At 55.0% G+C, this 49,752-nt stretch carries 40 protein-coding genes and 5 pseudogenes; 23 read left to right on the top strand and 22 right to left on the bottom strand.

The window, feature by feature from the left end; genetic code table 11:
• Positions 1-161 precede the first annotated feature (161 nt).
• Positions 162-842 (top strand): IS6 family transposase, encoded by a 681-nt coding sequence (locus AC2FIB_RS21150; RefSeq protein ID WP_496783419.1) that lies wholly within the window; start codon positions 162-164, stop codon positions 840-842.
• A gap of 58 nt (positions 843-900) precedes the next feature.
• On the opposite strand, the pseudogene AC2FIB_RS21145 reads toward AC2FIB_RS21150, so the two are convergent.
• From AC2FIB_RS21145 to AC2FIB_RS21090, 12 genes and pseudogenes are all read right to left on the bottom strand, one after another.
• Positions 901-1,619, bottom strand: a pseudogene (locus AC2FIB_RS21145) (IS6 family transposase).
• 159 nt (positions 1,620-1,778) lie between these two features.
• Positions 1,779-4,313 carry a cation:proton antiporter gene (locus AC2FIB_RS21140; RefSeq protein ID WP_496737638.1) on the bottom strand — a complete coding sequence of 845 codons (2,535 nt, stop codon included), beginning with the start codon at positions 4,311-4,313 and terminating at the stop codon, positions 1,779-1,781.
• 130 nt (positions 4,314-4,443) lie between these two features.
• Positions 4,444-4,965, bottom strand: a pseudogene (locus tag AC2FIB_RS21135) (IS6 family transposase); the annotation flags it as partial.
• 312 nt (positions 4,966-5,277) lie between these two features.
• Positions 5,278-6,393 (bottom strand): Gfo/Idh/MocA family protein, encoded by a 1,116-nt coding sequence (locus AC2FIB_RS21130; RefSeq protein ID WP_496737639.1) that lies wholly within the window; start codon positions 6,391-6,393, stop codon positions 5,278-5,280.
• Positions 6,390-7,466: a Gfo/Idh/MocA family protein gene (locus AC2FIB_RS21125; protein ID WP_496737641.1), complete on the bottom strand. Its 1,077-nt coding sequence runs from the start codon at positions 7,464-7,466 to the stop codon at positions 6,390-6,392. Before AC2FIB_RS21125 ends, AC2FIB_RS21130 begins: the two co-directional genes overlap by 4 nt.
• 12 nt (positions 7,467-7,478) lie before the next feature.
• Entirely contained in the window at positions 7,479-8,486 is a 1,008-nt protein-coding gene (locus AC2FIB_RS21120) for an ABC transporter permease (protein ID WP_496737643.1), read from the bottom strand.
• Positions 8,483-9,424 (bottom strand): ABC transporter permease, encoded by a 942-nt coding sequence (locus AC2FIB_RS21115; protein WP_496737645.1) that lies wholly within the window; start codon positions 9,422-9,424, stop codon positions 8,483-8,485. Before AC2FIB_RS21115 ends, AC2FIB_RS21120 begins: the two co-directional genes overlap by 4 nt.
• On the bottom strand, positions 9,421-10,905 hold the full coding sequence (locus AC2FIB_RS21110; RefSeq protein ID WP_496737647.1) for a sugar ABC transporter ATP-binding protein: 1,485 nt from the start codon (positions 10,903-10,905) through the stop codon (positions 9,421-9,423). The genes AC2FIB_RS21115 and AC2FIB_RS21110 overlap by 4 nt, the downstream gene beginning before the upstream one ends.
• Positions 10,906-10,978: 73 nt before the next feature.
• Positions 10,979-12,016 (bottom strand): ABC transporter substrate-binding protein, encoded by a 1,038-nt coding sequence (locus AC2FIB_RS21105; protein ID WP_496737649.1) that lies wholly within the window; start codon positions 12,014-12,016, stop codon positions 10,979-10,981.
• Between the two features lie 45 nt (positions 12,017-12,061).
• A complete protein-coding gene (locus AC2FIB_RS21100; protein WP_496737651.1) occupies positions 12,062-12,976 on the bottom strand; it encodes a sugar phosphate isomerase/epimerase family protein in 915 nt (304 codons plus the stop codon).
• Positions 12,977-12,986: 10 nt separating this feature from the next.
• The gene (locus AC2FIB_RS21095) at positions 12,987-14,141 is read right to left on the bottom strand and encodes a Gfo/Idh/MocA family protein (protein ID WP_496737653.1); all 1,155 of its coding nucleotides are present in this window, start codon (positions 14,139-14,141) and stop codon (positions 12,987-12,989) included.
• Between the two features lie 12 nt (positions 14,142-14,153).
• Positions 14,154-14,882, bottom strand: coding sequence for an SDR family NAD(P)-dependent oxidoreductase (locus tag AC2FIB_RS21090; RefSeq protein ID WP_496737655.1), 729 nt, complete (start codon positions 14,880-14,882; stop codon positions 14,154-14,156).
• Positions 14,883-15,059: 177 nt separating this feature from the next.
• On the opposite strand from AC2FIB_RS21090, the gene AC2FIB_RS21085 reads away from it, so the two are divergent.
• The 4 genes from AC2FIB_RS21085 to AC2FIB_RS21070 all read left to right on the top strand — a co-directional run bounded on the left by AC2FIB_RS21085 (position 15,060) and on the right by AC2FIB_RS21070 (position 18,735).
• Positions 15,060-16,088, top strand: coding sequence for a LacI family DNA-binding transcriptional regulator (locus AC2FIB_RS21085; RefSeq protein ID WP_496737656.1), 1,029 nt, complete (start codon positions 15,060-15,062; stop codon positions 16,086-16,088).
• A 78-nt stretch (positions 16,089-16,166) separates the two neighbouring features.
• Positions 16,167-17,327: a fatty acid desaturase family protein gene (locus tag AC2FIB_RS21080; RefSeq protein WP_496737657.1), complete on the top strand. Its 1,161-nt coding sequence runs from the start codon at positions 16,167-16,169 to the stop codon at positions 17,325-17,327.
• On the top strand, positions 17,327-17,638 hold the full coding sequence (locus AC2FIB_RS21075; RefSeq protein WP_496737658.1) for a MocE family 2Fe-2S type ferredoxin: 312 nt from the start codon (positions 17,327-17,329) through the stop codon (positions 17,636-17,638). The genes AC2FIB_RS21080 and AC2FIB_RS21075 overlap by 1 nt, the downstream gene beginning before the upstream one ends.
• Positions 17,639-17,661: 23 nt before the next feature.
• Positions 17,662-18,735, top strand: a complete 1,074-nt coding sequence (locus AC2FIB_RS21070; RefSeq protein WP_496842686.1) for a hypothetical protein — start codon at positions 17,662-17,664, stop codon at positions 18,733-18,735.
• 1,035 nt (positions 18,736-19,770) lie between these two features.
• On the opposite strand, the gene AC2FIB_RS21065 is transcribed toward AC2FIB_RS21070, so the two are convergent.
• Positions 19,771-20,655 carry an amidohydrolase family protein gene (locus AC2FIB_RS21065; protein ID WP_496737661.1) on the bottom strand — a complete coding sequence of 295 codons (885 nt, stop codon included), beginning with the start codon at positions 20,653-20,655 and terminating at the stop codon, positions 19,771-19,773.
• A complete protein-coding gene (locus AC2FIB_RS21060; RefSeq protein ID WP_496737663.1) occupies positions 20,652-21,665 on the bottom strand; it encodes an ester cyclase in 1,014 nt (337 codons plus the stop codon). The genes AC2FIB_RS21065 and AC2FIB_RS21060 overlap by 4 nt, the downstream gene beginning before the upstream one ends.
• A 152-nt stretch (positions 21,666-21,817) precedes the next feature.
• Here AC2FIB_RS21060 and AC2FIB_RS21055 point away from each other — a divergent pair, with 152 nt between their 5' ends.
• The 15 genes from AC2FIB_RS21055 to AC2FIB_RS20985 all read left to right on the top strand — a co-directional run bounded on the left by AC2FIB_RS21055 (position 21,818) and on the right by AC2FIB_RS20985 (position 36,512).
• A complete protein-coding gene (locus AC2FIB_RS21055) occupies positions 21,818-22,891 on the top strand; it encodes an ABC transporter ATP-binding protein (RefSeq protein WP_496737664.1) in 1,074 nt (357 codons plus the stop codon).
• A 48-nt stretch (positions 22,892-22,939) separates the two neighbouring features.
• Positions 22,940-24,151: an ABC transporter substrate-binding protein gene (locus AC2FIB_RS21050; RefSeq protein WP_108859138.1), complete on the top strand. Its 1,212-nt coding sequence runs from the start codon at positions 22,940-22,942 to the stop codon at positions 24,149-24,151.
• 66 nt (positions 24,152-24,217) lie between these two features.
• Positions 24,218-25,240 carry a carbohydrate ABC transporter permease gene (locus AC2FIB_RS21045; protein WP_058273413.1) on the top strand — a complete coding sequence of 341 codons (1,023 nt, stop codon included), beginning with the start codon at positions 24,218-24,220 and terminating at the stop codon, positions 25,238-25,240.
• 1 nt (position 25,241) lies between these two features.
• A complete protein-coding gene (locus AC2FIB_RS21040; protein WP_496737665.1) occupies positions 25,242-26,396 on the top strand; it encodes a carbohydrate ABC transporter permease in 1,155 nt (384 codons plus the stop codon).
• Positions 26,397-26,523: 127 nt separating this feature from the next.
• Positions 26,524-27,054: an ester cyclase gene (locus AC2FIB_RS21035; RefSeq protein WP_282153304.1), complete on the top strand. Its 531-nt coding sequence runs from the start codon at positions 26,524-26,526 to the stop codon at positions 27,052-27,054.
• Positions 27,055-27,065: 11 nt separating this feature from the next.
• Positions 27,066-28,397: a histidinol dehydrogenase gene (gene hisD, locus AC2FIB_RS21030; protein ID WP_496737666.1), complete on the top strand. Its 1,332-nt coding sequence runs from the start codon at positions 27,066-27,068 to the stop codon at positions 28,395-28,397.
• Entirely contained in the window at positions 28,394-29,446 is a 1,053-nt protein-coding gene (locus tag AC2FIB_RS21025) for an ester cyclase (RefSeq protein WP_496737667.1), read from the top strand. The genes hisD and AC2FIB_RS21025 overlap by 4 nt, the downstream gene beginning before the upstream one ends.
• Positions 29,446-30,210, top strand: coding sequence for an SDR family NAD(P)-dependent oxidoreductase (locus AC2FIB_RS21020; protein WP_496737668.1), 765 nt, complete (start codon positions 29,446-29,448; stop codon positions 30,208-30,210). The genes AC2FIB_RS21025 and AC2FIB_RS21020 overlap by 1 nt, the downstream gene beginning before the upstream one ends.
• Positions 30,210-31,253 (top strand): LacI family DNA-binding transcriptional regulator, encoded by a 1,044-nt coding sequence (locus AC2FIB_RS21015; RefSeq protein WP_496737669.1) that lies wholly within the window; start codon positions 30,210-30,212, stop codon positions 31,251-31,253. Before AC2FIB_RS21020 ends, AC2FIB_RS21015 begins: the two co-directional genes overlap by 1 nt.
• Positions 31,250-32,239 carry a nuclear transport factor 2 family protein gene (locus AC2FIB_RS21010; protein ID WP_496737670.1) on the top strand — a complete coding sequence of 330 codons (990 nt, stop codon included), beginning with the start codon at positions 31,250-31,252 and terminating at the stop codon, positions 32,237-32,239. Before AC2FIB_RS21015 ends, AC2FIB_RS21010 begins: the two co-directional genes overlap by 4 nt.
• Positions 32,240-32,431: 192 nt before the next feature.
• Positions 32,432-33,397 carry a cupin domain-containing protein gene (locus AC2FIB_RS21005; RefSeq protein WP_496737671.1) on the top strand — a complete coding sequence of 322 codons (966 nt, stop codon included), beginning with the start codon at positions 32,432-32,434 and terminating at the stop codon, positions 33,395-33,397.
• A complete protein-coding gene (locus AC2FIB_RS21000) occupies positions 33,394-33,996 on the top strand; it encodes a class I SAM-dependent DNA methyltransferase (protein ID WP_058273406.1) in 603 nt (200 codons plus the stop codon). The genes AC2FIB_RS21005 and AC2FIB_RS21000 overlap by 4 nt, the downstream gene beginning before the upstream one ends.
• Positions 33,997-34,006: 10 nt before the next feature.
• Positions 34,007-35,128, top strand: coding sequence for a cobalamin-independent methionine synthase II family protein (locus tag AC2FIB_RS20995; RefSeq protein ID WP_496737672.1), 1,122 nt, complete (start codon positions 34,007-34,009; stop codon positions 35,126-35,128).
• Entirely contained in the window at positions 35,125-35,820 is a 696-nt protein-coding gene (locus AC2FIB_RS20990; protein ID WP_496737673.1) for an alpha/beta fold hydrolase, read from the top strand. Before AC2FIB_RS20995 ends, AC2FIB_RS20990 begins: the two co-directional genes overlap by 4 nt.
• Entirely contained in the window at positions 35,817-36,512 is a 696-nt protein-coding gene (locus AC2FIB_RS20985; protein ID WP_496737674.1) for an RraA family protein, read from the top strand. Before AC2FIB_RS20990 ends, AC2FIB_RS20985 begins: the two co-directional genes overlap by 4 nt.
• 692 nt (positions 36,513-37,204) lie before the next feature.
• Here AC2FIB_RS20985 and AC2FIB_RS20980 read toward each other — a convergent pair.
• Together AC2FIB_RS20980 and AC2FIB_RS20975 are read right to left on the bottom strand one after the other, a co-directional pair.
• Positions 37,205-37,673: pseudogene (locus AC2FIB_RS20980) on the bottom strand (class I SAM-dependent methyltransferase).
• Between the two features lie 753 nt (positions 37,674-38,426).
• Positions 38,427-38,762, bottom strand: coding sequence for a winged helix-turn-helix transcriptional regulator (locus AC2FIB_RS20975; protein ID WP_496737675.1), 336 nt, complete (start codon positions 38,760-38,762; stop codon positions 38,427-38,429).
• Positions 38,763-38,848: 86 nt separating this feature from the next.
• Here AC2FIB_RS20975 and AC2FIB_RS20970 point away from each other — a divergent pair, with 86 nt between their 5' ends.
• Together AC2FIB_RS20970 and AC2FIB_RS20965 are read left to right on the top strand one after the other, a co-directional pair.
• Positions 38,849-39,931, top strand: a complete 1,083-nt coding sequence (locus AC2FIB_RS20970) for an NAD(P)/FAD-dependent oxidoreductase (protein WP_496737676.1) — start codon at positions 38,849-38,851, stop codon at positions 39,929-39,931.
• A gap of 102 nt (positions 39,932-40,033) precedes the next feature.
• A complete protein-coding gene (locus AC2FIB_RS20965; protein ID WP_496737677.1) occupies positions 40,034-40,699 on the top strand; it encodes a globin domain-containing protein in 666 nt (221 codons plus the stop codon).
• Positions 40,700-41,076: 377 nt separating this feature from the next.
• Here the strand turns inward: AC2FIB_RS20965 and AC2FIB_RS20960 are convergent.
• The 6 genes and pseudogenes from AC2FIB_RS20960 to AC2FIB_RS20935 form a co-directional block, all read right to left on the bottom strand.
• Positions 41,077-41,319 (bottom strand): annotated as a pseudogene (locus AC2FIB_RS20960) (AMP-binding enzyme); the annotation flags it as partial.
• 399 nt (positions 41,320-41,718) lie between these two features.
• Positions 41,719-43,506, bottom strand: coding sequence for a DUF3604 domain-containing protein (locus AC2FIB_RS20955; RefSeq protein WP_496842685.1), 1,788 nt, complete (start codon positions 43,504-43,506; stop codon positions 41,719-41,721).
• Between the two features lie 5 nt (positions 43,507-43,511).
• A complete protein-coding gene (locus tag AC2FIB_RS20950) occupies positions 43,512-45,428 on the bottom strand; it encodes a DUF3604 domain-containing protein (RefSeq protein WP_496842684.1) in 1,917 nt (638 codons plus the stop codon).
• Positions 45,429-45,461: 33 nt separating this feature from the next.
• On the bottom strand, positions 45,462-46,226 hold the full coding sequence (locus AC2FIB_RS20945; protein ID WP_496737680.1) for a hypothetical protein: 765 nt from the start codon (positions 46,224-46,226) through the stop codon (positions 45,462-45,464).
• Positions 46,226-47,203 (bottom strand): SphA family protein, encoded by a 978-nt coding sequence (locus AC2FIB_RS20940; RefSeq protein ID WP_496842683.1) that lies wholly within the window; start codon positions 47,201-47,203, stop codon positions 46,226-46,228. Before AC2FIB_RS20940 ends, AC2FIB_RS20945 begins: the two co-directional genes overlap by 1 nt.
• A 374-nt stretch (positions 47,204-47,577) precedes the next feature.
• Positions 47,578-48,068 (bottom strand): annotated as a pseudogene (locus AC2FIB_RS20935) (transposase); the annotation flags it as partial.
• 563 nt (positions 48,069-48,631) lie between these two features.
• On the opposite strand from AC2FIB_RS20935, the gene curA reads away from it, so the two are divergent.
• Positions 48,632-49,663 carry an NADPH-dependent curcumin/dihydrocurcumin reductase gene (gene curA / locus AC2FIB_RS20930; RefSeq protein WP_496737682.1) on the top strand — a complete coding sequence of 344 codons (1,032 nt, stop codon included), beginning with the start codon at positions 48,632-48,634 and terminating at the stop codon, positions 49,661-49,663.
• Positions 49,664-49,752 lie beyond the last annotated feature (89 nt).

Genomic DNA, 49,752 nt, shown 5'->3' with positions numbered 1-49,752 from the left:
CGCTTGAATGCAGACGGTGAATGATAGCCGGTGTATTCAGTCGAGAACCTGTTCATGATTTCATTCAAAGGTGCGCAGGTTCTGTTGCAATCTTTTGACTATTGACGCGCTTGAATGCAGACGGTGAATGATAGCCGGTGTATTCAGTCGAGAACCTGTTCATGATTTCATTCAAAGGTGCGCAATATCCGAAGGACGTGATCCTGTTCGCCGTGTTCTTTTATGTTCGATACGGCGTGTCCTACCGTGATCTGGAGGAGATCATGCGAGAGCGAGGCGTTTCGGTGGATCACACCACACTGAACCGCTGGGTAACAAGATATTCCGGCGCGATAGCTGAGGCTGCGCGGCGACGAAAAAGATCCTGCGACCGTTCTTGGAGAATGGACGAGACTTACATCAAGGTGAAAGGTGCGTGGGTTTACCTCTATCGAGCTGTCGACAAGCACGGCAAGACGCTTGACTTCATGCTTTCGCAGCGTCGAAACAAACCCGCCGCCACCAAATTCTTCGCCCGGATGCTGGAGGTCAACGGCCTTCCGAGAAAGATTGTCATCGACAAAAGCGGAGCTAACACGGCTGGCATCAAGGCCATAAACAAGATGCTGAAAGGCTTTGGTTGCCCGATTCCCATTGAAATGGTCAGGCGGAAATACTTGAATAATATTGTGGAACAAGATCACCGTTTCATCAAAAGGCGAACCCGCCCGATGCTGGGATTCAAAGCCTTCGCATCAGCGGCGGCAACGTTGGCCGGAATTGAAGTGGCGCACATGATCCGCAAAGGTCAAATCACGCCCGGACTCTGTCCCTTTCGCCAGTTCGCTGAGCTCGCCTCTTAAACCCACTGCCGCAGCGCGATATTGTAATCCAACCAAAACTTCGCAACACAACCCAGCATCAGTGGAATTGGCGACCAGTATGTACTGCCAGTTGGGCGATTTTCTGAAACGGTCGGAGTACGGGCGTGAATTGACCTTTGCGGATCATGTTGACCATTTCCACGCGTGCCAGGACAGATGCGGCTGAAGCGAAAGATTTGAATCCCAGCATGGGCCTGATCCTTCGTTTGATGAAATGGTGATCCTGTTCAATGATGTTATTGAGGTAATTCCGCCTGACCACGTCGACCGGGATCGGGCAACTAAAGCTCTTGAACATTTTGTTGATCGCCGTGATGCCAGCTGTTTTGGCACCACATTTGTCGATGACGATCTTGCGCGGTAGACCGTTCACCTCAAGCGGGCGGGCGAAAAACTTCGTCGCCGCGGCTTTGTTCCGGCGCTCGGACAACATGATATCCAGGGTCATGCCGTTTTTGTCGATCGCTCGGTAAAGATAAACCCATTCGCCCTTCATTTTCACATATGTTTCATCCATGCGCCACGAACGGTCTGCGGGACGCTTTCTATACTGCGCTGCTTCAGCAATGAGGCCTGCATATCGACTCACCCAGCGGTTTAGCGTTGCATGATCCAGATCAACGCCACGTTTCGCCATGATTTCTTCCAGATCCCGGTATGAAGTACTGTAGCGCAGTAGAAATAAACCGCGTGAACGATCACGTCTTTCGGAAAATGCGTGCCCCTAATGAGATCGTCACGGCTTGCTCTTGTCATGTTCTAGTGCGGGCTACCAGAAATGCGCTCGACCTGACAGATAGGGGCGATGTATGCGACAGACCCCTGATAGGAGTAGAAACTCAACAAAACAGAACCCGATTGGTGTCCGTGAACCAGCACTTTTGATTTCGCGGCTCCCTTCCAATTGAGAGCCTCTCAAGATTTGGTCCCTTTTTCAGGGGATACCTCGGCCTCATCCAGATCCAACACCGCGGGGTCGATCATGCGCTTGTCAGCGCTCATCTTGACAGAGTTTCGCATGGCCTTACTTCGCCGCAGCAAGCGCCGGAAACTTGCCTCGTCGAGCATAAGCAGCGTCGACGGTGCCAATGCCCGCACGTTTACGCGACGGGGCCGTTTCAATAACATGGCCAATTGCCCGAACATTTCACCACGACCGAGCCGCGAGGTGTGCCGGCCGAGTTCCACTTCAACCGCTCCGGAAGCAATGAAGAATACACTCTGGGCGAATTCGTCTTTGGAAATGATGGTATCACCCGCGTTGGCATATCGAGTACGCAGCGCCCGGCTGAGTTTCCTAAGCGAAGACTTGTCGAGATCGGAAAATAGCGGGAACTGCCTGACCAGATCCCGTCCTTTAAGAGTGATGTCCAACTTCGGACGTCCTTCAGATAACGTACGTCGCGTCGCCACTTCCTGCATCAACACAGAATAGAGTTCTTCGCCCACAAGGCCGTCTTCGCGCATGACTGCATATTCACGTTCTTCAAGGCGCAGCGCGGTTCGCTGGATGAAGCGTCGCTCTAACTTTTCGGCGTAACCAGGAAATTGCAGTCTCAGACCATCAAGCGCCGTCTCAACCGCCTCGGATCGACGCGCCAACACTTCATCCAGCAATTCCGCAACCCGGCGGCCATGGATCCGGCGGATGCGGCCGCGGACGAACCCATCGAGGTCCTGCAGGATCAGACGTTGCATGAGCAATCTTTCGAACCTATCCGTTGTGATACGCGTGAGTGGGAACGAAATTCGAAGCCGGTTGTGCAGAAACACGGCGATCCGAAAAGATCTGCCGTAAACGACCGACCGATTTGATGCGCGCTGATAGCCGATCCGTCCGCCAGTCCGTGCGCCTTCAATGAGCCGATCCGCATCGGACAAAATCTTCTCACTCAGAACCGATGACATGGTGCGTTCCCGCATCCTGGCCAATACAGAGTCCCGCTCTGCACCGGCCAGCGCAATAAGACCAAGCGTGACCCGGTCACGATCCAGGATTTGCGCACTGTCTTCGGCGGCCTTTACGGCCTCGTCCAGGCGTTCACTAAACTGTTTGGCTTCGTTCCTGACGATATCGTGCGTCAGGTTATAGTTTTCTGCTGTGCGGGACACGTCCTCGCGAACCGATTGCAAGGCGACGGCGACCACCTGGCGCGACAGGGCGGTATCAAGCGGAGAAAGCCTGTCGAGCCCCAGTTTTGTGATCACCATGCGCAAGGTTGTACCCTGAACAATCAGTGTAAACAGCGTAAAGCCAGTGGCCAGAATGCCGACCAGGCGCTTCGTCTCAAGCGGGATGTGCGTGCTTTCGGTGACTGCCAGAGCCAGAGCCAGCGTCACGGCACCACGCAGCCCACCCCACAGTATTGCGGTGCGATAGGGGCGTTCGACAGCAGGTGACAAACCGATTGCCGTAAGCAATGGCAGCAACCCGAACAGAATTGCCGCCCGTGCGAACATGGCGGCCAGAACTACCACGACCAGCAGGCCAAAGTCGGACGGCCGCACCTCTTCCAGCAATCGAGGTATCAGCAAGGCTGCAAGAATAAAGATCAGCGCGCCTGCCCAATGTGCCAGTAGGTCCCAAACTTCTTGCAGATTTGTCCAGGTGGCCGGTGACAAACGGCCGGGGCCTGTGAGGTTGAGCGTAAGACCTGCAGCCACCACCGCGATGACACCCGAAGCTCCGACGCTTTGTTCTGCAACGATATAGGCGAGATACGGCAGAGACACGGATATTGAAATCTGCGCCATTTCCCAGCGGCCTACGAAAGCCATCAGCCAAACCGCCATGCGCGCCATGAGCCAACCGGTGAGAACTCCACCTGCGATCAAAAGCGGAAATTGCCCCACGGCTTCACTTAGCAGTGGATTGGGTCTCCCGAGCATAACAAAGCTCATGAATAGCCCGAAAAGAGCAATCGCAGCAGCATCGTTAAGCAGGCTTTCGCCCTCGATTATTCGCGACAGCCTGCGCGGTGCCGAAATCGACCGGAAAATGCTGACAACCGCTGAGGGATCAGTTGTCGATACAATAGCACCGATCAACAGACAGGCGGCCAGCGGCAGCGTACTTGCCCAACTGAGCGCATAACCAATGGAAAGTGTCGCAACAATTACTGCCACAACGGCCATCATCAGGATGGGCATCCAGTCATCCAGCATCCTGCGCAGGTTCATGCCGAGTGTCGCCTGAAAGAGCAGCGTGGGCAGGAAAACATAGAGGAAGACGTCTGACCGGATCGGCAGATCTATGATCGCCTGCGCCCCCGGGTTCAATGCATCCGTCAGGTCTGTGTCGAGAAAGAACGTCGCGCCAAGCCCGATCACTATCCCCAGAACGGCGAGGATAACGCTGTAAGGCAGGCGCATTCGCGCGGCCAGCGGTTCCGCCACGCCGATGACAACAAAAAGAGAAGTGATGATGGTCGTAATGACGACGATATCCATAGTTACGTATTACCTGAGAACTCGAGTAAGTGGAATCCACCTTCAAGTAGGATCGATCACGTGGAAACAATCCGGGAACGGCATTGCCAACTTATTTGCACGCGCTTGGATGTGGTCTGAACTGTGTCCGTCAGGCGGTTATTTCGAGAGCGTCGTTGTCCCAAAGGTTGAAAGCATCGGTCCTGGTGTGACGGAATGAGACGGCGGAGAGATGATGGCCGCGGGGGCGAAAGACTATGGTGATCTGATCGTGGGCGGCAAGATATCTTTGCGCCTACTTTGGGGACTTGAAACGCACCGTCAGCTTCTCTAGTTTTCGCGTGGCTCTGTGTGATCCTCTGATCCGATCGTTTAACCCTTTATTTGCTCGGTGACCCGCATCGGGCGCAAAATCTCGGATCGACTTGAAATAGGGTCGCAACTTATCCGTGGTCACGACACGGGGTTCGCGACATTGTAAATCAACCGCTTCAAAAAAACGCCGGACCGCCTTGGCATTCCGCTGTGGTTGGACGAGAATATCAAGGGCTTCCCCGTTCGCATCCACTATCCGCCAGAGCCAGCATATTCGGCCGTTGATCGGGACTACCAGTTCGTCCGAATAACATTTTTCGGCCGCCTTTGGCCGGTCTCGCCTGATACAATTGGCGAAGTGAACTAAATCGTTCATTAAAAGTCGAGGCACATTGCTCAGGGTTCTTAAATCCGAGCTTAGCGAGTTTAGGGGGTTCGTCGTCTTCCCCGAACCATCTAAGAGCGATCCTCTCCTCCATTGGGAGATGGCGCTGCAAAGGTGTTAAGACACCGCCTGAACACTTTGACCGGCTTTCCCGTGCCTTTTTTCGGGTTAGACCGGTGAAATCTCAGAAGCTAACCTTTGGATGTCTTGAACAAATCGGGCGGTACCAGTCCGAGCTTGAAAGCAAAGAGCCAAATTGTATCGACTTTGTTTGAGAGTACTCATTCAGGCGTCGAGTGTTCTAATACTTCCTATTCTGATTTCTTTGCTACTTTCAGACGATGCAATTGCAGCGAAAACGATGGTTAGGGACTTTAGGTTGTTTCTTGCAGAAACCGTGGGCTCTCGATTGTCTTCAATTGAACAAAGAAGCTCTCCCATGGTTCCGCGAAACCCGTCGTTGAACCAATTTCCTTCGAGTGCAGGACGCGCAATGCGATGCGCTGTCTCAAGTGTCACAGATTGCGTCGACAGATCCGGCCCAACTGATGTCAGGCTACCGGTGGTACCTGCTACGTATGTTGTATCGCGAGGCCCATAGGGAACGCCCCCGTCAAAAACCAGGCTTGCTTGGCCTTGGTCCAAACGAACCAGCGCCTGCGACATCAGAGGCACTTTGTTGGCCTGGCCGCGTACAGATGTAGCGGTTGCAAAAACGCTTTCCGCCCTATCTCCGACAAGAGATGCAAGAAAGTCGAACCAATGCACGCCGAAATCGTAAAGTATCAGCTGGTCGATTTCGTCAAACGGGGTACCTGCAGTCCAGCTGTGATCCCAGTGAATTGAGATATGGGCCGACAGAACTTCACCGATTAATCCGGCTGAAACCGCCTCACGCATCCAGGACAGGTGCGGGGCCCAACGACCGTTCTGGTTTACCGCTAGTTTAACGCCTTGATCATCTGCCAGCTTCACAAGGTCATTACCCAGATCGAGGTCGGTAACAAAAGGCTTCTGGCTGAGCACGTGTTTGCCCGATTGCAAGGCAGCTTTGATGATTGGCACGCGATGTTCGGGGTGCAGCGTGACATCGACAACGTCGATCTCGCTATCAGCAAGAAGCGCCTCCCAGTCATCTTCGATGCGGGCAGACGGGCAGTATACAGCAGCTTTCTCCTCAGCCTTCGCGCGCGTACGGTTCCAGATTGCGGCGACGTCCCAGCCTGCCGTTCGGTAGGCATCAAGATGGCTTGCAGAAATCCCGCCCGTACCAATAACCCCGATCCGGGGCTTGTAGTGTCGAGGCATCGGCGGCGTATACGGTAAGTTCGGGGCAGGGACGTCCCGCTGCTCGACCGATTTTAAAGCATACTGGTCCGTGTCAGCACTGTCGCCACTCATGGCAGCAACCGGAGTGTTTGTTTTTCGCGTGCCGAACGACGCGCAGTATCGACGATGCGTTGTGCGGTCAGACAAAGGGCGGGATCCAACGGCCCTACGACCGGGGCTCCTTTGGAAATGCAGCCAAGCACGTATTCGATCGCATTTCGTTCGCCAACTGGTAGCGGGGTCACTGGAAACTCGTGCCTTTCAGGTCGGGCGCGGGTCTGAACTGTTAGGTGGCTGGCATAATCGGGCGATGAAACGGTTCCATCTGTGCCCACAAAGACAAATCCGCATGTTGGTTGAGGTTGCGTTGTCCATGGGTCGGTGAAGGTGCCCCAGCGCGTTTCCATTTTTGAAAGCCCGGTTTCATAGCGGCAAATGGCAATGGCATGTTGGTCGACTTCGATCCCCGGTGTCTCATCGACTGTGCATGTCACCTCGATCGGCTCCTGGCCCCCCATATACCAGGTTCCAAGCGTCGCGCCGTAGCCTAGGTAATCCAACAGTGACCCACCACCCGATGCCCGCTTATACCACCATGAGTTCGGTTTCTGACGCTCAACCTCGTCCGGGGTGACTTCTACCTTGTCGGCCAGATGGTACAGGGGGCCGCGATTTCCGTCGTAGAAATGCACTTCGCGCAGGTCGCCGATCATCCCGTCATCAATCAACCGTTTGGCCGTCACATGGCTTTCGACCCATCGCAAAGGCCAGTTGATGATCAACTGCTTGTCGGTCCTATCCATTGCAGCCACCATGCGGCGCGCATCGTCTGAAGATGCGGCAAAGGGCTTTTCGACAAAAACATGCAGGTCGTAATAGGCTAGACGTTCGGTATATTCCGCATGCTGAGCCGTTGCCACGCAAAGAAGTGCTATGTCGTAGGGGCCCGCAGCCATGCACGCGTCGAAATCGGTAAAGATCCGATCTTCGGGAATGCCGAATGCCGTTGCCGCTGCCTTCATCTTGTCCCGATCCGGATCGAATATCCCAGCGATTTCGGCGTCGGGATAATCGTGAACCATCCTAAGCAAATCACCCATATGCATGTGATCGAAACTGATGCCGACGATCCGGAATTTTGCCATTGGAAACTCCCTTTAGCGCGTGCCGGTAATCCTGACGTAGAGCGCGGTAACTGCGAGGATGATCAGCCCAAACAGGGCCGTACGTGCACCTTCCGGCATCTGCATCAATGTTAGCATAGTATCCAGCACACGCAGAATAAGCGCGCCCACAATCGCACCTGCGAAACTGCCACGACCTCCGAAGATTGATGTGCCGCCAATCACCGCTGCGGCCACTGAGGGTAACAATAATGGGTTTGCAAGGCTCAGCGAGGTTTGGCGGATCATGCCGAGATAGAGCAAGCCGGCTAGCGCGGCGACCAAACTGGAAAGCACGTAGAGCCCCAGATAGACCTCCCATGCTCGGACCCCGGACAGCTTAGCGGCTTGCTCATTGGAGCCCAGAGCGAACAGAAGCCGACCAAATCCTGTATAGCGCATGAGCCACAGGATAAAGAGCGCAAACGGGATGAATACAAAAAGGCCGTTCGGCATTCCAGCCGTGCGGCCGGTTCCGAGCCAGGCAAGGAAGGCGGGAATTTCGGTGCCAGCATTGATGACGAAGCGTTGATAGACCTGCAGGCATCCGGTGGCGATTAACCCTGTTCCTAGGGTCATGATCAATGGATGGACCCGGACCAATCCCACGCCGATGCCATTTACAACGCCCACAACTAGGCCAGCTGACAGCGCGATCAATACTGCAGGTGTCACGCCCCAAATCGCACTAAGTGTTGCGCAGACGAAGGCTGAAACAGTGGCAACCACCCCGACCGAGAGATCTATTCCTGCGGTTAGCATTGTTAGCACCTGACAAGCCGCAAGCATCGCCAACGGAATTGCAAACTTGATCAGGTTGCCAACCCAAAAAGTAGAGATCAGCCCATCCCGACCCGCTCGGACCGGAGTAACGATTCCTGGCCGCAATACTTCGAGCATAGCGATCATCAGGATAAGGAAAACCAATAGCGGGATGATCGGGTTGTCTCGCAGATAGCGGCCAAAGCGGACCATCGGCAGATCTGTGGTGTCCATGTTCATCGGCGAGCTCCCTTTAATGAAGCCGCCGTGCCCAGCATAACGACGAGAACCATAATTGTGCCTTCGATAATCGTGGTCACGTTTGGATCGACGGCAAGCAATGTCAGGATCGTTCGAATGATCCGCAAAATGAACACCGCGATGATCGGCCCAAGCAGACCGCCTTTACCACCGCCCAGCACGACACCGCCCAGAACTACGGCCGCGACCGAGGCCATAAGATATGGCCCCGGAACCGGCTCTCCAATCCCAGTCAGCGCAGCGAGGCTTAGACCGCCCATGGCGCAAAACAGCCCGCATAACGCATAGGCCGTTATCTTTGTTTTTCCCACTGAAACGCCAGAGCGGAAGGCGGCAAGCTCGTCTGATCCGGTGGCGTAGATCGATAGTCCGAGTTTGGAGCGCCGGATTGGCATCCAGACAACAGCGATGCCCAAGGCAATGACAAGCAGTGCCTTGGGCAGCCCGGCGAATAGAAAGTGACCGCGTATTGCCTGTTCCAGCCAATCTGCAGCCGCGCCGCCCGGAGTCTCAAGGATCAACAGCGCGACGCCTTCCCAGACAAACAACATGGCGAGTGTTACAACGATATCGGGCACGCGCGTTACAACGATCAAAAGACCATTGATCAACCCCATCAAAAACCCGGCCCCCAACACGACAAACAAGGCCGGTACACCGGCCATGCGCTCCATCAGAACGGCTGCAGTCACAGCACAGACCGCCATCATAGACGCAACAGACAGGTCGATACCGCCGACGATTACGACGATAGCCATACCGGCGGTTGCGAAAGCAAAGGGCAGGGCGGCGCGGGCAATACTCTCCAGACCTGACGCACCGAAAGTTGGCTGTATCAATTTTGTGATAGTCAAAAGGACCATGAGAAGAACCGCTAACCCCATGACCCATGCGTGTTTTCGGATGGCCACGCTCACGCCGCGCCCTCCGTCTCGGTCAGGCCATAGGCCGCACGCATCAGTGTTTGTTCATCCGCGTCAGCGGCATCAATCACATCAACCACGCGACCGTTGAAGATTACGACCGCGCGGTCGCAAGCAAGTGGGATTTCTTCCAACTCGGACGTGTAGAATAGAACCGCCGCTCCTTGATCTGCCAACTCACGGACAAGCGGGTAAATCTGGCGTTTTGTGCGCACATCGATGCCACGGGTCGGATCGAATAGAAGCAGGGTTTCGACACCTGTCGCCAGCCAGCGACCAATGGTGACTTTCTGTTGGTTGCCACCTGAAAGCCTTTGCACCTCGCCCTGCGCGCGTGTGTCGATCTGCAGCTTCTCGACCGCATAAGCGACCCGATCGCGTTCATGCCGCAATTTTATTGGCCCCCAGTTCTTGAGCCGGGCTGAAAATGGCAGAGCGATGTTTTCTTTAACTGACCTTTGCGCCAGCAGAGCGTCTGAACGATCGCCCGGAACGAAGGTTATCCCGACTGCAATGGCGTAGGCGGGGTGGGCGAAGTTTACGGGCTTTCCATCAACTTCCATCGATCCTGAAGATGGGCGATCAAAGCCCGCCAAAACCTCAAACAGTTCATCTTGCCCCTGACCCTCAAGCGCGACCACGCCTAGGACCTCGCCGGGGAATAAGTCGAACGAAACATCCGAAAAACTGGGCTCAAAAGCCAGTGACTTAATGCTCAGGCGCGGTGTCTTAGCCCGTGGTTCATTTGCTTGAAGGATCTGTCGTGTTCCAATGTCAATCTTCTGACCTAGCATTAATTCGACCACGCGTTCTTCTACGCCGGGTTCAATGTCGAGATCTCCGACAGACATGCCATCCCGCAACACAGTGGCCCGATCGCACAGTTCCGAAATCTCGGTGAAACGGTGAGAAACATAGATCACACCCATCCCGTCATTTGCTTTGCGCCTTACGGTCTTCAATACGCGTTCAACCAGATCCGTCGGCAGCGCCGCGGTCATTTCGTCCAGCAAGAGGACATCAGGTTCAACGGCCAAAGCGCGTGCCAGATCGAGGATGCGCAGCGTAGCAAGTGGCAGGTCGCCAATCATTGCCGATAGTTTCAGACCTTCGATGCCAAGTTCTGTAACCCAGTTTTGAAACTGATAGACAGGTGTGTCTGTCAGCCGAAGATTGTCGGATACGTCGAGATCAGGAATGAGTGAGGGTTCTTGATAAACCGGCACCAAACCGGAACGGCGGGCCTCGGCGGGGCTTCCGACAAACGCTTGTTTGCCTCTGATCAATACCTGTCCAGCGTCGGGTTTAAGGGCACCGGTAATGATCTTGACGAAAGTGGACTTGCCAGCACCATTTGCGCCCATCAAGGCGACGATCTCGCCTTCGGCAACCGTGAGGTGCGCATTGGTCAACGCCCGTACGGCGCCAAAACTTTTGGCCACGTCAGACGCGTCGAGAAGTGGTGTGCTGCTCATGGAAGTCCTTGAATGCCGAGTGGGTTGGATTTGCCTTCCGCCCAGCTAAAGGCGGAAGGCCAGTCAATTCGGATCAGCCCTCGCCGGGTCCTTTACAGTCGATGATTTGTTCCATCGTGTAGTCGGTCCAGCCGGGAACGGTCACTGAGACGGGCCACTCTGGGTCAAGGTTAGGATTCTGAGCCGCTGTGATTGTTTCACGGCCTGCGTCCGTCGCATTCTCCCAAAGCACAGGATCTACAAGAACGGTTTTGTTCTCAGGTGCCTTGCCGTTCAGAATGTCGACAGCCAAAGCAATGCCTGCGCCGCCGACTGAGCCAGGATTTGTTACCGCTGCGCCATTCAATCCCTCAACCTCGGTCAAATATTGAACAAATCCTGCGTTGTCTGCGCCGACGATCGGAACCAGGGGAGCGCCGGATTCAGTGAACGCGTCGACGATTACATTGTCGATGCCGCTGGTCCAGACCCCGTCAAACGGGATTCCGGTGGCCAGGTAATCGAAGATCTGTTGCTTACCCTGATCCTGCTGCCAGCCGGTGAACACCTCGTGCACCACATTGATATCGGGGTGTTCAGCTAATGCTCGTTTGAAGCCGTTGTCTCGATCTGTATCGGCTGAGACGCCAGCAATGCCACGCATGTAGACAACGTCACCTTTGCCTCCGAGTTGTTCAAACAACCATTTGGCACCGAGGTAGGCGTATTCTTCCTGATTATTCGAAAGAATGTAGGCACCTTCAGCCGAAACACCCGCATCCACGGCAACAACGACGATGTCCTGAGACATCGCCTTTTCCAGTGCCGAGTTCAAAGCATCCGGGTTGGAGGGGTTCAGGACAATTGCGTCAACGCCTGCTTCGATGAGGTTGTTGATGTCTTCCAGTTGCCCGGCTGAATCGGTGTTGCGATGCGCGACGATCAGGTTTGTCACATCGGCTTCGACCAGAGCTTGGGCACGCATGGCGCATATCATCTGTTCGCGCCAACCATTGCCTTGAACGGTATTGGACACTCCGATTGTGTATTGCTTGTGCCCGTCAGCCACCGCCACAGTTGAAAGAGACGCTGAAACTGCAAGAGCAGCAACGCCGTAAAGTAGGTTTTTCATTTCAGTTTCCTCCCAGTTTTAGTCATTACAAACTTGATAAACTCTTCACTTGATGAATGGCGACAGGACGTCCCGGGCCAGCAAGAAGCCCCGCTTGACCTTCTCGTCTGTTCCTTCGAACAACCTGTCTTCATGCTCGATGATGATCGAACCGTTGTATCCGACGCGGTACAGGCCGGAAAAGAAATCGGACCAATCCACATCACCCAGCCCGCAGAGCCGCGGGATCTGCCACCCCATTCCAGTCGACATCACCCCGTTTTCATAGAGTGCGTCCTGATCGACCATCACGTCCTTGGCATGGACATGAGCCATGTGAGGGCCAAATTCCTTGATGAAACGTGTTTGATCGATGAATTGCCAAATCAAATGCGAGGGGTCGAAATTCATGCCGACCGCGTCACCCCATTCCTCGAAAATCCGTCGCCAGATTCTTGGTGAGTAAGCGATGTTGTGACCCCCGGGCCATTCGTCATAGCTGAAGATCATCGGGCAGTTTTCAAAGCACAGGCGTACTCCTGCGTCTTGTGCGTGCTTGACGATTGGATCGAAAATCTCGGTGGCCCGCTCCCAGTTCGCGTCGAGATGCAAAGTGCGGTCTCCGCCAACGAATGTGTTGACTACCTTGATGCCCATCACGCCCGCAGCGGTAATTACCTTTTTCAGATGCCCAATAACTTCAGACCGATGCTCTGCATCAGCGTGGAGCGGGTTGGGGTAGTATCCGAGACCCGAAATCTCGGTCCCCTGATCGGCGAGTTGCCCCACAATTTCATTGCCCTGATCCTTGGAAAGACCATCCACGTTGATGTGGCTGGTCCCAGCGTAACGCCTTTTTTCACCACCCGACGCTGGCCAGCAGGCAACCTCCATGGCCGTGAAACCATTTGCACCGGCCCAGGCCGCCACCTCTGTCAAATGAGAGTTTTCGAATGGTGCAGTCAGCAAGCCCAGTTTCATATCATCACCCTCAAATCTCGCTCAAATCTACCCAGCGGCTTTCATGTGCCGATTTCACGACGGCATCGCAAAATCGCATCTCGTAGTGGCCATCTTCAAACGTTGCCCATGTACTGCTTTGTTGACGCCCGCCCGCCAAGACATCGGCATAGACCGCCCGGAAGAAGTTTACGAAGGAATCGACAAAGCCTTCGACATGGCCGGGTGGCAATGTAGCGGCAGCAACGCCGGTGTCGTTCATCAAGGTAAAGTCACGCATCAGGGTCTGGTTCGGCGCGTCTCGATGCCCAATGAACAGGTGGTCGGGGGTTTCGCTGTCCCATGCCGCACTGGCCTGTGCCCCCGCGATATCCCATTGCAACGAGTTCTTGCGGCCCATGTTCACCTGAGATGTGCTCATCACGCCGCGTGCACCGTTTTCGTACCGGATGAGGATCATGGCAGCATCGTCGGTATCGATGGGCACACTCTCGGTTTCGCCGGTTCCGCTGGAAAACGTTTCAACCGGGCCGAGGGGTTTCTGGCGCTCCGGGATGAATGTTGCCAGCTCTGCAAAGACGGAGGTTGCTTTCAACCCGGTGACGAAGCTGGTCAGGTCAACCCAGTGGGTTCCAATGTCACCGACCGATCGCAGCGCACCCCCCATTTCGCTTTCCAGTCGCCAGTTCCAGTCGCTGGGTTTGGCAAGCCAGTCCTGATGGTAATGCCCTGTGACGAAACGGATATCACCTAAATCCCCGGCCTGAACCATTCCGTGAGCCTGCTGGTTCAGTGGATAGAACCGAATGTTGTAGCAAACAGCCGCAACCTTTCCCGACGCCTTGGCAAGGTCGACCATTTCGGCGCTTTCAGAGGATGTCATGGCAAGGGGTTTCTCGCAGATGACGTGTTTGCCCGCAGCCAGGATCGATTTCACCTGCGGGTAGTGCGCGTGATTAGGGGTAGTCACATGTACGACTTCGACACTTTCATCCGCCAACAGGTCGTCCAGCGTGTCAAAGGCGCGTGGAACGCCCATTTCGCGCGCCCGTTCCCGGCCGCGCTCTGGCGATGATCCAAGAACACCTCTTACATCTACACCCAGACGCCGAAGGGCCTGAACATGCACCGTTCCTATGAAACCGGTCCCGATCACCGCAGCACGGGTTTTTGCGAAGTCACTCATCGTGCGCTCCTGTCAAACAACCGAATACCCTCCGTCCACGATCACGCAGGCACCCGTTACAAAGGCCGCCGCATCGGATGCGAGAAACAAGGCTGTTCCAGCGATGTCTTCGGGATGACCCCAACGCGCCAATGGAGTGCGGTCTTCGATAGCGGTTGTGAAACTAGAATCTTCTCGGGCGCGGGCAGATTGCTCTGTCACGACAAACCCTGGCGCGATTGCATTTACCCGAATACCGTCCTTGGCCCACGCAATCGCCAGTGATTTCGTTAGCTGTTCTACACCAGCTTTTGACGCGCCGTAGGCTGGGTTCCGTGGCGATCCAAAGCGCGCATACATTGAGGCCACATTTATGATGCGTCCTTTTGCGTCCGATAGGGCAGGGTGCAACGCTTCGGCGCAGCGAAAAGACCCGGTTAGATTTACGTCCAACACGTGGGAGAAGTATTCGGGCGCCATTTCCTTGCCACGCTGTGTGACCGCAGCGCAGTTGACTAAGACGTCAATATGGTTGCGCGTGCTTGCGAAATTGTAGACTTCGTTGGTGTCGGTTACATCCAGTTGAATGTAGTCAAACCGGGCGGCGTCCTCTCCAACGCATTGCGGTTCCACACCGGTAATCTCTACTGTGGCACCCGAGTCCTGGAATTCTCTTGCAATAGCGGCACCAATGCCGGCTCGGCTGGCACCGATCACCAGAACCTTTGCCCCGGCAAAGTCGAATGTGACCTTCGAAACCATCAAAGAAACCGGCTTTTGTCGCGTTTGAATTCGGATGCCATCAGTTTCCCTCGTTTGGCGAAATCGCTACTGCAATCGATTACATTTTAGGAAAAACCCACTTTCCAAATGGTGTAATCGATTACATAATCGGCATCACATGAGATTCGAGTCAAGCCAGAAATCGACTGCCAAGCAATGAGCAAGATACCCAAACCCGCCACAATACAGGACGTCGCACGTGTTTCGCAGGTGTCGACAGCCACTGTAAGTCGTGTTCTGTCCAATCCCGATCTGGTGTCAAAATCAACACGTGGTGCTGTTTTGGATGCTATTCGCGAGACGGGATATCGTGTTAATCAAGCTGCCCGAAACCTGCGGATGAAAAGGGCGGGGGCGGTACTGATCCTGGTTCCCAACCTCGGCAAACCTTTCTATTCGGGCATACTTGCCGGTATCAGCGAAGGGTTTGCGGGCTCGGATTATGCAGTTCTGATCGCTGATACCGAAAGTAATCCGCTGCAGGAAGAAACTCTTGCTGGGTACTTTCGAGACGGCCGGATAGATGGCGCAATCTCTTTGGATGGAGGCATTCCTTCAACTGCGCTTCAGCAATGCGTCACATACGGCGCGGGCGACCGCATAGTATTTTTATGTGAGTGGGTGGAAGGCGAGGCCTTTCCGGTGATTTCCAGCGACAACGCAGAAGGTGCGCGATTGGCGATCAGGCACTTACATGATTTGGGCCACAAGAAAATCGCGCATGTTACCGGACCTGACGGGAATGTTCTGACGGCCGCCCGGCGTGAGGGTGTGGTCGAAGAACGGACACGCTTGGGGCTTCCAGCGCGGTCCGAGTGGATCATCAGGGGCGACTTCTCGCTGGAATCCGGACATGAGGCCGCCAGACGAATACTCGAGATGGATGAGCGCCCAACGGCGGTGTTCTGCGCCGCGGATATGGTTGCTTTTGGATTGATTTCCGGGCTGGTCGCGGGTGGGTTGAGGGTTCCCGGTGATATTTCGGTTGTTGGTTTCGACGACATCGAAATGTCTGGGTCTTACGTTCCCGCGCTGACAACAATCCGACAGGACCGGCACCAACTGGGGCGCCGTGCGGCTGAGGTTTTGCTGGGCCAATTGGCGAACACTGGCAAATCGCTCCCAATGAAATCAGCGCTTCCCGTAGAGCTGGTAACGCGGGCTAGCTCTGCGCCGCCCAATTAGCGAAGTCAAAATCCAGGCGCCTTTGCTATAGTCAACGAAGACGCGCGTGACGCGCTGTGAGCGATGGAGAAAGGGGAAATGAGTAAGTCAACCAAACCCATTGGCTCTGAACTCACTGTTCGAGACTATTGTCTGACTGGTGTGAATACGCGTCAAGCGATAGAAAACGGCCTGTCTGCCGCAGAGTGGTACCACAGCGATGTTCCTCGTAAGAAGCTGAAATCGCTTATGAAGCGCAGGGATGCGCCGGCCATTCGTGACACAGTAATTTGGATCGCTCTGCACTTTGTTTTTGCGGCTGGTGGCCTGTACTTCTGGGGCAGCTGGCTTTGCGTGCCTTTCTGGTTTGCATACGGTGTCGTGTATGGTTCTGCCTGCGACAGCCGTTGGCACGAATGCGGACACGGAACAGCCTTTCGAACCCGCTGGATGAACGACGTCGTGTACCACATCGCGTCCTTCCAGATCATGCGAAACCCGGTCAACTGGCGCTGGAGCCACGCGCGGCATCACACCGATACACTCATTGTTGGCCGCGATCCGGAAATAGCGTGGATGCACCCGATCAGCCTCGTCCTGAAAGCGCTTGCGTTTGTGGGGATTGTCGAGACCTGGACTTCGCTCAAAGTTCTGATGCGAAATGCCATGGGGAACTTGTCGCAAGAAGAGCGGGATTACATTCCGGAAAGCCAGTGGCCCAAAGCGGTCTTTTGGGGGCGGGTTCACATTGCAATCTACGCCGCTGTTTTGGTGGTTTCACTTGTTTTGTTTGTCTCTGGGGCCGGATGGAAATCACTGATCCCAATTCTCTTGATTGGGGGTCCTCGGGTCTATGGGTGCTGGCATTTTGTAATGACGGGGCTGCTTCAGCATGGAGGATTGGCAGAGAACGTTCTTGATCACCGGTTGAATTCCCGATCGCTGTATATGAACCCGATCAGCCGTTGGGTTTACTGGAATATGAACTACCACATTGAGCATCATATGTTCCCGATGGTTCCATATTACTCTCTTCCAGCGCTTCATGAACTGATCAAGGATGATTTGCCACCGCCGAATACTTCGGTCTGGGATGGCTACAGGGAAATGATGAGCTCCGTCATGAAGCAACGAGTAGATCCAAATTACGCATTTCGAAAAACGCTTCCGCCAACGGCACGCCCATATCGAGATCATTTGCACATGGCAGTGCCCGAGCGAAACACAGGGGCTGTGAGTAGTGAGCAGGGAGGAACGTAATGCCTTGGATTGACGTATGCGCCATAAACGATGTCGAGGAAGAAGACGTTATCCGTTGGGACCACGAGGATCGAACATACGCAATTTTCCGTAGTGTGGATGATGAGTTCTATTGCACCGATGGTCTCTGTACGCACGAACAAGTGCACTTATCGGACGGTCTGGTGATGGACTATGAGATAGAGTGCCCCAAACATAATGGACTATTCGACTATCGCTCGGGAAAAGCTCTGAGGGCGCCTGTATGTGATGATCTCCAAACCTACCAAACTAAGGTGGGAAATGGGCGCGTTCTGGTGTTCGTAGAGTAATTTTATATGATTAGGAGAAGTTCTTGATCGAATTGACTGCGACGGGTATCCGCCTTTCATTCGATTTGCAGCTGGGGTTGATCGAAAGCTTTACTGTAAACGATGGCGGTGTTGAGATTTCGCCACTGCATCGCGCTCCGTGGGTCGGAACAGACGAAATCATGCCCGAGGGGATGCCGCCTCATCTGAAGAAGCTGGGCGGTGATTTTTTCTGCGCTCCATTCGGGTCAACTGAGGGGGCATCGCCACTTCACGGGTGGCCGCCCAACTCACGTTGGATACTAAAGGAAAAGACCAATAATTACTTACGTGCTGAGCTCGAAAAAACCGTCTTTGGCGCAAAGCTACTAAAAGAGATTACATTGCGCCCGGGGCATCCATTTGTCTACCAGCGCCACACTTTCATTGGTGGTGACGGGGCGATACCGATTGCAAATCATGCAAACGTATCTTTGCCCAATGGAGGGATCATCCAAACCTCTCGAAAACAGTGCTGGAGGACGCCTGAGGTTCCGCAGGAAGTTGATCCGGCGTTGGGCTATTCAGCACTTCGATATCCGGCTGAAAGCAGAACTTTGACGTCTTTTCCCGGAGTAGATGGCGAGGTGAATCTGTCCAAATACCCATGGTCTCCGCAGAGTGATGACTTTGTTGTTGGATCGGATTCGCCTGAAGTGCGATTGGGATGGACCGCGGTCATTCGTCCAGTGGAAGGTGATGTATTCCTATCACTTAAATCAGCCCAAAAACTGCCGATGACAATGTTGTGGCATTCGAACGGTGGACGTTACTATGCGCCGTGGTCAAGTCGGCACTTCGCCTGTCTAGGTGTGGAGGAGGGTGCCGCTTCGCCCATCTTGGGAGCTGGCGAAGGCAGCTCTCCAAATGGGCATGATGTCATTCATCTGGCCCCCCATCACCAGGTTGAAATTACCCATGTCATCGGTGCGCTTCGTTGGCCCGGTGCAGCTGAGGTTAGTACCGTTGAAGCCTTGGAAAACCAACTTCTGATCCGAAGTACAACGAACGAAGAGTTACTTGCGCCGTTTGATTTAGAAGCTCTGGAAATTTGTTTGGTTGCAAAAAGCTGTCGTTAGCCCCTCGCGAGGCTTCGGGATTTGCAACCAACATCTCGAGCGCAAGTAAAAATGACAACTCAAAGCTGTACACTCTGTTTTAGAGTTACATGGGTGAACGGGAAGGGGCTGCTGCCTGACCAGAAAGTCTCGCGAGTTTTAGGGCGATCAGGTGCTTTCTTCACAAGTGCAGCGAGTGTCCGAAGATCGGGCCGCGACCGCAGCATCTCTAGGTGACTTTAGATGCCTCCTTAGGGCCGTTGAGACACAGGAGGCGGCTGTTTTGATCGTGAAGTTTGTCGTCCAAGTTATCAGGCGTTGGACGAATTCCCTACTCAGGCACGGCTATTGCCTCAATTTCGATGACCACTCTTTCGTAGATCAGGACTGGCACAAGGATACCGGTTGTTGCCGGCCCAAGAGCGCTGTACGAATTTGACCGTATCAACAAGTTCTCGTGCAGTGCCTTTGCAGGGGCGTTTCCCTGATAAAAAAAGTGGTGACGTTCACCACGTCATCCAGAGTTGCAACAAACTCCGCCAGAACCCGCTCCAGATTTTCCATCGCAACGCGGCTTCGTTCGATCATATCGCCGTTGTGTATTACGTTTGCTCAAGGATCAAGTGCAACATGCCCACCGACATGAATTACAATGTCAGAGATAATGCCATGCTTTTAGGGCAGCGGGGTGGACCAATTCCAATGACCGTCGGGCCACGCGAACTGTTTTCTTGTACGCTTGCCGTCTGCTCTGTTGGTGCAAATAGCGGTAACTGCCATTGTTCGTAACAAGCCCCTGATGTGGAAATGAAGAGAGAGGTATGCCGGTCGCGGCGGGCCAGGGAAGTACCCGGCGCGTATCACGGCCGATCGCTCCCAACTTTGGGTAGTGCCGTCACTGCAATAGAATGTACTTACATTTATAACTTCCGAAATACCAGATACTGCATCGCATCGACAGCGTAGTTTATCCCAGCCCGCAATAGGTGGCTTGCATGTGGCCGTTGTAGTCGATCCATTCAGGTTTCACTGTGGTTTCAAAAGTGAATATCAATCTTAGGGCGCCTCAAGATCATAGAAACGTGCAGCGGTCTCACGGAACACCGCCGAATGCGCCTCAGCGGGCACCAGATCGCGGTAAACCTGTACCAGAGAGGCGAAATCACTATTGAGCTTGTCGACCGGGAAATTTGAGCCAAACATGACCCTCTCAGGTCCGAATTGTTCAAGACAGACCTCCACGATCGGGCGAATACTGTTACGCGTCCAGTTTTGATCGAACATGCCCAGACCAGAGAGTTTGCATAAGACATGCGGCAGATCTGATAGCGTGCGCAGTCTTTGAGCCCAGTTTTTCAGGCCTGCCAGGCTGCGATCATGCGGTGATCCTGCATGGCACAAGGCGACCCGTGTGCCAGGGGCCTGCGCGAGAATTCTGGCCGTTTTTTCGATCAGTTCGGGAACGAGCTGCAGATCAAAGCTGAGACCGCGCCGTCCGGCCTCCTGCAGTCCGTCTAGAAATTGCGGATTGTCCAGCAGAGAATTGGTGCCTGTCTGCGCGTCCTCTCCGGGTGCGCGGCCAACGATCTGACGCACGCCACGCACAGTCGGGAGAGCCTGAAAAGCGTCAAGCTGAGCGGATAGGTCGGCGGAGGTCAGGTCACAGAACACTACCTGCGCCATCGACCAGTCTGGATTGGCATCGGCGGTGGATTGAACCCATCTGGCTTCATCTAGACCGTTTTCGGCCCCAACCTGAATATGGATCGAGGCGTGGATACCGCAAGGCGCGGCTTCGGACCGGAACTCGCGCAGAAGGTAATTCTGTTGAATCGGTGTCGGGTCACCAAAGAACCTTTCTACCCCGCGCGCCATCAGCCAAGGGTAGTGCACTGCCTCAAGGTCCCAAAGGTGGTGGTGCGCGTCGATCCAGCCGGTCATGTACACGGTACCTTCGCCATACGCTCCAGAATATCGACACCTTGCGCTTTCCAGAAATGCAACAGGTCGATGAAGACCCAGTTTTCGGCCAATTTGCCACCAGCGCGGCGATAAATATCGATCACCCGGAATTCACCGGCTTTGTCGGTGGAGGGCATGCCCATGAACCCGCCGGTGGGCCGCGCCGTGAAATTCGGCCAGCCGAAAAAGCCTCCATAATGTCCTTCTGCCATGCGGCAGACATGTTTGGTTTTTGATCGGCCCGAGAAGGCGGCCCGGAACGGTCCAGAGTGTTGTTTGGCATAGCGTTCAATCGTGTAGGTCGCGCCGATCCCTTCGGGTCCCCACCAGATCATGTCTTGGTGCCAGGTTTGGGCCAATTCATCCTCAAGCGACAACCCACAGTCCCATTGGCCGAGATCCGAGATCATCGCATTGATGATCGCCAGCGTCCTTTCGCCTTCTTCAATGGGCTGCTCGTTCAGTAGCAGGCCGTCATGGGGCCTTGGTCCGGGCTGCACCAAATGCGCCGCTGTTTGCGGGGGAAATGGATTCTGTCCGGCTTGCACCATCAGGTGCGGTATGTCGAAATACATCGCTGTTTCGACAATCCTGTCACCGGCGACCTTGTAGAACGCGCAATAGCGCAGGAATGCCAGCTTGCCAGTTGGGCGAATGCCCAGCCACGGACGGTCGAACAGCCCCATCAAATGCCCCATAGATACGACCCAGACGTCGGGCTCGTCCCGCAGCGAGTTTTGCCCCGCAAACAGGATGTCTACTCGGTTCTGCTGGCGGGTCAGGCTGCTCTTTAGTGGTTGCCAGAACTGCCGGGCAACCTGTTCGGCGCCAATGATTTCGTTGAATGGGTGAAAGCCGCGCCACTTCAGATCCGGGGCGCAGTATTGGCTCATTACCTTCGGGATTACTTGTTCTGTCGCGGAATCCAACGCGGTGTGAAACGCAGAGACGAGTTTTTTTTCTGTCTGAAAGGTCACGGTATTTGCCATTGTGATCAAAGTTTTACGAGAGGCACGAAGCCGGGTTGAGTCGGGTATTTGCGTCAGTTTTGCATACGTATGCAAAAAAGTCTTGCCTGAATTGACGTATGCGAATTACAGTTTTGCAAACGTATGCAAAATGATTCCTTGCAGGGGGCACCATGGCGGAAATTCAATTGCGGAACGTCGGCAAGCGATGGGGCTCATTCGTTGGGGTTCACAATTTCGACCTGACCATTGCTGATCGCGAGTTTCTGGTCCTGCTCGGCCCCTCGGGTTGCGGCAAGACAACGACGATGCGGATGATCGCAGGGCTTGAGGACGTGACCGAGGGCGAAATCCTGGTCGATGGCAATGTGATCAACGATCTGGAGCCGAAGGACCGCGACGTTGCGATGGTGTTCCAGAGCTACGCGCTTTATCCCAACATGAACGTCTATGAGAACATCCGCTTTCCGCTGAAGGTGCGCGGCATCGACCCGTCGACCCACGACGAGAAGGTACGCCGCGCCAGCGCGATGGTAGAGTTGGACGATTTTCTGCATCGCAAACCCGCCGAGCTCTCAGGTGGTCAGCGACAGCGTGTGGCACTCGCCCGTGCCATTGTGCGCGAACCAAACGTGTTCCTGATGGACGAGCCGCTGTCGAATCTTGACGCCAAACTGCGGGTCTCCACCCGGGCGCAGATCAAGAACCTCAGTCACGAGCTGGCGGTGACGACGATCTATGTGACCCATGACCAGATCGAAGCGATGACACTGGCCGACCGCGTTGTGGTGATGAAACAGGGCGTGGTGCAGCAGGTTGGCAGCCCCACGGAAATCTATGACATGCCGGCAAACACGTTTGTGGCCAGCTTCATTGGTTCACCCGCGATGAACTTGATGGATGGCGACGTTTCAAGCGGAATGTTCCGTGCCGAACACGTCGAAATCCCAGTGGATGCCCCAGACGGTCCTATGACGCTGGGCTTCCGCGCCGAGGATGCCAGCCTTGCCGAAGGGCAGGGCCAGATCACAGCGCCGATCTACACGCTGGAATTGCTGGGCGACGCGACCATGATCTCGGTCCGGGTCGGCGGTGCACTGGTTTCGGTCAAAGCCGATAAAGCCTACCGCGCCGAGATTGGCGAGACGGTCTCGTTCTCGGTGCCAAAAGAAATCTGTCACCTCTTTGAAGCTGAAAGCGGTGCGCGGATTGGGGAACGCCCCCGCAAACAGCCCAAACGGGCTTAACACCGGTCCGGACGTCGACGACGGACCGATCCTGACAGGGAGAAACGCATGAAACTCAAGACGATCCTAATGGCAGGTGCCATGTCCATCGCCGCCACCGGCGCATGGGCGGAATGCGCCTTTGAAAATGATGTGCCACTGAAATCGCTGTCCGCCGGGTTTGAAGCCTGGAAAGCGGTCACCGATGCAATGGCGGAATGCGGCAACTTCAGTGCTTCACTGGACCAGGAATTCCGTGAAAAGCAACCCGAAGCCTTTGCGGCTGATCCCGCACTTTATCAGATCGGCGGTGTATCGAACGCAACACTGGTCCCCTTGCTGAACGCGGGCACGATCCGCCCTCTGGACGATCTGGTTGAAAAATATGGCCAGGATTTGCTGCCCAACCAGTTGATCAAAGTGGACGGACAAACCATGGCCATCGCGATGATGGTGAATGCGCAGCACCTGATGTATCGCGACGATGTTCTGGCTGAACTGGGCATCGAAGAGCCGAAGACTTATGGCGATGTTCTTTCCGCAGCTGCCAAGATCAAGGAAGCCGGCGTCATGGACTATCCCATTGGTGGGACGTTCAAGACCGGTTGGAACCTTGGTCAGGAGTTCGTCAACATGTATTTGGGCGAGGGCGGTTCGTTCTTTGGTGACGGCAACATGCCTGCCATCAATAACGAACAAGGCGTAGCAGCGCTTGAGACATTGAAGGCCATGACCGAGTATATGGACCCGGAATATCTGGTCTCTGACTCGACCTATGTGCAACAGCAGTTCCAGCAGGGCAAGATTGCAATGGCGAACCTGTGGGCCAGCCGTGCCGCTGCGATGAACGATGAGGCCGAAAGCCAGGTCGTTGGCAAGGTGACCATGGCCGCGGCTCCAATGGGATCGGCGGTTCCGGCGACCACAATCTGGTGGGACGGTATTGTTCTGGCTTCGAACATGAGCGACGAAGAAGCGGATGCTGCCTTCCGCGTCGCACTTGAGGGCATGGACACCGATACGGTCAGTGCGAACAACGATGTCGCAGTATGGCTGAGCACGGCCTATTCGGCAGGTCCTTTGGCTGCAGGTGCTGCAGCGTCCGCTGAGGGCGGTGCCAAGGCTTACCCGGCTTCCGGTCCTATGGGCATCATGCACACCTCGTTGGGTAACGGGCTGGCCGACTACCTGACCGGTGCCAAAGACGCGCAGACGACTCTGGCCGATATCGAGGCAGACTACGTCACTGCCGCGAAAGAAGCGGGTCTGATCAGCAACTGATCCTCCCTTGGGAGGGCTATGGCCCTCCCATCCCTTTCCCCCGAGAACCATTAGAAAGGCAGAGCCATGAACTTCCGGACATTTGCTGCTTTTGTCGGTCCCTCTGTCTTTATGATGCTTCTCTTCATCGCGTTCCCGCTGGTCAGCGTGTTCAAGCAGAGTTTCTATATCACCCAGCCGATCTATGAGACGGTTGAAAAAGAAACTTGTACCCCCGGTTTCCTGACCCAGACCTGTGTGACCGAAAAGGTGTCGCAGCCAAAGCTGGATGAGCATGGTGAGATCATCACGCAAACCCAGTATGTGGGGTTGCAAAGCTATCGCAATGTTCTGGAACCTGACCGCGCATGGCGCGCCATAAGTGACGGCAGCTGGCATGTGCTGTCGACGATCAATTTCTGGAAGGCCCTGCGGTTCACGCTGACGTTTACTTTGATCACCCTGCCGCTGGTGGTCGGTTGCGGGTTAGGGATCGCGATCCTGATAAACAATGCCGCGCGTTCTATCCGCGGTCCGGTGATATTCGTCTCTCTGCTGCCTTTTATCATCACTCCGGTGATCGGAGTGCTGTCAATCAATTGGCTGTTCCGCGGCGACGGTATCCTGACTGCGATGATGGAATGGTGGCTAAACCGCGATATCGCTCTGTTTGCCCAGGCTTGGACTATCGAAGTTCTGATGATGATCTACCGTGTCTGGCACGTGGCGCCCTTTGCGGCCATCATCTTCTATGCCGGTCTGCAAACGGTCAATCAGGACAGTCTGGAAAGCGCGGTTATTGACGGGGCAACCCGCTGGCAGCGGCTGAAATACATCGTCATTCCGCATCTAATGCCGCTTATCATCTTCGTCTCGATGATTCACCTAATGGACAGCTACCGCGTGTTCGAAGAGATCGTTGGCTTCTCAAGCCAGGGCTATGTGATCTCGCTACAGTGGTTGACGTTTGACTACCTGACGCCGGATCAGGCGGGCAACCGGTCGATCAGCCGGGCCTCAGCCAACTCAATGCTGACCATGATTGGCGTTGTTATCCTGCTTATCCTGCCGCTGCGCCGCACATGGCGCGATCATAAAGGAGGCCACTGACATGTCCTCGCGCGCGCTTCGCCAACCGCTCAGCCTGCGGCTGACCTCGAACATCTTTCTGGCGCTTTGGTGCCTGATCGCGGCCTTCCCGATCTTCTGGATCGTGGTGATGAGCTTCAAATCGCCAGTCGATGCATTCGACAGTAACGCGCTGAACGTGATTTTTGGCCCGGCCACGCTGGGCGTCGGTAAGGGGCTGTCGCTGCTGGATATCATTCTGGGCGTCGCGGTGATCTGGGCAACGATAATCATCGCCACCAAAACACTGCCGTCGATGGTAAAATCTTACTCGAAACCCGGACAGGAATGGTTCGGCTGGGTCATTGGCGTACTGGTCGTTTTGGTGGGCTTTCTCGTGGTGTTCTTTGTCGTCCTGCCGGCCGTTCAAAACGTGCTCAACCCGTGGGTCGGGCCCTTGGGCCGGGACGTGCTTGGCCTGACCACCGAACACTACAAGACCGTCTGGATTGACCGGGGCTTTTCAAACAACTTCAAGAACTCCCTGATCGTGACAACAGGTGTGGTGACCGTGTCGCTGACCGTTGGGACGTTGGCGGGATATGGTCTGGCACGGTCTGGATCGACTTTGGCTTTCTGGATCCTAATTGTCGCCTTGGTGTTCCGGGCCCTGCCGCATTCGGTGCTGGTGGCTGGTTATCTGCCGGTTTTCATCAACTCGGCTGAATGGCTGGCCCCGATCCTGGGTGAAAATGCACCAACACTTTACGGCAAGCCATTTGCGGTGATTGCTGTTCTGGTTGCGATCAATCAGCCATTCACGATCTGGATGCTGCGTTCGTTCTTTCAGAATATCCCGGCAGAACTGGATGAGGCCGCCCGCGTTGATGGTTGCAGCCATTTTCAGGCCTTCCGCCGTGTGATCATGCCGGTAATGTGGCCGGGGGTGATCACCACAGGCCTGTTCAGTTTCCTGCTGGCGTATAACGACTTTCTTGTCACCGCGTTGCTGCTGGATGCGCAGAACCAGACCATGGTTCCCGCTATTGTCGGCATGTTCAACCGCGAGACGACAACAACCGATCAAGTGGTCGCGGTTGCCGCCGCCGTGTCGATCACTGCGCCGCTGATCTTCCTTGTTCTGATCTTCCAGCGCCAGATCGTCAGCGGTCTGACAGCCGGAGCGGTCAAAGGCTGATGAGCAACCATGCACGCCATAACGCCATGTCGCGCCATCCGGCGCTGAACAGGATGCCGAGGGACTTTCTGAGTATTGGGGGTACACCCTCCAAACTCTCCCTCTGACAACCTGAAAGGATAAAGACATGAAAGGTTCCCGTCCCGAACAAGCGGTTCTGACCCGCGACACGGACATGAGCAAAACCGAAGACACGCGCCGCGTGATCGAAACCATGGTTGATGGTCTGAACGACCACCGCATTGATGACATCGGAGAATTCTTCACCCAAGGCTTCCGCTGGATGGGCAATCAAGGCTGCGGAACCAAGACTGGCCTGAAAGAGTTTCAGGAAAACTGGCAGCGCCCGTTTCAAGCGGCGTTTTCGGACAAGACCTGCATTGATGAGGCCCGCCTTTACATGGGCGAGTGGGCGGCAGCCTTTGGCCGTCAGGAAGCCACGCATTCTGGTGAGTTTCTGGGCATTGCCCCAACCGGAAAACGGGTTGAGATCCGCTACATGGACTTCTGGAAAGTGGTCGACGGCAAGATCGTCGACAACTGGGTGAATGTCGATTTCGCACATGTCGCGGCGCAACTGGGCGTCGACCTGTTCAACGGCGAAGGCTGGGAAGCATTTGACCGGGGTGAGAAATGTCCACCCCGGCCCGAAAACTGAGGATTGGAAACATGGCAATCGAGTATCTTAAACGCGGCAAATCCGATGCGGACCGGGCGGAAGATGATGCCAAAACCCGCGCCGTGGTTGAGGCGACCCTGAAAGACATCGAAACCCGCGGTGACGCTGCGGTACGTGAGTTGAGTGAGAAGTTCGATAACTACTCGCCAGCCTCGTTCCGCCTGAGCCAGCAGGAAATCGATGACTTGATCGGTCAATTGACCGATAGGGAACTGGCCGACATTAAATTCGCCCAGGAACAGGTGCGCAACTTTGCGCAGGCTCAGCGGGATTCAATGCTGGACATTGAGGTCGAAACCCTGCCGGGCGTGATCCTTGGCCATAAGAACATCCCCGTACAATCGGTCGGATGTTATGTCCCTGGCGGTAAGTTCCCAATGGTGGCCTCAGCCCACATGTCCGTGGCCACGGCTTCGGTCGCGGGTGTCCCTCGTATCATAGCCTGTACGCCTCCGTTCAAAGGCAAGCCGAACCCAGCAGTGATTGCGGCCATGCATTTGGGTGGCGCGCATGAGATCTACGTTATGGGTGGCATACAGGCCATTGGTGCGATGGCTTTGGGCACCGAGACGATTGATCCGGTTCACATGCTGGTTGGTCCCGGCAACGCCTTTGTCGCGGAAGCGAAACGCCAGTTGTTCGGGCGCGTCGGCATTGATCTGTTTGCAGGTCCCACCGAAACCATGGTGATCGCGGACGAGACCGCGGCAGATGCCGAGCTATGCGCAACCGATCTGCTGGGACAGGCCGAACACGGATACAACAGCCCCTGCGTGTTGCTGACAAACTCTGAAAAGCTTGCCAATGAGACGCTGTCCGAGGTGGACCGCCTGTTGGGCATCCTGCCGACCGCCGACACTGCGAAAGTGTCCTGGGATGAATACGGCGAGGTGATCGTCTGCGACACGTATGACGAGATGCTGCAGGTCGCCGATGATATCGCCTCGGAACATGTGCAGGTGATGACGGATCGTGACGACTGGTTCCTTGAGAATATGACCTGCTATGGCGCGTTGTTCCTTGGTCCGCGCACCAACGTGTCAAACGGGGACAAGGTGATTGGTACGAACCACACGCTGCCAACGAAGAAGGCGGGGCGCTATACCGGCGGGCTTTGGGTCGGGAAGTATCTGAAAACGCACAGTTATCAGAAAGTTCTGACCAACGAGGCGGCGACACTAATCGGCGAATACGGCTCGCGTCTGTGCATGTTGGAAGGTTTTGTGGGCCACGCAGAACAGTGCAACGTCCGCGTGCGTCGCTATGGCGGCATTAACGTGCCCTATGGCGAGCCGGCGCCTTATCGGGATGCCGCTGAATGAGTGATAGGCATACACAGCATAAGGCCCTGATCGCTCCGCTCAGGGCCGCGATGTATGATTTTTCCGAGGCCAGTGTTCGCGCGGCACTGGCCGAGGTAACGGCCTCGGACGCCGTTTTCCACCTATGTCATCCCTTTGGCGACAGCATTGGCAGCGACGCTTTCTATGACAGCGCCTATAAAGACCTGTTGACTGCCTGGCCCGATCTGGAACGGCGGGATTACATCGTCATGGGTGGACCGGATGAACATGGTTCTGACTGGATTGGATGCGGCGGCTACTACACCGGTACGTTCACCGGCCCGTGGCTGGACATCCCGCCGACAGGCCACCAGGTCACCATGCGGTTTCATGAGTTTTACCGTTTCGAAAACGGCAAAGTTGCTGAAATGCAAGCCCTTTGGGATATCCCCGAGGTGATGATGCAGGCAAGTGCCTGGCCCATGGCCCCCAGTCTTGGCCGCGAATGGCACGTGCCCGGGCCGGCCACGCAGGACGGGTTGGTGCCTGGGCCCCATGATGAGGCCAAAGGTAAAGAAACCTGCAAACACATCATCGACATGCTGGAGCACCTCAAGAAACACCCGTCGCAAGGCGGCCCCGAGGTGATGGAGATGGAGCGGTTCTGGCATCCCCGTATGAATTGGTATGGCCCCTCAGGCATCGGCACCGGGCGAGGCTATGCAGGCTTCCGCAACTGGCACCAGATTCCGTTCCTGAACGGGATGCCGGATCGCGGGAAATACGTCGAGGACATTACCTACCATTTCTTCGGCGATGGCGAATACGCGGCCGTGACCGGCTGGCCCAATATGATCCAGACCGTCACTCATGATGGATGGTTGGGCATCGCGCCCTCGGGCAAGAAGATCACAATGCGCAGCCTCGATTTCTGGCGGCTGGAAAACGGGCGCATTCGAGAAAACTGGGTGTTGGTCGATCTTCTGGATGCGTATCGCCAACTAGGCGTTGACGTCTTCGCCCGTCTACGGGAATTCAACAAAGCCCGAAACATAGGGCGCATTGAAATACCGGATGGAATGAGCTGATGACTGAACTGCCACGCACCCCTTCGTTTTCCCTGAGCGGAAAAACCGCTCTTGTGACCGGAGCCTCTTCGGGCATCGGGCAGGGTTGTGCCGTGGCGCTGGCCGAGGCGGGCGCGCATGTCGTCTGTGCGGCCAGAGGCGAAGATCGGTTGAATGCAACTGTCGCTGCTCTGCAGGCAGAGGGGTGGTCGGCCGAGGCGCTGGTTCTGGATCAGGGCGATCTGGATGCGCTAAAGCAGCTTTTTGAAACGCGCAGCTTTGATGTCGTGGTGAATTCGGCCGGCGTTGCACGGCACAGTGCTGCTATTGAGACAACGCCTGAGGATTTCGATGTTGTCACGGGCGTCAATCTGCGTTCCGCTTACTTCCTGTCGGCCTATGCCGCTCGCGCCTTGATCGAGGCTGACAGGCCAGGTTCGATCATCCACATCTCCAGCCAAATGGGGCATGTTGGAGGGGTCGAACGGGCGCTTTATTGTGCCACCAAGCACGGGCTTGAAGGGATGGTAAAATCAATGGCCATCGAGTGGGGCAAGCAGGGCATCCGGATCAACACGGTCTGCCCGACTTTCATTCGAACGCCTCTGACCCAATCCACCTTTGACAACCCAGAACGCGCCGCGTGGATCTTGGACAAGATCAAACTGGGTCGCGTGGGCGAGGTCGAGGATATCATGGGCGCGGTACGCTACCTCGCTTCGGACGCCGCTGCTCTGGTCACAGGCACCTCGATGTTGATTGATGGAGGTTGGACGGCAGACTGATGGCTGAGAAAGTAACATCACTTCAGGTCGCCCAGCTTGCAGGTGTAAGTCAGTCTGCCGTTAGCCGCGTCTTCACGCCCGGTGCCTCGGTCAGCAAGAAGACGGAAGAAAAGGTGCGCAAAGCCGCGACCGAACTTGGCTATCGCCCCAATGTGTTGGCGCGCGCGATGGTGTCGGGCAAAAGCCGCATCATCGGTTTGGTCGTCGCCTATTTGGACAACTATTTCTACCCCGAAGCGCTCGAGAAGCTGTCGAACGAGTTGCAGGAGCAGGGGTATCACGTCCTGATTTTCATGGCCTCCAGAACCGCCGGAAACATTGACGACGTTATGGAGGAAATTCTTGATTATCAGGTTGATGGCGTGATCTTGGCCTCGGTCGCGATGTCGTCCGATATCGCAACACGGTGCCAACAAGCTGGTGTGCCGGTCGTGCTGTTCAACCGTAGTCAGGATATCGACGGGATCACCTCGGTGACCTCTGACAATTATTCCGGCGGCCGCAAGGTCGCTGAATTCTTTATTGCCGCAGGCCACGGTCGCATCGCTTACATTGCCGGTTGGCAGGGTGCCTCAACCCAGCGAGACCGCGAGGCCGGGTTTCGCGCCGCTCTCGGTGATGCAGGGCAGGATCTGTACGCCTACGAAATCGGAGAGTTCCTGACCGAAAATGCGCGACTGGCCGCGCGCCGCATGTTTGATGTTGAACCGCAAAAACGACCCGACGCGGTGTTCGTCGCCAATGACCATATGGCGCTTGCCGTGATGGACGTCATTCGGTTTGAACTTGGAATGCGTATACCAGAAGATGTTTCTGTCGTTGGATACGATGACGTACCGCAGGCCGGATGGCTTGCCTATAACCTCACCACCATTCGTCAGCGCGCCAACTTGATGGTTGCCGAGACCGTTGACGCCTTGTTGGACCATATTGAAAACCCGGCAATTGCCGCAGCCCGCAAGGTCGCGATTGATGGACCGTTGATCGTGCGCACCTCGGCGCGGCTGCCCAAAGGCTGGACCCCGCAAAGGATGAAAACATGAAAGGCTTTGATCCCAAGTTCCGGGATTTTCCCGACTATATCATCGGAATTACCAAAGAGATCTGGGAAGACCGGGGCATCGCAACCCTGCACGAGTATTACAGCGAAGATATCGTCGTTCGCTCACCCGGTTCGGTGGTTCTGGGAAATCAGAATGTGATCGGCGCCACGATGGCGACCCTGGCCGAGTTTCCGGATCGGCAGTTGATGGGTGAAGATGTGATCTGGTCGGGCACGCCGGAAGAGGGCATGCTGAGCTCTCACCGCATCCTTTCCACGGCCACGCATCTGGCCGAGGGGGTTTATGGCAAGCCTACGGGTACAAAACTATGCTATCGAATTCTGGCCGACTGCCACGCCATCGACAACCAGATCAACGACGAATGGTTGATCCGCGATCAGGGCGCGATTGTGCGGCAGATGGGCTGGGACCCGAAAGAATACGCCGCTGATCTGATTGCGCGCGAGGGCGGTAAGGACAGCTGCACCAAACCTCTGACGCCCGAGATCGATCAGCCTGGCCCCTACAAGGGCCGTGGCAACGATAATGAGTGGGGGCAGCGATATGCTGATATCCTGACCCGGATCATGAGTGCCGATATGGGCACAATCGCGGCTGAATATGACCGTGCGGTGCAGTCTGAGTATGTGGGCGGTGTCACGGGGCACGGCTGGGATGCCGTCGATCGTTTCTGGATGGGGCTGCGGGCAAGTTTCCCGAATGCTGAATTCAAGGTTGAACACCAGGTTGGGCGCGACGACCCGGATATGCCGCCGCGATCAGCAATTCGCTGGAGCCTTTGGGGCAAGCATGACGGTTGGGGCATGTTCGGGGCGCCGACGGGGGCACAGGTTTATGTCCTCGGGATCAGCCATGCCGAGTTTGGCGCACTGATTGCGGGGCAGCCGCAGTTGCGCCGTGAATACACTCTGTTCGATGAAACCTCGGTCTGGAAGCAGATCCTGTTGCAGAGCGGAGAGGTCTGAGTGGCCCGCCCGGTCGCATATCGTATCCTTGCAGGTGGTCTACGTGAAACCGGAACCCGTCGACGTTTCCATATGTTCCGTCAAAGCCTGCGGGCGCGGCGATTGAACCTGCGCCCGCCAGGGGAGTGAGCGCCTGTGCCGCCAGAGCACACAAGCTTGCATTCCTGAAAACAAAATATCGGATCATACGTCATGACCAAATCAGCCATCACTTCCCGCATTGTCCGCTACGGCGAGCTCCAACCCTGTAAAACCGCATTTATCGATGCCCATACGCCGGGCAGCGATCAGAAAGAGAATTTCACGATCATCGGCGGTGGCGTGTCAGAATCTCCGGATCAGCACGTGCACATCACCGACAAGATCGGCTTCAACATCGGTGCCGCCGGTCAGCCGCCGAAATGCCGGAACTCATTGCACAGCCACACAACGGCCGAGGTTTTCTTTGTTGCCAAAGGACGCTGGCGCTTTTTCTGGGGCCGTTATGGCAACGCTGGTGAGTTCATCGCCGAGGAGGGCGATATTTTCAACATCCCGACCGGTATCTTCCGTGGTTTCGAAAATGTTGGCCAAGACTACGGTATGATCATGGCAATCCTGGGCGGAGACGACGCGGGCGGAGGCGTCAAGTGGGCCCCGCAGGTCATCGAAGACGCGCAGGCGCATGGTCTGATGCTGGGCGACAATGGCGTTCTGTACGACTCCAAGAAAGGGCAGGAGCTGCCTCATAATGTGCGCCCAATGCCCTTGCTGACCGAAGAGCAATTGAAGGGCTACCCTGAGGTTCCGGTTGAGGATGTCGTCGGCAAATATGTTGCACGGTATTGGGATCTGATGGCGTTGTCGGCCAAAAAGCCTGCGCAGGTGATTGGTGAGAGCGGGTTGATCAAGGATAAGCCGGGGTTTGCGGTAGACTTCCTTGGCCGGGGGTCCTCTGTGACCGAACCGATTGCGGCGGATAAACCTGTGGTTCTGATGCCAGCCAGCGGTCACTGGTATATCTCGATCGACGAGCACGAAACCACAATTTCGACAGGTGACACGGCTCTGGTTTTACCCGGTGAATCCTATAGCGTTCAGCCATCAATGACCGGGCAGGCGGGCCTGTACCGGATCACTGCAACCGATGAACCGGCAGGAGCGACCTGGACAGGATGAGCGCAGACCCGAACGACACCCAAGCCATATATGAGCGGCAAGCCACAGAGTATGACATGCGCCGCTCAAAAGCCCTTTTCGAGGCGCGCTGGCTGGCGCGCTTCACGGCCAGCCTCAAACCGGGTGACCACGTACTGGATCTGGGCTGTGGCACAGGCGATCCCATTGCGCGCTGGTTTATGGCCGAAGGGTTTGATGTCACGGGTGTCGATTTTTCCGCAGCCATGCTGAACATCGCCAAAGAACGCTGGCCGGACGGGGATTGGCGGAAAGCTGACATGCGGGATTTTGAGCTGGATCAGCAATTCGATGGGATCATCGCCTGGAACAGTTTTTTTCACCTGACGGCAGATGAGCAGAAGGGCTGCATCACCCGCATGGCACGCCATTTACATAACGGTGGAATGCTGATGCTGACCGTAGGCCCACGCGCCGGGGAAGTCAGCGGTACGGTGGGATCAGAGCTTGTCTACCACGCCTCGTTGTCCCCGGCCGGTTATGCAACGTGCCTTGAAGAGAACGGGCTGCAATTGACCGGCTTTTTGGCCGAAGACCCTGAAACCCAAAGCCATACTGTGCTGATGGCACGAAAACTGTAAGGAGGTCTTTATGGCCGTAAAAACCACACATGTTGGGTCTTTGCCCCGAACACAGGACGTCGTGGATCTTATCTTTGCCAGGGAAAACAGTGAACCATATGAAGCAGCAGCGTTTGACGCGTGTATGACCGCCGCAGTGTCTGAGACGGTGCGCAAACAGGTCGAAGCTGGCGTTGATATAGTCAGCGACGGAGAGACTTCGAAGATTTCTTATGCGACCTATGTCAAGGACCGCTACACCGGGTTTTCCGGTGACAGCCCCCGAAACGCGCCGGCAGATTTGAAGATGTTCCCCGGCTTTCTGCAGCGGCTGGCCAATGACGGCGGCACGCCGCAATACGCCCGACCAATGTGCACCGGAGAAGTGCGATCAAAAGGGCAGGGTGAGTTAGAGAAGGACATCGCCAACCTCAAGGCGGCTATGACGCAGCATGGGGTCGAGCGCGGTTTCATGAATGCCGCGTCACCGGGCGTGATCTCACTGTTTTTGCAGAACGATTTCTACCCCACGCGTGAGGCCTATCTGGCCGCGCTGGCCGATGCCATGAAAGAGGAATACGAGACCATCGTGGCCGCAGGTCTGGATCTGCAACTGGATTGTCCCGATCTGGCCTTGTCGCGCCATATGCTGTTCACAGACCTTTCAGACGACGCGTTCGTCGAAATCGCCGATATGCATGTAGAGGCGCTGAACCACGCGCTTCAGAACGTCCCACAGGATCGCGTACGGGTGCATATCTGCTGGGGCAACTATGAGGGTCCGCATTGCTGTGACATTGCGATGGACAAGGTATTCAGTACCCTGATGGCGACCAAGTCGCGCTATGTCCTGTTTGAGACTTCGAACCCGCGTCACGCTCACGAGTGGACCGTTTTCCGCGACCGTAAATCCGAGATACCCGAGGACAAGGTTCTGGTCCCCGGTGTGGTCGACACCACCACGAATTTCGTCGAACACCCGGAGCTGATCGCGCAGCGTGTTGAGCGGTTTACGAACATTGTTGGGTCTGACCGGGTGATTGCGGGGTCGGATTGTGGCTTTGGCACCTTTGCGGGGTTTGGCGCTATCGACCCGGAAATCGCCTATGCCAAGCTAGGCGCGCTTGCCGAAGGAGTTGCCCTGGTCAAATGACGCCCCTTGTCCTTCTGCCCGGAATGATGTGCGATGCGAGATTGTTCATTCCGCAAATTGCGGCTTTGTCAGGCAAATACCCAATCCTGTCTGCTCCCATCGGCGGACATAACACGATGCACGCTCTTGCCGCCGAGGTGCTGACTTACGCACCCCAACGCTTTGCCCTGGCGGGACTTTCAATGGGTGGCATCGTGGCGATGGAAATCCTGCGGCAGGCTCCTAACCGTGTGGCCGGTTTGGCATTGATGGACACCAATCCTCGGGCAGAGTTGGACGAGTTCAAAGCCAGACGAGGCCCTCAGATCAATGCTGTCGAACGCGGCAACCTGCGCAAGGTGATGGCCGAAGAGATGAAGCCGAACTATCTGACTGACGGCCCGCGTCGCGCTTCTATTCTGGATTTGTGCATGGATATGTCCATGGATCTTGGGCCGGACGTTTTCGTCAATCAATCCAAAGCTCTGCGGGATCGTGCAGATCAGATCAACACCCTGCAGGATTTCACCGGCGTAGCACTCGTTCTCTGTGGGCGCGACGATGCCCTGTGCCCTGTCTCAACGCATGAATTGATGCACGACCTGATGCCGCAGAGCCGGTTGGAGATCATCGAAAATGCCGGTCATCTGCCGACTCTGGAACAACCTCAACAAACCACGGCGGCTCTGATCCGCTGGCTGGAGATGATATGAACCGATCCCTACTGGAACTGCTGAAAAAGGTCGACACGCCGACTGTTTGCAATGCCATCGAAGTGGCACAGGGCAAGCGCGGCTTCAATGACTTTACCCGAGGCACAATGTTATGCTCGGATCCCGATGCGGGCGCGATGGTGGGATATGCCCGTACCGCGAAGATTGCCGCCGTGAACCCGCCGACCGAGGCACCCGACGTGATCCGCGCGCGCCGAATGGATTACTATCGGCATATGGCGTCAGGCAACGGCCCATCTGTGGCCGTGGTGGAAGATTCGGATTATCCCGACTGCATTGGCGCTTATTGGGGTGAGATCAACACCACGGTCCACAAGGGCTTTGGCATCAGTGGCGCACTGACCAATGGCGTTATGCGGGACCTTGGCGACCTGCCGGATGAGTTTCCTGTCGTTGCCGGGTCTGTCGGGCCAAGTCACGGTTACGTGCACGTGAAAGAGGTTGGAACACCGGTGACAATCTTCGGCCTGTCTATCAGAGAGGGAGACCTTGTGCATGCCGACCGGCATGGCGCTCTGGTGATCCCGCCCGAGGTGTTGGACGAGCTTGAGCAGGCGATCATCAAATTGCTTGAAACCGAAAAGCTGGTCCTCGATCCCGCGCTCTCATCAGGGTTCGATTTCGACACCTTTGAAAAAGCATGGGCGGCATTTGAAGCCTCGCGGACTTAGCGTCGAGTGACGGCTCAACGGGAAAATGAGTACGGTCGAGGCGCAATGTTCTGGAGGCGGTTAAACTCACCCAGCCTACAAAATTGAGCTGGTGAGCTAAGCGCGAAAGTAGGCAGCGTTGAACGCCAAACCCGGAAGTAGCCATTGAAGCAACTGCACAACAGCGAGAACTTCGTCTGCGTCCCGGGCTATGGCTTCGATCAAGCCTTCGGATGACAAACGGGTGACATTTGGCAAAGCGACGCCGGTTCAACCGTTGGAGCGAAAAGTGAAGCAATTTAGAGGCAGTCGTCATTGCGGCTTTGTAAAAATTACTTTTTCGATACCATACATCGATCATTCAATGCGCTGCGATTGTTCAATATATTTGCGCAAAGGCAAGGTGATGAGTGCAACAGTATTACCGCCTCAAGATATTGATTTCAGGAATGAGCAGGGTGCTCTCTCAACCTGCCAGTTTGGCATGGAAACGGTACGGCACTATTATTGCAATCGCTGGGGCGTTCATACTCCCGTAGGATGCAACTGATACCGGGCCTATCGAGTAAACCTCGGTTACATCGATGAGCTGGACGCTCTTCGCCTAGCTGAAGCAATCTTTGGCGCGATCAAAGTGTCTTGTGTGGTCAGAACACCTCAAATGCAATGACGAAACCCACGATCTGGGTCCGAAACGAATTGACATACGTTCTTCAGCTCGATTCGTCTGGCCCGAAACTGCTAAGGGTAAAGGGTACAACGCAGCTTTCTATTTTCTCAGCACCATGACGGTCATCGCCCCCAACGGTGGAGGGGGTTTTGCTCTTCGACGACGAGGGCATCTTCTCGCAGTACTGTTTCGATCTCAAAGTCAGAATGCCAGCCGATTGTGTTTGCCAGAGGGGTGATTTTTGTTCCAGAGACGCAAGCAGCCCCTGCTGTCGTTGGAAATGGTCGGTGATCACCACGCTGTCACCTGGTTTGTATACCCTCGTTATTTCCGCCATAAACCTTTCCGATTCCGGTCCGACAGAGAGCACATGCTTTGCTGTAACAGTATCGAAATGGTTGTGCGGGTCGGGCATCCATTTGCCTCAGTTCCTCGACGTGGTGCAGTGATAGGTCCCTTACTTTGTCGCGCGCCTTTTGTAGCATGTCCTCGCTGAAATCGAATTCGGTCACCTGTGTTTCAAGACCGTAATGTTCCAGCAGCAGCCCGATGCCTACTCCAACTTCCAGAACCTTGCCAGGACGTCTACTAGTGTGTTCAACCGCGTGCTGTCAGCTGACATTGGTGATGGCCCGATTTGTCTTGCCATGGACGGGCGCCCAGCGAGCGCAGGAGGTTTGAAGGGCTTTGATGTCCTTATTGAGGCCTTAACGGTTAGAAGGTGTTTCCTTGTCGAAACATACCCAGGCAACCATACCCACATACCCGAAATAAAGCGCGATCGGCGTGGCCCACAAGCAAATGTCAGTTGCGCGGCCCCCATAACTGCGACACCGATGAGGAAACGCTGCGCGTTCTCGCGAGAGATCTGCGTAGTCTTGAAAAACCAGATCGGTATTCGGTTGATGAGCAGAAGAACGGTGATCACCATGTAGAGGCAAATCAAAATACTGGGCAGCCATGGTGCATCCACGAAAGTGAAAGACAAATACACTGGCAACATGACCAGCAGCCTCTCTGCAGGGGTCGGGACTCCCCCGAAACAGGCGCTGTCCTGATCGCAGAATTCGGATTTGCTACCTACATTCAACTTTACAAAGCTGTTAAACGATCACTTCTTTAGTACGAAACATTGACGTCAGAGAATGTTGCGGCTCAGGTCCGCCAAAAATTGGTCGAGCCAGAGCTCACAATGTGGACTCACAGGTCACTTGCAGAAACTGAGAAGCCCTCAATATCACTGAACTTCTCGTCGAAGATTGCCATCACTGCGAGTGCGGTAGTTTGTCTGCGTTTGCAGCCGCCCAGTCATGCATCGCCTGCAGGAGGGGGATCAGGCTTTGACCCAATGGGGTTAGGCTGTACGCGACATGCGGCGGGATTGTCTTAAAGTCCTTTCGCGAGACAAAGCCTGCTTCCTGCAACTCGCTTAATTGGCGGGTCAGGGTCCGGTGCGTGATACCGCCAAGGTTCCGCTGAAGCTGATTGAAGCGAGAGGTTTCCTGCGCCAGCCAATAGATAACCAACAATTTCCATCGCCCCGAGATAGCTGAAATCAGCGGCTCAATAAGGCAATTTTTATCAGGTTCGACCTGCGCCATTACAGTATCCCAAGTGATCGTACTTGTTGTTGTGATCTTGTAGTTCTAACTACAGTTCCGAATTTAAGAAAACAATGAGGATCAGGATGGCCAAGAAAAAGGTTGTCATCGTTGGCGGCGGGTATGTCGGCTACGAAGTCGCTCAAGAATTGGATGTCAGGGCTGACGTCACGCTGATCGAACAGCGTGAAGCTTTCGTTCAGCCGTCGGCTTGCATTCGAGCTCTCCTAGAACCTGAATTGTTGGATCAGATCATTCTGCCTTACGATCATCTGCTGAATAACGGACAGGTCATTCGCGGGCGCGCGGTTTCGGTGTCGCAGTCCGAAGTATTTTTGGAGGACGGCACCGTCTATCCGGCTGATTTCATCGTCCTTGCGACGGGTTCGTCCTATGCCGCGCCCTTTAAGCCAACAGGTGACAGCATTGATGATTTTCGTAGGGCCAGCACAGATGTCAGCGCGCAACTCGCCTGGGCGAAATCTGTAACCATCGTTGGGGCGGGAGCCGTTGGAACAGAACTCGCAGGCGAAATTGCTGCGGCAAAGCCGGATAAGGAAATCACTCTGATTTCGTCGGACGACACCCTGTTTCCGATGTATCCTGCCAGGCTTGGCGCGCAGCTTTTACGCAAGCTTGAAAGCGCGGGTGTGACAGTCGTTTTTGGTCAACGTGTATCGAACCTTCAGCGTACGGATTTGCCGTTTGCGGGGTCCGTGACCCTGACCGATGGCCGTGTTGTGACAGCTGATCTGGTGTTCCCGGCAATCGGGTCAAAGCCAAATACTTCCCTACTTCAGACATTGTCGGGTGTGAACCTCGGCCCGTCAGGTCGGGTCAAGACCGACGAGTGGATGCGACCCTCAGACCATCCGAATGTTTTCATCGCTGGGGACATAGCGGATGTCGGCGATGGTATGACGATTGTTGCGATCGCGCGGCAGAACCCGTGGCTCATCAAGACGCTGAAACAGGTCTTGAAGGGACGGGCTGTTGAGGATCAAAAGCCGTACACCCCATGGAGGAAAGCGCCGATCTTTGTGCCGCTTGGCTCTCAACTCGGCAACAGCTGGTTGTTTGCAACTGTCGGTGACTGGGTCACGCGCCAGATGAAGGGGAAAGAACTTTTCATCCCGAAATATCGTAAGGCATTTGGCCTTTCTCGTTAAGAGATTAGCCTGCTTTGCCCGAACTCTGTTTCCGAATTCCGCCATAGTGAATGCGCGAGGTTCCAGAAACATTGCAAGCTTACATCCCAAGGAAACGACGGCATGGATACTGTTGACCTTCCCAAATACCCGACTCGCCATGGCCACATGAGCGAAAAGATTCAGTACGCCTACATCGCAGGGGCCATTGAGAAGGGACTGCTGCCTTCAGATGCGCACCGGATGCCCGAGGTTGTCTCGCTCACGGCACCCAGTGACATGACGAAGCCGATCCAATTTTGGCAGCTTTATTCGGTTCTGGGTCAAGATCCTATCGTGGGCATTGTGCAAAGATTCTACGAACGCGTTTTTGCCGATGAACCTTGGTTTGTGTCCGTCTTTGAGCGCGTTGGCGGGGTCGCCCATCACATCAGAACTCAAGCGTCGATGTGGGTCGATGTCATGGGCGGCGGCCCCTACTATCACGGTGCGGAGTTCCGGTTGAGCTTTCATCACACGCACAACGCAATGGCGCTCATGAATGCCAAAGGTGCCGAACGATGGGTCACCCTGATGCGTGAAACACTTGATGCTTCATCAGACTTGATGGCCGATGATCCCCGTATCCGAACCAGCATCAACACGTTCTTGGCCCACTTCATGTCAAAATATGCGGATGAGTTTGCGTTTGAGGATCGACATGTTTTTGGTGAGACGAACGACGTGTTCAAACGCCGGATCAAATTAATGAAAGTTACAGGCGCAGCAATAGAAGCCCTGTGCGAATAGGAGTATCAGCGATGCGCTGGCGGAGCAAGGGATTGACGTATTGCGGTACCTGAGCAAGAAAGCGAAGGTGCGCAAAGCATTGATGACTTGAATGCTTGGCCTATACGAGACATTCAACACGCTATCGCGATGCTGCGGTTGCAAAAGCAAAGGTTCTTCGAGCCCACACTTCGCGGAGATACTGTTGAAAACTCCTTTTTTAGCCAGGAAATTGCCGAAAAAGTAGCCCGCAAAAAACCAAACGAAATACTGGAGCAAGAGGGGTCGGCCAAAACACCGGTCCGGCGATGAGAGAGGAGTTCATGACCTGTACTGGGTATGCGGTAACGACTTTTCTTATACAAGTGATTTTGGCGAAAAATGTGAAAGCAGAGTTTTCAACCCAATCGGACTAAGCCGCCGTTCGCTGCCCGGCAGAATTGCCGTGTAGCTGAACGAGGGGGCTTGACTTCGAGAGGCTCGATCACGTGGATCCGACACTCGCTTGTCGAAGCAGGAACCTTTGAATTTTGCCGCTGGGTGTCTTCACTGCCTTCTGTGCCCTCCGCCAGTACGACTACGGCTTTCGCAATTTCCGTCCGATCCTTGTCCGGCACGCCCACGACCGCCGTTTCCGTAACAGAGGGATGTTGATCAGAGCGCTTTCAACGTCAAACGGTCCGATGCGATAATCCTAAGAAGTGATAAAGTCTTCGTTCCGCCCCACGAAGGTGATTCAACCTTTTTTGTCCCGCTCCCTTGTGTCCCCAATAAGGTAGCATCCGTTCTCGATGGATTTGTTGCCCTTTTTCAGGTAACCGCTAAGAACAAGAGAAGTGAATCCGTGATGTTGACGGCCATTTGACTTGGCTCATTGAGATCGTGAGCGACAGCACTACGAACAAAGCCGCCGTAAGTTGCGAACTAAGAACGTTGGCTGCCTCAGCACCAGTGCGCTTCGTCAAGATTTAGACTTAGCGGTGCATTGCGCTTGTTGTGCACTTTTCCTACGCGGTTATTTCTAAGTTTCATAAAGTGCTTTATCCGGCGGGTGAATACCAGATTGGCGAGCCCCAGGCGCGTTCCTGAATTGTGGCTGGGACTTCTTCAAACAAAGGAAGGCCAGAACGAACGGCATCATACGTCGACCACCTAGGCGTCGGAATCTCGATAGCACGTGCATAATAGAACGCGCCTTGCTCTGGGTCGAAACCGGGGTCAGTCCAACTGCCCATCAATGTCGGGGCGCCAATGTCGTTCGTATACAGTGCAGTTTTCAGATCGACAGTATTGCCCACCGAAGGAAGTTGGCCATCTGCGGCGATCTCGCGATTACCGGACCAGGCCACGTCGATGATCTCTTCGTGGATCTCCCCCGTCGCGTCGACCCAGCCCTTGATGATCTGGATGCGATCCAGATTAGCGCCGTCCGGGTCTTTTTGCGCATATACGGTGAAAGTGGGCGCTTTGTCTCCAATCAAATCACCACCCATCGGTACGCCGTTTTCATAGCCATCTTCCAACATTGCAACGGGATCGGTCGGATTGTCCGCAAGGTCCGAGCCACCGAACATCCGCACTTTGACCCGAGGCCCGGATGTAGCGAAAGTTTCACGCCGTTTCATCGCGTCCCAAATCGAGGCTCGGGTGTTTTCCTCGGCCCAGACACCCGCAAGTGAACCAATCGAAAGGTCGATCCCGTCGATCCAACCGCCAACCCCACCCTCGCGACGTCGATCAACACTGCCATCTTCGGGACCGTGACCGCCGATAAAGTCATCTTCGGCCAGATCAGACATCAGACCGTTATGGTTGTCAGTACCGCCGATGAACCCGTATTTGTAGGGATTTACGCCCAACTCCTGTTGGGCCGCCAGTCCCAGTTTCAACCCTTCGCGCACAAAGTCGCGCTTGTGGAAATACCGGTTTGAGTTTTTCTGAATGGAATTCGCGTTTTCGAAACCGGCGAACTCATCCGCCTGCCAGAATGCTTCGTGTACTTCAGAATTACCCTTGATCTGCATCATTTCGATCAGCGGCTCCCAAGCCTGCCGGGTGCTGGCCCAGTCCTTGTCCGGTGCTTCGCCAAAACTGTTGAGTTCGGGAAACATCTGCTGCTTTGACGCATTCGAATTATGCGGGATCGCCAAAAGTGTTGATCCGTTGTCTTGTGCGTTTTGCAGCCAGTCCCAGAGGTCTTCGACCTTGTTGGAATCATAGCTGGACATCGGAAGGTCCGGGACCACGCTATCGCGGAAGATCACGTTGCGATGCATGTTGCCACCGTTCGGCGCTGCGGACCATTCAAAGGCAATCAAGGCAGTAAAACTGCCCGGATCATTGTGTTCCTCGGCGGCATCGATGATGATCTGCCAACCGGATTTGGTGGTCTCAGGCCCCTGATAGAAAGGTGGGTGGGTAGGATTTTCACCGCGATTGTTGGCGATGACGTACTTGTAGAACCAATCCTGTTTGTCTTTCAGCGTTTCCAAGCTGCGTAGTTGTTGCAGATCTTCCTGCTCGTATCCTGGTGCCTCGGGGAATATCGTCGAATACATCTCGCCCAGATATTCCACGTGATCGCTGACCGCTGCAAAATCGAGCGGGCGCGACAATTGTTTGTGACGCCCATTTACCAAGACTGACTCGCCCTTGGCAAAGCGCAGGCTGTCAGACGGCATCAGCCGTGCACCACCTATATATGCATCCAGCGACAGTGCCGTATGCATATGGGTCTCGCCAAAGTATGCGTTACGCATTGGGTTGGGTTCCGCCAACGCCATAGTCGAAAGCGCCAAGGTGGATGTCGCAATAATAAGTGTTTTCATCGGCTTCATCCTTCAGGTGTGTACCAGATCGGCGAGGTGTAGGCGCGCTCTTGCGTGATCATCTTGACCTCATCGGGCATGTCGACATCAAAGCGAACCGCATCATAGGCGGTCCAGCGTGGCGTCGGGATTTCGATAACACGGGCATAGTAGAATGCGTGCTGCGAGGGGTCGAACTCCGGATCAGTCCACACGGTACCCAGTTCGGCCCGGCCAATATCATTGGTCCAGCTTGGGATGCTCAGATCGACGGTATTTCCGACGGCTGGTAATTTACCGTCATCACCGGGCGTGCGATCACCGGCCCAAACCACGTCATGGATTTTTTCATGGGTCTCGCCGTTTGTATCAACCCAGCCCTTGATAATCTGGATGCGGTCCAGGTTAGCGCCAATCGGATCACGCAGGGCGTAAACAAGGAAAGACGGTGCATCGCTTCCCGCCAGATCACCACCCATCGGGACACCTTTTGAATAGCCGATCCGTGCCAACTCGCGGTGTTTGATGTCGTCGGCCACGAAGTCTCCGCCGAAGAACCGCACTGTGATGCGCGGGCCCGTGGTCGCATAGACCTCGCGCCGTTCCATCGCGTCAAAGATCCCCGCCCGGGTGTTTTCAGTGGCCCAGACGGCCGTCGGACCCGGAGTGGCATATTGCCAACCCTTATAGGAAATTCCCAAATCCGCATTCCCTTTGGCCACCGAGGTGGCGCGGGTTTTTGACGGCTCCATCCAAGTAAAGGCGCCAAAGAAGTTGTTGTCCAGCTGCGTGGTCAGCCCGGTGTGGATATCCGAACCACCCACAAAGCCCAGCTTGAAGGGGTTGATCCCATCGGATTGCTCAAAAACCAGGCCGTTTCTTAGCGTATTGCGCACCATTTCCGTGGCGAGCATCTCAGGCGTCTTGGCTTCGGAGATATCCAGATTGGCCCAATCCCACCGTTCGTATTCGGCAAATTCATCTGTCGGGGACAGCATCGGATGGGTTTCGCTGTCTCCTTTAGTCTGGCCAATCTCGACCAGCTTTTCCCATTGCTGCCGGGTTTGCAGATACTCTCGATCAAAAGGCGCGTTGTCGTTCAACGTGTCATTCAGCGCAAACATGATGCCGTTGCTGAGGTTCGGATTGTGCGGAATAGCAAGCACGTCCCCTCCGGTCTTGTCCTCATAGCTTTGCATCCATTTCCACAAATCGCGGGGATCCGGGCTGCCCATTGGAGGCGCCATCAGGAATGGAACCACTTGCAACGCCCTCTCAGGTCCATCGCGAAAGATGACATTGCGATGCAGGTTGTTGCCTTCGGTCAACGAGGTCCATTCATAAGCAATCATCGCAGTAAAGACATGCGGGTCGTTGAATTCTTCTGCAGCCTGTACCAGATCGCGCCAGGTATTGTCATAGCCTAGCATCCCGGGTTGATACAGCAACGCCTGGCTCAACGTGCCCTGACTGAATTGCGCGATCAGGTCGATGCTAGCCTGTTTGGCGTCGTCACCGCCCTTCGCGAACGCCTCGTGAAACTTCTTGCCCTGTGTGTCCGCCATGATATTTGGCGCACCTATTTTGATGTCGGTAATCACCCCCATGCCATCGGTGTGTTCAGTCAGCATGTAAAAGTCGAAAGGACGCTCAAGCTTGACGGGTTGCCCGGTGTTCGACATCACCTGCTCGCCCCGGGCGAACCGGTACATATCTCGCGGCATCAAAGTCGTGCCGCCGCCACCTGCGTCCGCCGACAATGCCGAATGGACATGCGTATCACCGAACAGGACCCTGGTCGGAAATCCCCGGTTGGCATTGGGAGAATAAGGCTGCCCCTTGAGGTCACCAGCCGCGTTGTCAGCCGAGGCCGTATCCTGCGCCAGCGCGGGTAACGTAAGTAACACCGCAAGTGCAGTTGCCAGAGTCAAATGCATGGTCATCTCAAACCCTTTCGTTCAAATATCCGCCCATCGTCATTTCGGCACCAACAGCTTTGCTGTCAGGCCAATCGTGTCTTGTGGCCCGGTGCCGGTATCATGGAAATTACGCTCATAGCTCAGCTGCCACTGAACCGGGACACCGCCGAGTTTGCTCAACTTCGAGACTTTCAGCCCAATCGGCAGGCTGGTGAATTCTGATCGGTCCCAATCGTATACAACAGTCATGTCAGATGTGCCGACCAACCAGCCCTGATCAAGCGTGTAGCTGACGATGGGTTGCAGAGTCGAAATATTAACGTCCGGTCGCGTGTTGTCGCCGGCTAGGGTCAGAATGTTCTGATTGAATAGCCCTGCAAGCCCCCACCCAGGCCGCGCCACGAAACCAAGCGCTGGCCCCAACCCCCATTTTTCGGCGCTGACACCATCAGCACCCGTTGGCAGCAGGGCCACGACACCGATCCCATAACGGCCCCACGAACGGTCAAAGGCTGCCAGATTGAATAGGGTGGCATCGCCAATCCCGGTGTCGCCATTTGAGTTATACGTAACTGAGGGAAGTGTCAGGCGGGCAATGTTACTGATCCCCCCCAACTGAAACGGAATGGCGGCGCGAAACTGGGTAACGTTCAGTGCCCCGTTCGCATTGTGCAAAGAAGGTGAATAGAAATTCTGCAGTTGAAACGACATCAAGGACGCGGTCGGGTCGCTGGCTTGGCCGGCCAATGTCTGATTGCCCTGCTGTGCAATCGCAGAGGCCGGAATGACAGCCATCAGGACAATAGACGGAACACACCTCATCAGGACACCAATCCAACGGTCATCCAGACCTTGTCGCTTTCAAATCTACGTTTGGCCCCAAACTCCTTTATGTACTTTGCCTTGATTGAAATCGGTGTCTGGCCGACCTGGGTTGACCAGGTGACGATCGGGCCCAGCCCATAAACACTGGCCTCCAAACTATCAGCGCCAAGCAATTGTTTGATCCCATCCGCCCCGCTGCCGCTGTCATCGCCAATTTGATGATACCCATAGCCGGTCACACCAAGGGCAAGCTTGTTGGGTAAATGCCGCATGACCGTGCCTTCAAAATGCGCCTCGGGCGCGGTCTGATAGTCGGTTGCGTCGTTCTCGGCGCTGAAGGTGACGCCAAACGATCCTGAATACTCCCATCCCGTGGTCGGGTCGAACCAGGTCATTGACAGGGTTGGGTCAAATGCAAATCGGTTTTTTCCGGCATTCAGGGCGTCAATCGACCGGTTTGCGACGTTGATTTGCGTCGTCTGATAGTGGCCAGTGGGCAGAAAGAACTGTAAGGCCAATGTTGTGTGTAACTTGCCTTTGCTCCAGTTTAAGAGAGGCGAAATAACGATATCACCAAAGGCATGTTCGCCGTCATCGTTGAGGGTTCCGGAAAACCCCGAGCTGAGGTCGCCAGAATACTGCCCGTTTGCCGAAACGTAGGGCAAATTGAAATTGAGACCCAATCGCGTATTGCCCCACTGCGCGTCGAAAACATGTGTGAAATTGAATTTATAAGTAAATACTTCGACATCAGGGTCCGTCACGACCACACCGCCCGAAGCCATGCTGGGAGCAGTGCCACTGAAATAAACAAAATCATTATTTAGGTATGTTCCGGGAGGCGGAAGGATGCCCGACATGCTGTCACGGCTGCCAAGAAGGTAGGTCTCGATGCCTCCCTCTGCAGCTTGCGCCCTTTGCGAAGAACAGAGCGCCGCAACACATAGCGCGATAAGGCCTAGTATTGATTTCAATGTCACTCTCCAAAAAATCGGAGCACCTGCTCGAACGCTTTAATAAATTGTAATCTGAAATCTACGCATAAACTGCAAAAAATGATAGTTGTTGGAAAACCACTCAAAACCAAAGAAATTCCGCCCCTCCTGGCGCCAACTCCTTGATTTGGAGCGAAAGGCACACTTCTGGCTTTTGATCTGGAAATGGCGCGAGAACCCGACGACGGGTTCTCAATTGTCCGACGACTCCTAGTTTGTCGGCTGCCATTAACTGAGATTATCCGACCATATCAGCGGACAGAATTGTAGTAAGCCTGTGTGCTATCAAAGTCCTTCATTGGTGTTGAATTATAGCACTGGGTCATGTTGGCAAATTTCGAAACCCAGAAAGCTTCCGCTGTGACCAAATCAAAACCAAGATAGTCTGATGGCTGACCTAGCGTGGTTTTTGTCCTCATGGGCAGGTCGTGCGCGTTGGTCAGGAGGTGGAATTTGGTCGTGAAGCCACCTCTTGAGCAGCCGAAACCCTGTCGCGGATTCTTCTTTAGCGCCCGCTGCCTGATGATGGGCACAGATTATGGTCCTATCGAGCGTTTGCAGGGCGTCCGGCACCGCCCCACTTTGGTTCAAGGAGTTCATGATCTCTTCTCAAAGCACTGCCAGCTTAAAGCGTCGGAACTGGCGGTGGTGGTTCGACAAATTGCCGAACTGGTCCGGCAAATCACCCCATGGTGCACCTATCCGAGCTATTCAAAAAGCTATCAAGAATACGGCGGTTGTTGGTGGGTTTGCGCCCGTCCGGCGCGTGGGCAGCTAGGATAATGCGCTCAAAGAACGCCCATTCTTCGTCCTTCATTAGGTATCGTGCCAAGCTGGTCTCGATCACAGATACTAGCATGAATCATGCTTGTCCCAGATTTGAATCCCATTTGTTAACGCGTCCGAGGCATCACCAAATTGTCAATTGATGTCCGGAGATTGCACTATTCCTCACAATGTCTCGGTAAAGAACAGCTACAAACAAAAACTACCCAGTTATAACTTGTAGCGAGAGTGACGTTCGGCTCAAGAGTGTAAACTCACATTGAAGTTCAAATTCTGATTTGTGCTATTGGCATTGCCAAGTTGTTTGCGCGTTCTAAACTAGTTACCGCTTCGCATGAAGATACCGCTCAAGTTGAAGCGAATGCGAAGCCACACCGCTTGGCAATGATTAGAAGGGGGATATCGGTGATGCTTGTAGCTGACGCTCGATGAATTCTGCGATGCGGCCTGCTTCTAACTCTAGGGATGAGCAACCGAACGGCGGAAAAAGTGACGACACCAATGGGTGGCGTGGAATCGCGCAATCGGTGCCTGCGCTAGGTGTTTAGGTTTTTTGACTGGACAGTTTTTGACAATCTTGCTTGGTTGCGCTGCGCCCCATTCATTTTCCAGGAGATTTCAATGCCCCAAGCATCCGACACCAACCGTCGCATAGTTCTTGCTGAACGCCCCAACGGACAACCGGACGACAACACGCTGCGGCTTGAAATCACAGACATTCCAACACCCGGCAACGGAGAGATGCTGGTGCGCACAGTGTACCTGTCTCTGGACCCTTATATGCGGGGCCGTATGAACGACGCGAAATCGTACGCTGAACCGGTTCCGATCGGTGGTGTCATGACGGCTCAGGTTGTGGGGCAGGTAGTGGAATCGAACCTCGAAGGGTACGAAGCCGGAGACTACGTTTTAAACACGAGTGGCTGGCAGGATTATGCGATCTCAACTGGTGAGCAGGTCGTCAATCTTGGCAAGGCGCCGGACAATCCGTCCTGGGCGTTGGGTATCCTTGGAATGCCCGGCTACACAGCTTATGCGGGGCTGCTGAAGATCGGCGAACCAAAACCCGGTGAAACCGTTGTCGTGGCGGCTGCGGCTGGACCGGTGGGCGCAACCGTAGGTCAGATCGCAAAGCTAAAAGGGTGCCGCGTGGTGGGTATCGCGGGTGGCCCGGAAAAATGCGAACATGTGGTAAAGAACCTTGGGTTCGACGCTTGTGTGGATCACCGCGCGGCGGATCTTTCGGCACGATTGCGCGACGCGTGCCCTGACGGCATTGATGTCTATTTCGAGAATGTCGGTGGCAAGGTGCTGTATGCGGTCTTACCGCTTTTGAATCCGTTTGCGCGTGTTCCGGTCTGCGGCGTCGTGGCGTGGTACAACTTGCCGGGTTTGCCGGACGGACCGGATATGGGCCCGGTGATCATGGGTACCTTGTTGCGGATGAAGGTCAAAATGCAGGGTTTCATAATTTTCGACAATTTCGGCCCCGAGGTTTACGCCGAGTTTGTTAGGGACATGACAGGATGGCTGAAGGACGGTTCAATTACGTATAAAGAGCATGTGGTTGAAGGTCTTGAAAATGCTCCGGCTGCATTTAACCAACTGCTGGCCGGAGAAAACTTTGGGAAAATGGTTGTAAAGGTGGATTGAGCCGGGGTCGGAAAAATATGTTCCTCCGCTTGGCTCAGGAGCTTGAAGACGGATGTGACCCATCGCCTGACGCTTTTGACAAGGTGCCG

The organism is Ruegeria sp. YTSA072 (assembly GCF_059610285.1).
This window is presented reverse-complemented; position numbering and strand designations above follow the sequence as displayed.

Excerpts from the sequence above, each read along its gene's own strand:
- AC2FIB_RS21150 (WP_496783419.1), top strand. The coding sequence starts at position 162 with ATGATTTCATTCAAAGGTGCGCAATATCCGAAGGACGTGATCCTGTTC.
- AC2FIB_RS21140 (WP_496737638.1), bottom strand. The coding sequence starts at position 4,313 with ATGGATATCGTCGTCATTACGACCATCATCACTTCTCTTTTTGTTGTC.
- AC2FIB_RS21130 (WP_496737639.1), bottom strand. The coding sequence starts at position 6,393 with ATGAGTGGCGACAGTGCTGACACGGACCAGTATGCTTTAAAATCGGTC.
- AC2FIB_RS21125 (WP_496737641.1), bottom strand. The coding sequence starts at position 7,466 with ATGGCAAAATTCCGGATCGTCGGCATCAGTTTCGATCACATGCATATG.
- AC2FIB_RS21120 (WP_496737643.1), bottom strand. The coding sequence starts at position 8,486 with ATGAACATGGACACCACAGATCTGCCGATGGTCCGCTTTGGCCGCTAT.
- AC2FIB_RS21110 (WP_496737647.1), bottom strand. The coding sequence starts at position 10,905 with ATGAGCAGCACACCACTTCTCGACGCGTCTGACGTGGCCAAAAGTTTT.
- AC2FIB_RS21105 (WP_496737649.1), bottom strand. The coding sequence starts at position 12,016 with ATGAAAAACCTACTTTACGGCGTTGCTGCTCTTGCAGTTTCAGCGTCT.
- AC2FIB_RS21100 (WP_496737651.1), bottom strand. The coding sequence starts at position 12,976 with ATGAAACTGGGCTTGCTGACTGCACCATTCGAAAACTCTCATTTGACA.
- AC2FIB_RS21095 (WP_496737653.1), bottom strand. The coding sequence starts at position 14,141 with ATGAGTGACTTCGCAAAAACCCGTGCTGCGGTGATCGGGACCGGTTTC.
- AC2FIB_RS21090 (WP_496737655.1), bottom strand. The coding sequence starts at position 14,882 with ATGGTTTCGAAGGTCACATTCGACTTTGCCGGGGCAAAGGTTCTGGTG.
- AC2FIB_RS21085 (WP_496737656.1), top strand. The coding sequence starts at position 15,060 with ATGAGCAAGATACCCAAACCCGCCACAATACAGGACGTCGCACGTGTT.
- AC2FIB_RS21080 (WP_496737657.1), top strand. The coding sequence starts at position 16,167 with ATGAGTAAGTCAACCAAACCCATTGGCTCTGAACTCACTGTTCGAGAC.
- AC2FIB_RS21075 (WP_496737658.1), top strand. The coding sequence starts at position 17,327 with ATGCCTTGGATTGACGTATGCGCCATAAACGATGTCGAGGAAGAAGAC.
- AC2FIB_RS21065 (WP_496737661.1), bottom strand. The coding sequence starts at position 20,655 with ATGACCGGCTGGATCGACGCGCACCACCACCTTTGGGACCTTGAGGCA.
- AC2FIB_RS21060 (WP_496737663.1), bottom strand. The coding sequence starts at position 21,665 with ATGGCAAATACCGTGACCTTTCAGACAGAAAAAAAACTCGTCTCTGCG.
- AC2FIB_RS21055 (WP_496737664.1), top strand. The coding sequence starts at position 21,818 with ATGGCGGAAATTCAATTGCGGAACGTCGGCAAGCGATGGGGCTCATTC.
- AC2FIB_RS21050 (WP_108859138.1), top strand. The coding sequence starts at position 22,940 with ATGAAACTCAAGACGATCCTAATGGCAGGTGCCATGTCCATCGCCGCC.
- AC2FIB_RS21045 (WP_058273413.1), top strand. The coding sequence starts at position 24,218 with ATGAACTTCCGGACATTTGCTGCTTTTGTCGGTCCCTCTGTCTTTATG.
- AC2FIB_RS21040 (WP_496737665.1), top strand. The coding sequence starts at position 25,242 with ATGTCCTCGCGCGCGCTTCGCCAACCGCTCAGCCTGCGGCTGACCTCG.
- AC2FIB_RS21035 (WP_282153304.1), top strand. The coding sequence starts at position 26,524 with ATGAAAGGTTCCCGTCCCGAACAAGCGGTTCTGACCCGCGACACGGAC.
- hisD (WP_496737666.1), top strand. The coding sequence starts at position 27,066 with ATGGCAATCGAGTATCTTAAACGCGGCAAATCCGATGCGGACCGGGCG.
- AC2FIB_RS21025 (WP_496737667.1), top strand. The coding sequence starts at position 28,394 with ATGAGTGATAGGCATACACAGCATAAGGCCCTGATCGCTCCGCTCAGG.
- AC2FIB_RS21020 (WP_496737668.1), top strand. The coding sequence starts at position 29,446 with ATGACTGAACTGCCACGCACCCCTTCGTTTTCCCTGAGCGGAAAAACC.
- AC2FIB_RS21015 (WP_496737669.1), top strand. The coding sequence starts at position 30,210 with ATGGCTGAGAAAGTAACATCACTTCAGGTCGCCCAGCTTGCAGGTGTA.
- AC2FIB_RS21010 (WP_496737670.1), top strand. The coding sequence starts at position 31,250 with ATGAAAGGCTTTGATCCCAAGTTCCGGGATTTTCCCGACTATATCATC.
- AC2FIB_RS21005 (WP_496737671.1), top strand. The coding sequence starts at position 32,432 with ATGACCAAATCAGCCATCACTTCCCGCATTGTCCGCTACGGCGAGCTC.
- AC2FIB_RS21000 (WP_058273406.1), top strand. The coding sequence starts at position 33,394 with ATGAGCGCAGACCCGAACGACACCCAAGCCATATATGAGCGGCAAGCC.
- AC2FIB_RS20995 (WP_496737672.1), top strand. The coding sequence starts at position 34,007 with ATGGCCGTAAAAACCACACATGTTGGGTCTTTGCCCCGAACACAGGAC.
- AC2FIB_RS20990 (WP_496737673.1), top strand. The coding sequence starts at position 35,125 with ATGACGCCCCTTGTCCTTCTGCCCGGAATGATGTGCGATGCGAGATTG.
- AC2FIB_RS20985 (WP_496737674.1), top strand. The coding sequence starts at position 35,817 with ATGAACCGATCCCTACTGGAACTGCTGAAAAAGGTCGACACGCCGACT.
- AC2FIB_RS20975 (WP_496737675.1), bottom strand. The coding sequence starts at position 38,762 with ATGGCGCAGGTCGAACCTGATAAAAATTGCCTTATTGAGCCGCTGATT.
- AC2FIB_RS20970 (WP_496737676.1), top strand. The coding sequence starts at position 38,849 with ATGGCCAAGAAAAAGGTTGTCATCGTTGGCGGCGGGTATGTCGGCTAC.
- AC2FIB_RS20965 (WP_496737677.1), top strand. The coding sequence starts at position 40,034 with ATGGATACTGTTGACCTTCCCAAATACCCGACTCGCCATGGCCACATG.
- AC2FIB_RS20955 (WP_496842685.1), bottom strand. The coding sequence starts at position 43,506 with ATGAAAACACTTATTATTGCGACATCCACCTTGGCGCTTTCGACTATG.
- AC2FIB_RS20950 (WP_496842684.1), bottom strand. The coding sequence starts at position 45,428 with ATGACCATGCATTTGACTCTGGCAACTGCACTTGCGGTGTTACTTACG.
- AC2FIB_RS20945 (WP_496737680.1), bottom strand. The coding sequence starts at position 46,226 with ATGAGGTGTGTTCCGTCTATTGTCCTGATGGCTGTCATTCCGGCCTCT.
- curA (WP_496737682.1), top strand. The coding sequence starts at position 48,632 with ATGCCCCAAGCATCCGACACCAACCGTCGCATAGTTCTTGCTGAACGC.